The following is a 56,958-nucleotide window of genomic DNA, read 5'->3' on the forward strand; positions in this document are numbered from 1 at the left end:
TTTTACTCGAAAGCAAATGTGAGAAAAATTTTCATTTAACCCAAGGGAAGTTTCGACTTCCCTTTTTTATTTGCTCTCTCTAAAAAGTTACCTTTGTGAGTTGAATGTGCCATTTAATAATTAAAGGAATCGAAATTAATGTGTTGTGAAAAATATGAATAAAAACAGCATACGAAAATCCAAATCTTAACCGGGTATAAGCGAAATAATAGCCATTAATGAGCATTAAAAACATTAATAAATAAGGCGCCACGGATTTTATATTAAAGTTATAATTTCCGTAATGCACCAAACAGAAAGCTATTGTCAGGAGGTGAAAATAAATTAAAAAATGCTTTTGGAGAATAGCGCTTATACGATCGTACTTTAAATAAATCAGCCCCCAGCTAACAAACAAGATTAAAAAACAAATACTATATTTCAATAAGCCATTTATATCGGGATGCTGTTTTTTAGTAACAAAAAACAAAAACAAGTACAAAAAAAAAGTAGAAACATAGCTATTGACCTTGCTCATTTTTAAAGGTAATCTAAAAACCAATTCTTCGACAATAGGTCCTATTAAACAGATAAATCCCAATTTAAAATACATAGGGATTTCTTCGTTGCCTTTTCCTTTTAATGAAGGCGATTTATCGGATTCCATGAGGCCAAAGTAAGCCAACAAGGTTACGAGAATTAAATAAAGAAAAAGTATTTTAAAATAGTTTATCAATACGGTTTTGGTATTAAGAACGAAGCCGTACCTCTCGTTTGACCATTTACCTTTAAATAAAAATTGAATTACCTCATTCATATTTTTTTAAAAATGCCCTTCAAAACTTTTAAAAGCAATAAGGGAAAGGAGATTGATTAATTCTAAATGCTTCTTTTAACAGTTTGTTTCTCTGCCTGCATAGATAAAACTATTTTTTTAATCTAAAACTATTTTTAAATGAAAAGGATTTTCTTTTAGTGAAATTGTTTAGGTTTATTAATGGGGGTGAAGCCAATAAGCATGAAAAAAAACGATAAAAAAATTGAATAATGTTGCCGCCGTAAAGGGGAGGACCATAGTAATATGGCAGGTGAATTCCAAATAACGCCCGCCGTCTATCGAAAAATAGAAACAGGGGCTATTAAACTATTCTTAGAAAGATGCTTTAAGATTGCTGGAGTCATGGAAGCGTATTATACCGATCTTTTAGAATTAGCGAAAGAGGCATTAAGTCGGAATACCCCCAATGACGAAAATGGATTCAGACAAAAAATGGATAATTTATACCAAGAAAATAAAAACGTTCATAAAGCGCTTCCGAAATCTAAAATACTCCGTTAGAAGGCTTAAAGAATAGGTTTAGTATGGCATCAATAGCCTTAAAATAGAACGCTATATCGGGGAAATGAGCTTTGACATTGGGGAAGTAAATTTTGACAATGGGGAAATAAATTTCCATATTGGGGAAGCGAATTTTGACATCGAGGGAATAAATTTTCACATTGGGGAAGTAAATTTTGACAATGGGGAAGTAAATTTTGACAATGGGGAAATAAATTTCCAAATTGGGGGAGCAAATTTTGATATTGGGGAAATGAGTTTTGATATTGGGGGAATAAATTTCTACATTGGGGAAGAAAATTTTGACATTGGGAAATGGAATTTTGCGACGGTAAAATTTCAAAAATGACCGCTATCCGAATGCTGAACCTTCAAAAATAGAACCTATTTGATGCGTTTCGTCGCCTCTTCGCCGTCGCCTGATTCCTTGATGTCATTCAACCTAAAAAAGAAATTTGGAAGGGGCGTCCCCATCGAAAAAAAAGCATCTCAGTCCAGACGCTGAACGCTGTTCTTCCGCCACATTTTTAAAGCAAAGTCTTTGATTTCTTTTGAGGCTTTTGATAAGTTTTCGTCGAATTGATACTCGCCTTCCTCAAGTTGGTCTTCGCCCGCCATTAGAGTAGCGTGTCCTCTTAAAGCATATTTCTGTTTGCCTTCGTACATGATAATTTTCATCACATCTGGACTGATGTCCGAAGTACACAACATGGAATACATCATCCAAATTTCGGCGATACCATTATGGTTTAAATCCGTGATTTTAAAAGTATCTTTAACGAAATTCATAGATAAATCAAACTCGCAATTCAAAATAAAATCTTGCACTTTCCAGTTTAATTTATATTTATTTTCGTTTTTATCGTAAAGATAATCGTACACGAAAATTTTTGCCTCTTTTTCATAGTCTGCGTTGACCACCTTTTTGCTGGGAACAATACCCGTTTCTGTTAACAGGATTATATGCTCTCCCTGTAAATCCTCTACTCTAACAACCTCTTTTACCTTTCCCTCAAAAGAAAGCCCCTGAGGAATCGCTTTATCTGAAAGTTTTTCGTACGAAATTTCAAAGGTTTCCTTCTTTTCTAATTTTTCCGATGCACCTTCTGTTGGTATTTGCTTTTCTTCTATTTTACTCTCGGTTGTATGACACGATAACAATACAAATAATACAAGAGCGATTAGCAGTTTAAAATCATTCATTTCACCTCCAATTTATTGTGTTGATTTTATGCGGAACAAACCTCAAATCGGTCAATAGCCGTTAGATACCATATGTTATTGAAATAACCAATGTAGAAAATAAACTCCTTTTGGTTTTGCCCAATCACAATGACTTTATGACTGTTTCTCTCTATGGTTTCCAGTTTTTTAACCTCACTATCGGGCCAGAGGTTCTCATCAAAGTTAGCATTTTCAAACTTTGCAATTTCAGAAAATAAAGATTCTTTTTGATTAAGGTCGATATAAATTCCCGCAGGTTTATTCCAGCTTTCGGTTTCACAGCTAAATATCGGTAGTTTTTCTTGGGTAATTTTATAGTCAGTTATGATATTAGGGTCAAAAGGCAAATAGCTGGGAACGGGTTTAGCAAAAGAAATCTTTTTAAAATTAGCAATATTATCCTGAGCTCCCATACGAAACAGAAAGGTTATCCCAAACTTCTTATGAATAAGTTTATTTAAAGTCTTTTCATCTTTATTCTGATAAGCTTTAATAATATTGATGATAACCGTTTGCATTTCCTTCTCCTTTTCGGAAAATCTAATTTCTTTAACCAAAGTAGGTTTACCTTCGTTAACTAACTTAGAATTCTGACAAGAAATAAAACACACTACAAAAAATAACAAAAATTTTTTCATCGAATTTCTAATATAAAAAAACACAAAAGAGCCTAAACGTTACATTTTTTTGACTATTTTTCAAACATATCTTTTTAATTTTTCAGTATTTCTTCAAGCTTTTCATAATCTCCATTTTGACCAAAATTCTCAGTATTCGCTTTAGTTCCTATAATTTGACTTTTAAAACATTCAAAACATATTTTGGCAATTCCCACAGTTTTATTTTGTTTTCTGAAAATTAATATATCTCGATAAACAGCAGGACATGCATAATCTAAATTTTGACTTACTGTTTTTTCAACAAAAATTTTATTTATTTCTTCAAATTTAGACTGACTAATTTCAGATTTTTTATAGCCAATTTTTTCCAAACTTTTGAAAAACTCAGTGTCATTTAAATCTTTAGGTTTATCACCTAAAACAATTTCAGATTTTAGATTATTAAGTTTTGAAATTTCTCTATTACTCGTTAATTCATAAATGCTGTCTATTTCGTTTTTGTAGTGGTCTATTTTGTCATATTCAAAAAAAATTCTTCCGTGTTTTGGAACAGAATCATTTTCAGCAGATTTTATATCAACTCTTTTATTTTCCTCAACTTTTTTACAGGAAATAAAAAGTAACAATAAAATGGATAGTATAATTTTTCCTTTCATGTTGGTTATTTAACAAAATATCACATAATTTTTGTAAAGGCTATACATGTTATTGGCAAATATTTATTATTCTCTGCTATAAATATTTGTCAATAAAAAACCATAATTACTATCCATTAGAGTTACATTTCCTCCAGAGAAACCAATTCCAATTCCTCCAGATGGTGTAGATATTGAAGAAGCACCGAATCCCGAAAAGCTTATAAACATTGAGTCTCCGTTTTCATTCGGTTTAACTTTTACAGATGTGCCAAATGCTTTTCCTTTTGTAACTTTCATAGGTTTATCAAATTCCATTACCGTGTAATGAAAAGATTTGATTTTTCTTGGTTCATCATTTAAAGAATATTCCTCTATAATTTCTTTACCTAAATTATCTTTACCAAAGAAAAAAAAATTATTTTTTGGAAGATTATCTTGATTTATCTTTTTTATCTCATCTCCAATAACATAAACATCAATAACTAACTGGTTTATTCCATCTTTATTTTTAAAATCAACAAATTTGAATGAATTAGCACCTCTCTTTTGTGCTTGGTCTTTCAACAAATAGATTACCATGTCAATATAGCTGAATTTGTTCGTTGCTTTAAGTCTTCCAATATATTTAGCCTTTGTAATATCAGTTTCTTTTGCCAAGTAAAAAAAATCTTTCTTTTCTCTTTTAGGGAGAGAATCATTTTTTATAACATGTTCAATTTTTATTTTTTGAGAAAAACAAAGATTTATTATAAAACTCATTAATATTAAAATTGTTATTTTTTTCATTTTCATAATTGTTTTTGATATTATTTTACTACACCTGACACTAACGAGAAAAGTATTTGCTATATTGCTAAGTTAAATAAATTAGTGAAAGAGAAAAGCATTATATGATGAAAATATTACAAAATCTTTATTATACATCGGACAAAAACAGGGCTAATATTATTTTTTTCATAAGAATTAAATTTATATAAAAACTTTTACTATTGCTATTCTCATGTAAAATAACCGTTATTCAGAATGACCTTTTTAATTTACCATTTGTCACTTCTACATTATTCTCATGTTAAATTTTAAAGGAATATTGATATTCAGTTGTGTTCTAAATCCTTCTGTTCTATAGTGGATGGAATTATCAAACCTAAAGCCATACCCCACACCAAGCTCTAAAAAGAAATAGCTAAATCCAACTTGTGGAGCAACTGTTTTTGGAGAAACATTAAACCTTACAAAAGTGAATGGTAAATCATTTTTCTTGAATTCAAAATATTTCGTTGCATTAATCTCGGGTATGACTAAAAGTTTACCATCAGCAGCACCTACTAATGCATTTCCACCTAATACTATAAATTCTTTGTCCAATGCAAACTTTACTCCAACATCAGCAAAACTTCTATTAAAATAGGTATAACCTCCCTCAATAGCTATGTTTTCTTTTATATCTTGGGCATTTACTAATAGTGGTGCTACACCAAGAACAAGCATATAAAGTATTTTAGAAAAATTCATTTATTTTAATTTTATTAAAAGTTATAATCTTCATCTTTTTTAGCTTTCTTAAAAAAACAACATATCAAATTTCTATGCTGCTAATTTAAAATAAACTCATAAGAATGAATAGTAAAAATTATATCTATTAAAAAAATGCCAAAAGATAGAAAAACTTTTGGCAGCACTTCCTTTATAAATTATTGATTGTTCTGTGATTCAAAATTAATCATCCGGTTAATACCAAATTTATCTGTAAACATATCCAAATAAAGGGTGGCCGTTATGAGGTTCAAGTTAAAAATCTCGGCGGATAAGCGGCTTCCTCCGATTGAACGAGAGGAGGTTTCGGATGCTGACGGTGTAGCTTTTTCGATTTGTCCTCCTATATACAAGCGGATACGGAACAGATTTATTATTTTGAGGCTTTTAGGAAAGAGGGAAATAAATGGACTTGGGTTAGTGTGAGGCCGTCTAGGGTTCACGATAAAGAAAAATAGTGTAAAAACAACCTCAATTATTATTAAATAACAGAAACGTTGTAAAATTTTGATATGAAAAAAAATATTCTTAGTGTTGATTGGTTTGGTGAATAGCTGTTTTTTATTTTTCGTTAAAAAGTCTAATTTTGCGATAAACGAGACGTTATGCTGGCTATAGAATCTTTTACGTTTAATCCTTTTTCGGAGAATACTTATGTTTTGTATAACGAGCAAAAAACTGCGGCGGTGGTGGATCCGGGAAATTTGCAACCTCATGAAACGCAGGCTTTGGAGGCTTTTGTTACCCGCAAGGGGCTGGCAGTTCGTCATCTGCTTTTAACGCATGCTCATATTGATCATGTGTTTGGGCTTCAGTGGTGTCATGACCGTTTTGGTATTGGCGTGCGGCTGCATCCTGACGAGAAGGAGATTTTGGATCGTAATCCTATGACGGCGGGGCAGTATGGTTTCTTTTTTCCTCCTTTTTCGGGGGAGGTTTCTTTTTTATCCGAAGGAGAGGTGATTCGTTTGGATGAGGATGAACTGGTGGTGCATCATGTGCCGGGGCATTCACCAGGACACGTGGCGTTTCATTGTGTTCGTCAGGGTTTTGTGGTGTCGGGAGATGTTTTGTTTCGGGGGAGTATTGGGCGTACGGATCTTTATAAGGGGAATGCGGACGTTTTACTTGAGAGTATTCGGACGAAATTATTTGTATTGCCGGAGGCTACCGAGGTTTTTCCGGGGCATGGAACGTCGACTACGGTGGGGGAGGAAAAACGGTTTAACCCGTTTTTTGTTTCATAGAAAAAGCTGCCTTTTGGGGCAGCTTTTCGTTTAGTTTTTCCATTTGATGTTACAGCCTAAACTTGGGCGTTGAATTTCTTCCTGGGGTTCTCCTGCGAGGAGGTTTTCAAAGGCGATGATGAGATCTTCCCCTGTGATTTCTTTGGCGTTTCCGGGGCGGGAGTCGTCCATTTGGCCTCGGTAGATGAGATCCAGTTTGCTATCGAAGAAATAGAAATCGGGAGTGCAAGCGGCGTCGTAGGCTTTGGCAACCGATTGGCTTTCGTCGAAGAGGTAAGGGAAGTCGAAGCGTTTTTCGATTTGGAATTCGATCATTTTTTCGGGGGCATCGTCGGGGTATTTTTCCACGTCATTGGCATTGATGGCGATGAACTCGATTCCTTTTTCGTTATAATCTTCGTAGAGTTCGGTGAGTTTGTCGATGATGTGGAGGACGAACGGGCAGTGGTTGCACATGAATACGACCAAAGTTCCTTTTTCGCCTTTTAAATCTTCCAGCGATTGTATTTCGTTGCTTTTGGAAGGGTTAGGAAGTTCGAAATAAGGGGCTCTGGTGCCTAGGGCTAACATATTGGAAGGCGTATTGGCCATAATAATTGTTTTTTTAGGGTTAAACTTTATTTTTAGATAACGTGATTTTCTTTCAGCAAAGATAAGGATTCGCCGAATGCATTGGCGTAGTTTACTTGGTGGATGTCGTTTTCTTTTCGGTACCAGGTGAGTTGTCTTTTGGCGAATCTTCGGGAGTTTTTCTTGATTTCTTCAATGGCGGTTTCCAAATCGGTTTTACCGTCGAAATAATCAAAAAGTTCGCTGTATCCTACGGTTTTTAGAGCGGTGAGATGACGGTAGGGTAGTAGGCTTTTCACTTCTTCCAGTAGCCCGTTTTCCATCATCAGATCCACCCTTTGGTTGATGCGCTGGTAGATGGTTTCCCTTGGGGCTTCGATGCCGATTCTCAGGGTTTTAAAAGGGCGCTGGGGTTGGGGCTTGGCAATCAGTTCGGAGTATTTTTCTCCGGTTTTCCAAATGACGTCGATGGCGCGGAGCAGCCGCCGCGGGTTTTGACGGTCGACAATGGCGTAATATTCGGCATCAAGGTTTTCCAAGAGGTTTTGGAGGGCTTCGATGCCTTCGGATTGCCAAAGGGTCAGTAGTTTTTCCTGATTTTCGGGGGTCGCTTCGGGAAGGTCGTTCAGGCCTTGAAGAACGGCTTTTTCGTACATCATGCTTCCGCCGACCATAATAACGGTGTCGTGGGTTTGGAAAAGGCTTTCGAGTCGGTTCAGGGCATCGGTTTCAAACTGCCCGATGGAATAATAGTCGGTTACGGACAGGTGTCCGATGAAATGATGGGGAGCCTGCTGCTGTTCCTGTGGTGAAGGAGCGGCTGTCCCGATGGGCATTTCCTTAAAAAACTGACGGGAATCGCAGGAGAGTATTTCCGTACGGTAATGGCTGGCTAGTTCAATAGCCAGTTTGGTTTTACCAATTCCTGTGGTGCCCGATACCGAAACGAGTGTTTTCACATTGCAAATGTCCTGAATTTTCTTCAATAAAAAAACCGCCTGAAAAGGTTTTGGCGGTTGGTTTGGGTTTATTTAGCGGATTAGGGTTTTACTTCTTCGGCCTCAATGGTGGTGATGCCCTTCTTTTTCAGGGCTTCCCACAGTAGGAATTTATCCACTTCGGCCATTAGTTTGGGGATGGTCAGGGCCAAAACGGCCAAGTCGTCCATGGAGCCGATGACGGGGACAAGGAACTCTGGTATCAGATCAATTGGGGAAATGACGTAGAGTAATCCCAGAATGGGGAGCACAATGTCCAAGGTTTTTGCAGGGTAGTAGCCTTGTTTCCAAAGTTTTACCATGCGCCAAATGGCTGGGAGTTTTTGGATGAATCCTTTGTGTTTGATGGCTTCTTTTAGTACGTCGATTTTAGAATATTTCATTGATTTGGAGATTGTTTTTCAGGCCTATTTTTGCAAAATGTGTTCCAAAGGAGAGCGGGGATGGTTTTAAAATGTGTTAAAGTCAGGGGGTTACACGATCAATGAAATTCAGACTTTCCTCGCTGTTCCAGTCTTTCGTAGCTTCTTCTTTTAGGAGGATGTGGCCGTTGGGCGCTAATAGAAAGGTAGTGGGGAAGACCTTGGGAAGCAGCTTGGCTTCGATGGGGCTTTCTGCGAGGTAGACGGGGGCGGTATAGCCGTTTTCTTCGATGAACTTCTTTACGTCTTCTTCTTGATCCATCATGGCGATAAGGACGAAGTCCATTTGGTCTTTTCGGTTTTCGTAGAGTTTTTGGATGCTGGGCCATTCTTCCCTGCAAGGTTTGCACCAGGTGCCCCAAAAGTTTAGGAAAAGCACTTTTTTGCCTCGGAAGTTTTTGAGGTTGGTGCTGGTGGTGTTTAGGCCTTTGAGTTGGATGTCGTAAGCGGCTTCTTCTACGGTTACGGCGTTTTTGATTTCGGCAACGGGAAAAAATACATCTTTGACACCGGGAATAAAGAATACCCCTGCGACAAGGGCTAAAAGAGCAATATAAATAAGATTTTTTTTCACTTTGGGGGTTGTTTTAGATTAGATTGAGCAATTCTTCGATGACGTCCTTGCCTCGATTTTTGGCGTAATAGATTTGCAGGTCGTTGTAGAAGGTTTCCCGAGGATAGCTATCAGGGTTTTCCTTGAATTTTTTTAGGAGAGCCGTGCCGTAAGCTGGTCTTGGTCCCCATACGTTTTTTACAGAAAAATCTTCATTGAGAAGGAGGATTTTGGGGATGGACTGGCTGCCGTTTGTTAAGAATTGGTCGATGAGCGAGTGGTCGCTATCGCGTAGAAAAATTTTGACAGGTATGCCTGCTGCTTCAAAAAAACAATGCACGGCAGGAACGGTGGCGCTGGCATCACCGCACCAAGGTTCGGCAATGATAAGAATTTTTCCCGAAATTTCTTTTTGTTTTAGGGCGGTTAGTTGTTCGGGGTCGGGTTTATAGGTTTTCAGGGTGCGTTCCATACGCTGGAGGCCCAAGAGGTAATAGTCCCGATGTTCGTCTTCGGGGGAAGGGTTCTGGGCTCTTGTTTGGGCAATGTTCAGATAGTCTTGAAAGGAAAGGGCTTTATCCCAATAATTTTTCATGTTTTGTTTTTTAGAGGAGGATGAGGTTAGAGTTTCCGAATTTGATTGATTAAAAACAAATCGGCGATGACGAAAGCCGCTAGGTTTTCCACGATGGGGACGGCTCTAGGGAGAACGCAGGGATCGTGTCGGCCTTTGCCTTCCACGAGGATGGGATTTCCGTTTTTATCGAAACTTTCCTGTGGACGAAGGATGGTGGCTACGGGTTTGAAGGCTACGCGGAAATAGATGGTCATGCCGTTGGAAATTCCGCCTTGAATTCCGCCCGAAAGATTGGTTTTCGTGCTGAAATCGGCATTAAACAAGTCGTTGTGATCTTTTCCGGTCATTTTCGCCCCGCAAAATCCGCTGCCATATTCGAAGCCTTTGGCGGCGTTAATGTTCATCATGGCTTTGGCCAGTTCGGCTTGCAGTTTTCCGAATACGGGTTCGCCAATACCGGCGGGGACGCCTTTGATGACACAGGTGATGGTGCCGCCTATGGTGTTTCCTTCTTTTTTGACGGCTTTTATTTTTTCGGTCATTTTTCGGGCGGTGTCTTCGTCGGGACAGCGGACGTCGTTGAGGTCAATTTTGGACAGGTCGAGCTGCTGGTAGGGTTTCTCGCAAAAAATATCGCCGACGGAGGATACATATGCATGAAACTCGATGTCCTTGGGCAGGATCTGTCTGGCAAGTGCGCCGGCAGCCACCCAGTTTATGGTTTCTCTGGCGGACGATTTACCGCCGCCGCGGTGATCTCTCCATCCGAATTTTTGGTCGTAGGTAAAATCGGCGTGGGAGGGACGGTAGTGGTCTTTCAGGTGATCGTAATCTTTGGATTTTTGGTTTTCGTTTTCAATGATAAATCCAATGGGGGTTCCTGTGGTTTTTCCCTCGAAAATCCCTGACAGAAAGCGGATGGTATCGCTTTCCTTTCTTTGGGTAACCAAAGCGCTTTGTCCGGGTTTGCGCCGGTCCAATTGGTGTTGAACGGCCTGAAGGTCGACCTGGAGGCCTGCGGGAAAATTGGTGATAATGCCACCGTAGGCGGCGCCATGGCTTTCGCCAAAGGTGGATAGGGTTAAAAAATGACCAAGTGTGAACATGGTACAAAGGTAATGAATAATCGCAAGTTGAGAAGTGCGTGCATTCGGGTTTTTACGGCAAGGAGGAAAATAAAAAAAAGCAGACTTTAAGACTGCTTTTGATTGGGTATAAAGGGAGGTTATTTTTTGAAGTTCAGCGGGTACATTACGTTGCTGTATTGTTCAAGACTGGCTTTCATGGAGCCGACGGCCAATTCGGCTTTCATGGCTACGGGGACGCGGTTTTTGTCGTTGCTCACCCACATGGTAACGCCTTCTTTGGCTTTGAAAACCCTTCCGCTCATCACCATCGGAGTGATTTTGAAACAGTTGATGGTGCCGAATTTGGTTTTAACGTCCTCGGTGCCGTCCACCCGAAGTTGGAAGGGAAACATTTCGTCGTCGATCCATACGTTTAGGCGAATGTTTTTGCCGACTCTCAATTCCGTAGCGTCCAGTCCGCGCAGATGATAGAAAGCGGAAAGCATATCTTGGAGTCCGTTTACGGTATTGATCTTCTTGGGAGCGTTTTTCGGATTTTTTTTGTCAGTCAGGATAAGAGTGTTGTTTTGCTGGTCGAAAGCGGCTTGAAGGTGCTGGCTGTAGCTGCCTTCTTTGACGTTTCTCACGTAAAAACTCGGAAGTCCGTTGTTCAGATTGATATAGCTTTCGTAAAGGTCCTCCACCTTAAAAAAAGTACGCACGGCACCGGTTGTTCGTCCTACGCCTTTAACATAGAGGTGAGGGATGTTTTTATAATTGGTTTTTAAGGTGCTCAGCGTGGCGGTTCCGGCATTTAACGGACCGTAGTGAATGCGGTAGTGCAGGGTTTCTCCGGACTTAATGTTGTTGAGTTGGGCGAACGTCCCTACTCCGATGAGAATGCCAAAAAAGAGAATTAGTTTTTTCATGCGGTTATTTTTACAAAAACGTTGCCAAATTACGAATTTGTAGTTTATGCGGGGTGGGGTTTATTCGGTTTTTATGATTTTTTTTGAATCTTTTTAGGGGGAATAGGTGATCTTTGTTACCGTGGGGGTTGTTATATTTTTATTAAATTTGTCGCTTACAAATTATTAACAACAAAGCATTTATTTAGGTCATGATTACAACAGACTTATTGATTATAGGGGCAGGGCCTACGGGGCTTTTTGCCGTTTTTGAAGCAGGATTGCTCAAAATGAAGTGTCATCTTATCGATGCACTGCCTCAGCCTGGAGGACAACTGGCGGAGCTTTATCCGAAAAAGCCGATCTTTGATATTCCGGGGTATCCCAGTATCAATGCGGGCGAACTTATTGATAATTTGATGGAGCAGATTAAGCAGTTTCAGCCGGGGTTTACGTTGGCAGAAACGGCGGTGAGCCTTGAAAAAATAGATGAAGAGTGGTTTGAGGTTGTAACTAATAAGGGCACGGTTCATCGAGCAAAGGCGGTGGCGATAGCCGGAGGATTAGGGACTTTTGAACCTAGGAAGCCTGATTTGGCTAATCTGTCCGACTACGAGGAGAAGGGCGTGGAGTATTTCGTGAAGGATCCCGAGGTGTTCCGGGATAAGCGTATTGTGATTGCGGGCGGTGGCGATAGTGCCTTGGATTGGTCGATTTTTTTGGCGGATGTGGCCAAGGAGGTGACCTTGGTGCATCGTAGAAATGAATTTCGTGGGGCTTTGGATTCGGTGGAGAAGGTTCAGCGTTTGAAAAACGAAGGGCGAATTAACTTGATTACGCCGGCGGAAGTGGTAGAGCTTAAAGGTGAAGGGCGTATCGAGGCGATTACGATTGAGAAAGAGGGCGAGTCTTTCGATGTGGAGACGGATTATTTTATTCCTTTGTTTGGGCTTACGCCGAAGCTGGGCGAGCTGGCAAATTGGGGGCTCGAAATCGAAAAAAATGCCATTGTGGTGAATAACGCTTTGGACTATCAAACCAATATTGAAGGGGTTTATGCTATTGGAGATATCAATACTTACCCCGGAAAACTGAAGTTGATTCTCTGCGGGTTTCATGAGGCGACACTGATGTGTCAGAGTGTTTATCAGCGTTTGAACCCTGGGAAGAAGTACGTTTTGAAATACACGACAGTGAGTGGAGTGGATGGGTTTGACGGTAGCCGTAAGGAAGCCGAAAAAGCCGTTGTGAAAAAGATAGATTAGAAAAAAAATACCGTTAACGAAAAGAAAGGGCTAAGTTATGGGAGATATAACACTTAAAATAAAGGATCGGGAAGGAGTGACGCACGAGGTGGCGGCGCCTACGGATATGTCGATGAATTTAATGGAGGTAGTGCGGGCTTACGAGTTGGCCGAGGAAGGTACGGTTGGCGTTTGTGGCGGGATGGCGATGTGTGCTTCTTGTCAGGTTTATGTCGGCCGTGGGGCGGAACTTTTGTCTCCGATGGGTGACGAGGAGGAGGCCATGTTGGCGGAAGCCTTTCATGTTAAATCGAATTCCCGTTTGGGCTGTCAGATTCCTATGACGGACGAGATTGATGGCTTGGAGGTGGAGTTGGCGCCTTATCCGTAAGAGTTGTTTGGTAAGGAAGTAATCTAACGGGCCTGAAGATTTTTCTTCGGGCTTTTTTGTTGGTCTTGGTTTTGTTTTGGGAATACTGTTGGTAGGTTGTTAAAAATCAAAACATTAAGTTCTGGTTAATCTTCGGGGGAACGGCTTCCATCTTCCAATCTTTTTTTCTACTTTTGCATCCGTCAAAAACCTTTTATGCAAAACATCAGAAACATTGCGATTATTGCGCACGTAGACCACGGTAAAACGACCTTGGTTGATAAAATTATTCATGCCACCAACATTTTCAGGGAGAATCAGGAAAGTGGCGAATTGATTATGGATAACAATGATTTGGAGAGAGAAAGGGGAATCACGATTCTTTCCAAAAACATATCCGTAACCTATAAGGACACGAAAATCAACGTTATCGATACACCGGGGCACGCCGATTTTGGAGGCGAAGTGGAGCGTGTTTTGAAGATGGCGGATGGGGTTTTGCTATTGGTGGACGCTTTCGAGGGGCCGATGCCTCAGACCCGTTTCGTGCTTCATAAAGCGTTGGAATTGGGGTTGAAACCGATTGTGGTGATCAACAAAGTGGATAAGGAAAACTGTCGTCCGGACGAAGTTCACGATAATGTATTTGATTTGTTCTTTAATCTTGATGCGACGGAGGAACAGTTGGATTTTCCGACATTTTACGGTTCGTCCAAGCAAGGGTGGTTCAATACGTCCTTAGAGCCGACGGATAATATTCTTCCTTTGCTGGATGGGATTTTGCAATACGTGCCGGAGCCTAAAGTGGAGGAGGGTAACTTGCAGATGCAGATTACTTCGTTGGATTATTCCTCGTTCCTTGGGCGGATTGCCGTAGGGAAAGTAACCCGCGGAAACGTTAAAGAAGGGCAATGGATTGGCTTGTCTCAAGAGAATGGCAACATTTTGAAGGGTAAGGTTAAAGAGCTTTACGTCTTTGAAGGGTTGGGTAAGAAAAAAGTGCAGGAGGTTCAGGCTGGCGATATTTGTGCGATTGTTGGTTTTGATGCGTTTCAGATTGGGGATACGTTTGTGGATTTGGAAAACCCGGAGCCTCTTAGCCGTTTGTCCATTGATGAGCCTACGCTTAACATGACGTTTTCCATTAATAATTCTCCGTTTTTTGGCAAGGATGGTAAGTATGTGACATCCAATCATTTGAAGGAGCGTTTGGAGAAAGAATTAGAGAAAAATTTGGCTTTGCGGGTGGAACAGACGGAGGATGCCAATACGTTTTTGGTTTTTGGACGGGGGATTCTCCACCTTTCGGTTTTGATCGAAACGATGAGACGGGAAGGGTATGAGATGACCATCGGTCAGCCTCAGGTAATTTTGCGTGAGGTGGATGGGGAGAAATGCGAACCGTACGAATCTATGGTGGTGGATGTTCCGGAGGAGTATGCTTCCCGTGTGATTGATTTGGCTACTCAGCGTAAAGGGGATTTGCATATTATGGAGACTAAAGGAGAAATGCAGCATTTGGAGTTCGAGATTCCTTCTCGGGGGCTGATAGGTTTGCGTTCTCAAATGCTTACGGCTACGGCGGGCGAGGCGATTATGGCGCACCGTTTTGCGGAATACAAACCTTTTAAAGGGGCGATACCGGGTAGAAACAATGGGGTTTTGATTGCCAAGAACCAAGGTCAAGGAACGGCTTATTCTATCGAGAAATTACAAGATAGAGGGCGTTTCTTTGTGGATCCGGGAGAAGAGGTTTATGCGGGTATGATTGTTGGGGAACAGAATAAACCTGGCGATTTGGTTGTGAATATTGTGGAAGGCAAACAGCTTAATAACATGCGTGCGGCGGGTAAGGATAAGGATGGTAATATTGCGCCTAAGATCCAAATGTCTTTGGAGGAATGCATGGAGTATATTCAGGCAGATGAATGCATTGAGGTTACGCCTAACTTTATCCGTATGCGGAAGAAAATTTTGGCGGAAGAAGACCGTAAAAGAGCCGAAAGAATGGCCAAATCGGAATAAGACTACGGGATGTGAATTTCCTGTTAGCCATTGCAAAACGCAATGGCTATTTTTTTGCTGTTTTTTTTTAACAAAACCGTAACCTTTGTTTTGACGGGAATTTAGGGCTTAGCTTTTAAATTCGCGGTATGAAAACTTTAGTTCGTTTTTGGCTTTTATGGGTTTGTTTCGGAGCGTATTCGCTTGTGTTAGGACAGAAGAAGATGGAATTTCGGTTTGCTTCGGATGGTACGTTTCGAATTTTGCAACTTACGGATGTGCACTGGTCGCCATCCTCCTCTGTAAATACGAAAAATGAAAATCTTATTACGGATTTAATTTTACAGGAAAAACCTGATTTGGTTGTGCTTTCGGGGGATATTGTAACGCAATCGCCGGTGGAGGAAGGGTGGTCTGCGATAGCGGATATCTTTGCACGTTCGGGGCAGAGGTGGACGGCTGTGTTGGGGAATCACGATCATGAGGGAGATAAAAATAAACAGGAAATTGCGCAGTATTTGGAGGGGTTGCCCTTTTTTGTGGGGTACTCCGAAGCGGTCAGTGGGGTGCTTAATCACACGATTGACCTTTTCAAATACGATGGCTCTGAGGTTGGGGGGCGATTGGTTCTGATGGACACGCACGACTATACTTCTTCCATCTTCTTCCATCCGATGGGGGAAATACGATTGGGTTAAACCGGATCAGTTGGAGTGGCTTTCGCGGTGGCTGGAGAACAGTGAAGAGAAGCGTATTCCGATGGTTGTATTTCAGCATATTCCTTTGCCGGAGTATGCGGAAGGGGAAGAGATGGGGGGAGAGCCGGTAAGTGCGCCTCAGGTTAATTCGGGGGTGTTTGCCCGCTCTCTGCCTTATTCTTTTGCCATGGGCTTTTTTTGTGGGCACGATCACGACAATCGGTATGAAAAACTGGTGCGAGGGAAATCTTTGATTTATGGTAATGTCTCGGGATTTGATGCCTATGGCAAGCTTCCTCGTGGAGGGCGGATGGTTGTTTTAAGAGGAAATCAGGCGTCGTTTTATACCTATACGGTATCGGGGGAGAAGTTGACGCGGTCAAGGGTTTATCATCATCCCAGCGGGCTTCATGAAGTCGGAGTGGAGGATGCATTTTTGGAAGGTCGGGTGTCGGTAAAAGCGCCGCGAAAAGGGGTTCGTTACACGTACTACGAGGGAAAGGTAAAAAGTGTTTCGGAGTTGGAGGGGCTTGATCCACTACGGGAAGGGGTTGCAAGTGGCTTGGATTTACCTGAAGAAAGGGCGGAGGATTATTTCGGAATTAGATACAAGGGGTATCTTCGGATTCCGGAAGATGGAGCTTATTTGTTCGAACTTTCTTCTGATGACGGGGCGGTTTTGAAAATTGCAGAGCAAGTGGTGATTGATAACGATGGGAGCCATGATGTGCGTGTGCGTTCGGCGAAGGTTAATCTGAAAAAAGGGTTTTATCCGCTGGAACTGCTCTATTTCGAAGATCGTATGGGCGAAGAGCTTCAGCTTCAGATTGAAAGCCTAAAAATGCAGAAACAGCGGTTGGATTTGTTATTATTCCATTAAAGAAAGGAGGTTTTTGAGCCTCTTTTTTTAATGTTCTTTTAACGTGTATTTAAGGAATAGTTTTTACTGCACTACTACTTTCGCAAAAAAAATATTCCATGAAAAATTATTCGGTAAGTCGAAATCGAGCAGCGCAGTTTATTTTAGGGTTTTCTTTTTTTCCTATGATTTTATCGGCCCAAAGGAAGAATGATAGTATTGGGGTCAAAAACATAGAAGAAGTTACGATTGTTTCGGTGGGGTATGGTAAGCAGCAGAAGACAAGGACGTCGGGGGCTGTTACCCGAACCAATTTGGACAACCTTACCGATCGATCTTTGCCGGATGTGGCTTCGGCGATTCAGGGGAAAACGGCGGGGGTTAATGTAACGACGGAAGGGGGAGATCCTACTTCTGGAAGCCGGATAAATATTCGGGGATTAGGAGGGATTAATGGCGAGAGGCCTTTGTATGTGGTGGATGACGTTATTTTTGAAGGGACACCGATTCTGAATCCCAACGATATCGAACCCATCAATGTGGTTAAAGATGCGACGGCGGCCGTTTATGGGGCGCGGGCAGCGGGAGGAGTGGTTTTTATTACGACTAAAAAAGGAAGACGTGGGCGGCTTAATGTTAATTTTGATGCGAAACAAGGTTTTCAGGGGGCTTGGCGGAAGAGAAAATCGCTTAATGCGGCAGAATATCAGGATGTGATGGCGGCGGCGTATCGTCATTCTAACCTTCCGGTTCCGGCGGCCTTTGATCCCTTGCGTAATCCGGACGGGCGTATTACTCGAACGGATTGGGTTGAGGAGATTTTTCGTACGGGCAGTATGCAGGATTATAATGTAGATTCTTAGTAGCGGCGGCGAAAAATCTAATTTTTTCATGAGTTTTAATTATCGGAATCAAGAGGGGATTCTTCTCAATACGGAATCTCAGCGGTATAATTTCAGGATTAATTCGGATCATCAGGTTAATCCTTGGCTGAAAGTTGGTGAAAACTTGAGTTACAGTATGCTTAACGGAAACGGGGCTAATACAAACGACGGGTATATCGGGGCTATTTTGTCGGCGATGTATTATGTGCCCAGTTTGACGGTGTATGAGGAGTCGGGCAATTATAGTGGGCTTCCATTGGCTTTTGCGGGGGATTATGGGGATATGATTAATCCGGTGGCGTATCTCAACCGAATTGATTTTCGCAATCCTTCCCACTCTTTGATGGTTAATCCTTATTTGGAAGTTAAATTGGGGGCGTACCTTAAGTATCGTTCTAATTTGGCTATTACACAGCGGTTTACCGGTTCGAAGGATGTGAAGCGGAGGCGCTTGGAGATTGGTAAGCTGGATCGTCAGAATCAGGTGGCTTATACCAACGATTTTTCAAAGACGTTGCTTGCGGAGCAGGTGCTTTCTTATGACCGTACTTTTAACGGGCATCATTTGGATTTAACGGGGGTTTATTCTTTTCAGAAGGACTCGAGTGAAGGGTTTGCAGCGATGATTCAGAACTTTCCGCAAGAGATTTCTTCGTTCATGTATTTGCAAAACGGACTGGATAACAAGACGATGAGCAGTTACTTGGAGAGGCGGGCGCTCAATTCCATGATGTTTAGGGTTAATTATGATTATCGTTCAAAGTATATGGTTTCTTTGATTGGTCGTCGGGATGGGACTTCTTTGCTTCCGGAGAAAAACAGGTACGAGTCGTTTTATGCGGTTTCGGGGGCATGGAATGTTGCGAAAGAAAATTTTATGGCAGCAAGTGGTTTTTCGACATTCAAACTAAGGGCGAGTCATGGTTATACGGGGAATTTGTGAGGTCTTCAGAATAATGTTAATGCGATTTCGCCGCTATTCACGAGGTTTGAAAATATTGTTTTTGGTTCTTCGGCGGCTCAGAATAATGCGTATTTCACTACGTTGTTGGGGAATCCTGATTTGAAATGGAGGGTAAGCCAGCAGACAAATTTTGGTTGGGATTTCGGTTTGTGGAGAGATCGTTTGAGTGTGAATGTGGATTACTTTGAAAAAAAATCGCTTAATCAGATTTTGCGTCTTCCATTGCCTAGTACTTCAGGGTATGCGAATACTTTTGTGAATGCGGGGGATTTTTTGGATAAGGGTTTGGAGCTTGGTGTGGCTTTTCGCAATTCGGGACACCGAAAGTTCAGGTATAATATTAATGCGAACTTCAATACGTTGACCAACGAAATACTTTCTTTGGGCAGTCGGCAGCACATCAATATGGATGAATATAGCGTTAGGGGAGCGTTGAGGCCGTTGCGTTTGGTAGTGGGAGAATCTTTGTATTCTTATTATGGTTATCGTACGGGAGGGCTTTTCCAGTCGGAGGCCGAGGTTTTGGCTCATGTGGATTCCAATGGGAATTTGCTTCAGCCCAATGCCAAACCGGGGGATCTTAAGTTTTTGAAAGCAGAGGGTTCTACGGGGCCGTTGGATCCGGAGAAGGATTTTGTGAATTTGGGGAATCCTTTTCCGAAGTTTAGTTATGCTTTTACGGTGAATCTTGAATATGAAAATTGGGATTTGTCGGCTTTTTTCCAGGGAGTCTACGGGAATAAGATTTTTAATGGGTTAAAGTTTATCACCATGAATCCGGCAGGTGGAGCGGGGCAGAATTATAATTTGGATAGGGCTATTCTTGAGGCTTGGTCGCCTACCAATACGGCGAGCTCCATTCCACGTTTGGTGGCACGGGATCCTTCGGGTAATTACTCGACGTTGTCGGATTATTATGTGGAAGACGGTTCTTTCTTGAGGTTGAAAAGTTTCAGTATAGGGTATAGGCTTCGTTCGGAAAAGTTGGAAGCGGCAGGCATTCGTGGGGTTCGTATTTATGCTTCGGGAACTAATCTTTTTACTTTGACCAAGTATACGGGGTTCGATCCGGAGGTGGGATTGGATTATTTGGGGCTTGACCAAGGAAGGTATCCTCAGGCTAGAAATATTATTTTGGGTATTAGCATTAATCTTTAATTAAAAAAAATAGATCAAATGAAAAAAATTAAAATAGTTTTTTGTGTTCTTGCGGTGTTGTTGATGGCTCAATCTTGTGAAAGGGAGTTGGAAATACAGCAGGAGGGCTCGCCTTCGCTTCAGAATTTTTGGAAGACGGAGTACGATTTGATGACGGGGGCGAATGCCATGTACCGTCAGATGATGAGTGGGGAGTTTTACGGTAGGGGGTTGTTTTGGTTTATCAATGCTTCGGACGATATGGTGACCGGAAGGGTGAGGGCGGAAGCGGATAATGCCAAGAATTTCAATAAGGCTTATGTTGGAGGGTCTTTGGATGGGCAGTGGAGTGTGAGGTATTGGACGATAGCTCGGGCGAATGAAGTTTTGAAGTATGCGGATCAGACCAACGCTTCGGAAGCGGTGAAGAGAAAATATAAAGGGGAAGCGTTGTTTATTTCTAGTCGAATGTATTTTGAGCTGGCATCTAATTATGGGAATGCTAAAGCTGGGGTTCCGATTATTCCCAGGGACGGTGTTATTCGTTTGGAGGCGGTTCCTCGGGCAGAAAGTGTCGATATGAATTACGATTTTATTATTGAGGATTTGAAGTTGGCCGCAGATTATCTTCCGATGCTTTCGGAGTTGTCGCCTTCGGAATTTGGGCGTCCTCATAAGGTGGCGGCTTAGGCTCATTTGGCTAAGGTGTATTTGTATAAGAAAGATTACGCGAATGCCGAACTGTGGGCCACCAAGGTAATGAATGAGGGAGGTCGGGCTTTGATGGCTGATTTTAGGGCTGTTTTTAAAGCGGAAAACAATTTTGGCTCGGAGTATATATGGAGTGCGATTTTGACGCCTCAGTTTACGGGATGGGGGTCTATTCTTGCGGGGGTGATGTTGGAGAATAAAGGCTGGGGAGAGTATAACGGCTGGGGGTATTTCATGCCTACGAAAGAGCTGTATGATAGTTACGAAACGGGAGATCTTAGAAGGGAAGCTACGATTCTTAAACCTGGGGACGAGTTTATTTTCAATGGAAAGACGCGGGTTTATTCGTCGGTTAATAGTCCTACTCAGATGCAGTTTAATAAGTATATGGATCCTTATAAGGTAAATTTTGCTTCCAGTCCGCATATTGTGAGTACCGATCCGGATTTTCCTTCTACGAATTTAGCTATTCCTTTGCTGAGGTATGCGGAAGTAATACTGATTGCAGTCGAAGCCAAGCTGATGCAAGGAAAAAATGCGGATGAAGAGATTAATAAAATTCGTCTTCGTGCGGGGCTTTCGCCTAAGACGGGGTGTTCGATGGCGGATTTAAAGAGAGAAAGGCGGAATGAGCTGGCGGGCGAGTGGAGCGATCGTCATAGGGATTTGGTTCGTTGGGGCGATGCTAAGGCGGTTTATTCCAGGCCGCTGCATGGCTGGACGGGAAATGAAGTTTGGGGGGCGCGTTCTTTTGATCCTAATGTGCATGATGTGTGGGCGGTTCCTCAGCGGGAAGTGCTTAACAGTAATGGAATTATCAAACAAAATGAAGGTTGGTAAACTATGGTTTTTTTTAGACTGAAATGCTTAACAGCGGCTTTGGGGCTGCTGTTTTTCGCGTGGCTTGAGGGTCAGAATTACGATAGGTACACATTGAGTAATGGTTTTGCTCATAACGATTATCTTCAACGTCATCCATTAATGGAGAGTTATGCTTTGGGTTTTGGTTTGATTGAGGTGGATTTATGTTGGAATGGTGGCGAATTGATGGTGGCGCATGAGAAGGAAACGGTTCGGGAGGGGCGTACGTTCAACAGGCTTTATTTGGAGCCTTTGGCTCGGCTGTGGAAGGAGGGAAAGGCGAGGCCGGTTTCTTTTTTGGTGGATTTGAAAACTTCTTGGCAGGAAACGTTGCCGGAGGTGGTTCGTGCTATTGAGGCTTATCCGGAGTTTGGGGATCAGGTGACGTGGGTTATTTCGGGGGATCGGCCTCCGAAGGAAAAATTTTCCGAATACCCTTCGTTTATTAAGTTTGACGGAAAATTAGGGGAGACTTATCGTCCGGAAGAGCTTGCTAAGGTGGCTTTATTTAGCGAAGATTTCAGGCTTTACTCCTCTTGGAATGGAAAGGGGCAACCGAAAGCTCAGGAACAGCATCGGATTAGGCAAGCGGTGAGTTGGGCGCATGATAAGGGGAAGCCTATTCGTTTTTGGGGGACTCCGGATGAGATTAATGCTTGGCATGGGTTGATGGGCTACGATGTGGATTATATTTCGACGGATCAGCCGGCTGCATTGGCTGCTGTTTTGGAGCGAATGGGCAAGAGTTCTTATCGTTCTAGGATTGCGCCAGTCTTATTTTCCAAAGAGGAAAGGGTTTGGCGGAAAGAAGGCAAAAAATGTTATTTTGTTTATTGCGGACGGGGTTTCTTTGCCTCAGCTTTATGCGGCTTATACGGCGAACGGAGGGCGTCTTAATATCTTTAATATGCCTTATTCGGGGGTTAGCAATACGTCTTCTTTCGATGCTTATATTACGGATTCGGCTCCGGGTTCAACGGCTTTTTCTTCAGGCAAAAAGACGAGAAATGCTTATGTGGGCGTGGATGAATCGGGTAATGCTTTGCGGCTTTTGCCTGCGCTTTTGGCCGATAGGGGGAAACAGACGGCACTTTTAACCTCAGGGGATGTTACGGATGCTACGCCGGCGGATTTCTATGTGCATGCGACGGACCGTAATGATAGTGGAAAAATAATTCGTTTTTTTAAAGACTCGGGGGTTCGGTATCTTGTCGGAGGTCCTTCGGAGGGATGGCAGCCTTCGATGAAATCTTTTTTTCAGTCGGAGGGGGTTTCGGTTTATGAGGGTTTGGATTTTTGGGAGCCGGACGGGCGTAAGACTTTGGTGATGTATGCTTTGGCTTCGGAAACGGTTTTGGGGCGCAGGGGCGATTGGATGCGTCGGGCCTATACTAAACTATTGGACGCGATAAGGAAGAATGACAAAGGATTTTTCTTTGTGGTTGAGGCCAGTAGGACGGATATTGGAGGGCACTGGAGGGATTTGCCTTATTTGGTGTCGGAGCTTCAGGAAATGGATAACTTGGTAGGGGAAGCGCTTCGGTTTTCGGATCAGGACGGGGAGACTTTGGTGGTCGTGGTTGGCGATCATGAGACCGGTGGATTGACGCTTTTTGGGGGTGATTTTCAGAAAAAACAAGTTTTCGGTCAATTCTCTACGATGGATCACACGGCGTTGCCGGCGTTGGTTTTTGCGTATGGTCCTGGGGCGGAAGAGTTTACGGGGTTTTATGAGAACACGGCGGTTTTTCATAAGTTGCTTAAAGGAATGGGCTTTTTAATAAACGAGAATGAGAAATAAACTGATTTACGGGTTGTTATTCGGGCTGTGGTTTGGGATTCAGAAGTTCCCTTCGCAGTGGTTGGAAGTGATGACATTTAATGTTCGGTATGATAATCCTGATGATGGCGAAAATCGTTGGGAGCAAAGGGTTTCTAAGGTTGGGGCGGTGTTGGGTTATTATGAACCTGATATTGTTGGTTTTCAGGAGGTTCTTCCTCGTCAGTTTGAACAGTTGAAGACGATGCTTCCGCGTTATGGTTTTTATGGGAAGGGGAGAGATGAAGGAGGTTTGGGGGAGGCGAGTCCTATTTTTTTTTGATTCGACAAAGTTTGAGTTGTTGGATTCGGGGACGTTTTGGTTTTCGCCGACACCGGAGAGCATTTCATCGGCTTGGGGAGCGACGCTCAACCGAATTTGTTCTTGGGTGGTGCTTCGTGATAAGGGGCAGGGTCGAAAACTAAAAATTTATAATGCGCATTTGGATCATGAAAGTGAACTTTCGAGGCAGAATAGCATTTTGATGCTTCAGGAGAGATTGAAAGAGGATGGGCGCCGAGGGATTTATGCTATTGTTTTGGGGGATTTCAATAAGACGTTTTCGGGGGAGCAGCTGCATTCTTCTTTGTTTCCGGGATGGTCGGAAGCCGGGTTGCTGGCGGAGCGTGTGCTTACGGATCAGGGGACTTATCATGATTTTGGGCGGAAGCTTGGGGCTGCACCTCGGATTGACTATGTTTTTGTTCCTGACGGGAGTCGTGTTGAACGGTACGAGGTGGTTACGGTTCAGATGCGGGGAGGTCTCTTTCCTTCGGATCATTTTCCGGTGAGGGTGAGGCTGTTTTGGTAGATTAAAAAAAGAGAGCCTTGGTGTTTCGAGGCTCTCTTTTTTTGATGGGAAACCGTAGGGATTATAACTTTAACAGTTCTATGGTTTTTTCGGGGTTTTCGGAGGCGAAGACGGCATTTCCGGCTACCAAAACGTCGGCTCCGGCTTCAAAGAGGCGGGCGGCATTTTGGGTGTTAACGCCTCCGTCGACTTCGATGAGGGCGGTGGAGTTATTGGATAGGATTAAGTCTTTGGTTTCCGCTATTTTTCGGTAGGTGTTTTCAATAAATTTTTGACCTCCGAATCCGGGGTTTACACTCATTAATAGGACGAGGTCTACGTCGGCGATGATGTCTTCCAGCATCAATACGGGGGTGGCGGGATTCAGTACGACACCGGCTTTGGCTCCTTTGTCTCGAATCCGATGGATGGTGCGGTGGAGGTGGGTGCAGGCTTCGTAATGAACAGAGACCAAATCGGCTCCTTCGTCGATGAATTCTTCGACGTATTTTTCGGGTTCTACAATCATCAGGTGAACGTCGATAAATTTTTCGGCGTGTTTTTGGATGGCTTTCATTACGGGAAATCCGAACGAGATGTTGGGGACAAAGCGTCCGTCCATAACATCTACATGGAGCCAGTCGGCTTGGCTTCGGTTAAGCATTTCGATGTCCCGTTGCAGGTTGCCGAAATCGGCGGAAAGTAGGGAGGGGGCAATGAGTTTGTTTTTCATTTTTCTTTTTTTTGAGCTTCTTTTATTAGTGGTATTTTAGTTTTAGGTCTGGGGTTATTTTCAGCAGGGTTTCGTAGATCAGCTGAATGACGTTTTGAACGTCTTTTTTATCCACCATTTCCACGGTGGTGTGCATGTAGCGCAAAGGAAGCGAGATTAAGGCACTGGGGACGCCACCGTTGGAATGGGCAAAGGCGTCGGTATCGGTGCCGGTTGCTCTGCTGGCTGCGGCTCTTTGGTAGGGGATTTTTTTCTCGTTGGCGGTTTTTACGATGAGGTCTCTCACATGATGATGGACGCTTGGGGCGAAGAAAACGACGGGGCCGTTGCCGCATTTTTGGTCTCCTTCTTTTTTCTTATCGATCATTGGAGTGGTGGTATCGTGGGTAACATCGGTAATGATAGCGAGGTTGGGCTTTAGGGTGTCGGCAATCATGTCGGCGCCATAGAGACCGACTTCTTCCTGCACGGAATTCACGATATAGAGACCGAAAGGCAGTTTGTTTTTGTTTTCTTTTATCAGGCGGGCGACTTCGGCTATCATAAATCCGCCGATACGGTTGTCCAGGGCTCGACCTACGAAATAGCGGTCGTTTAGTTCGAAAAACTCATCGGGATAGGTAATCATGCATCCGACGTGGATGCCGAGTGCTTCGACTTCTTTTTTGGACGTGGCGCCGCAGTCGATGAAGATATTTTCTATTTTGGGGACGGGTTCGTTGGCGTTGGCGCCTCGGGTGTGGATGGCGGGCCAGCCGAATACGCCTTTTACGACTCCTTTTTCACCGTGGATGTGGACGACTTTGGAAGGGGCGATCATTTGGTCGGAGCCTCCGTTGCGGATGACGTAGATTAGTCCGTCGTCGGTGATGTAATTAACGTACCACGAAATCTCGTCGGCATGGGCTTCGATCACGACTTTGAATTCTGCTTCGGGATTAATGATGCCGTAGCAGGTGCCGTAATGATCACTTTCGATAACGTCGACGTAGGGTTTAAGATAATTGGTCCATAGGGCTTGGCCTCGATGTTCGTAGCCTGTGGGAGAGGCAGTGTTGAGGTAATCCTTGAGAAAATCAAGTGATTTTTTTTTGAATTTCATAGAAAGGAATAATTTTTGTAATGGTTAATTGTTGATTTTGGCGAGTAAAAGTAATGAAATTAAATCGAATTGGCTTTGTGTTTTTTGTGTTTTTGAGTTTTTCACTCTGGGCTCAGAACGATACCGTTTCTCGGGGGCTACGGCAATATCCCGAGGCGCTTTTGCGGACGGATGAATTTGGTAATCGTTATTATTATGACCAAAGGCAGAAGGCGAAGGTGTACGAAATCAATGGAGAAATGGTGGTGGTGATGGATGAGCTAACGCTTCAGCGCAAACCGCGGTTTAATAATCCATTGGATCGCAATTATTATTATTTTTTGAATAAGAAGCTCAATCGGGTTTACCCTTTGTTTCTTCAGGCGTTGCAGCAGTACCGGGATTTGAACGCTCAGCTATCCGGAATGGAGGGTTCGGAGCGGCGGCAGTTTGCAAAGCAAAAACAGCAGGAACTTGCCGAGAAATATGAAGCCCAACTGAGGGATCTTACGACAACGGAAGGTCAGATTTTTGCTAAACTGATGCACCGGGCGACGGGGAAGACGGTCTATGAAATCATCAAGGAGTTGCGTGGAGGGTGGAGTGCTTTTTGGTGGAATGTTAAGGGCAATGCAGTGGATGTAGAGCTTCGTAAAGCGTACGATCCTTATAGAAATCGGGAGGATGAATACGTGGAGTCTCTTTTGCAGAACAATTGGAGTTTGGGGTATTTGCAGCCTTATCCGGGGTACAACGAATTTAAAGTGAAAAAATAGAGTGATGAGAGAAAACGGTTGGTTCTGCAGATTGGCCTTTGTGGTTTTTATGGCGTATTCTTTTCCTTTGTGGGCTTGGGGTACGACGGGGCATCGGGTTATTGCGGAGGTGGCGGAAAACCATCTGAATGGTCGGGCGAAAAAAGAACTTCGTAAACTTATCGGCTCTCAAAAATTAGCGTATTGGGCGAATTGGCCGGATTTTATCAGATCGGATACGACGGGCGTTTGGAAATCCACGGAGGCTTGGCATTATGTTAATATTCCGCCACAATCGGATCGGGCAGTGTTTGAGCAAATGCTCCAATCCCAAAAAGGGCCGAACCTTTATACGGAAATAAAGCGTCTTTCTTCCAAACTGAAAAATCGGCAGACACCTTCCGCAGAGCGGGCAATTGCGTTGAGATTTTTGGTTCACCTAATGGGCGATTTGGCTCAGCCTATGCATATTGGTCGGCAGGAGGATCTCGGCGGGAATAAGATTAAGCTTTCGTTTTTTGGCGAGCCCACCAATCTGCATGCGCTTTGGGATAGTCGGCTTGTGGATCATAGTCGATACAGTTACTCGGAATATGCTCGTGTTTTGGATGTTAAAAACCGTAGGGAAAGGCGGGCGATTATGGCGGGGTCGTTGGAAGATTGGTTTTACGAATACCATCAGGTAACCAATACCATTTACGCGTATACAGGGGCGGAAAAAAATTATGCTTACGATTACGTTTACCGCTTTAATGACGTTTTGGAGCGGCAGCTTTATTATGGCGGGCTTCGTTTGGCTAAAGTGCTGAACGAATGTTTATAGAAAGCGTTTTTTCAGCTTGTCGAATACGATTCGGTCCACGGGCAGCGGGAAAGGGTTGTCTTCGGACTCAAGAGGGAGCCATTCGGTTTTTTCGATGTTGGGATCTGCCGGGGTTTCGGGCGAGTGGTTTTCGGTTTCCACGAGGTAGTAGACGGTAAGGAGCTGCTCATCGGAACGGAATTTGGAAACGATAAAATCCTCTTGGGTGTAGAAGTGTTCCCAGTGGGTGAGTTTTAGATTTAATTCTTCCGAAAATTCTCTTTTTAGACAGTCTATGATGCCTTCGCCCAATTCCAGGCCTCCTCCGGGAAATTTAATGAGTGGGTGGCTTTGGTAATGTTCATGAAGGACGAGGACTTTCTTTTCTTTTAGGCATAATCCGTATACGCGGAGGTTGATTTTTCGAATCATATCAATATTTTATGGCGTTTAGCATCTCTCTTTTACCTGGAGGGCCTTGTTTTTTTTCGACTTCAAAGCCGAGGTCTTGGAGAATTCGTCTTACGCTTCCTTTGGAGGAATAGGTGGTAAATAACCCGCCTTGCCTCATTTTTTGGCTTACCATTTCCAATAGGGGGCGTTCCCACAGGTCGGGCTGTACTCTTGCACCGAAACAGTCGAAATAGACGAGGTCAATTGGGGGAAGCTCAATGGAGGCGAGTTGGTGAAAATCGGTTTTGATTTTGGTCAGATGGAAATTGGGGAGAATGGGGTGTTCTTCTTCCCATGGAATCTGATGGATTTTGGTGTTGTGGATTTTGATTTCGGGGTTTTGAAATAGGGAAGGGTAGTTTAGGGCTTCGATTTCTTCGGGTTGAACGGGGTATTTTTCCAGACCGAAGTAACGTATTTTTTGGTGCGGTTCGTTTTTTAAATATTCATCAATGGATACCAAAACGTTTAAACCTGTGCCGAAACCCAGTTCAAGTATGTTGATTTCGTAATGGTTTAGTTGTTTTAATCCGTTTTTTATAAAAACGTGTTGGGCTTCTTGTAGAGCGCCGTGTCCGGAATGGTAGCCTTCATTTAACTCATTGATAAATAAAGTTTTGCTTCCGTCGTTGGTGGTTTTTACTTCCCTTTTCATGCTAAAATTTTTCAAAAATAATTTAAAATTATTAAATTGGAAAATTATTATTATATTTGTTAAAATTAAATTATTTTAGAAAAATGATAATTCAAAAAACCACTGATTCTAGACTTTCTACTTTCGACCAGGATAATTTTTCGTTTGGCAACACGTTTATCGACCACATGGTAATTTGCGAGTACGACAACGGGGCTTGGGGCGAAGTTAAGCTGATGCCTTACGGGCCACTTCCTTTTACGCCGGCGATGATGGGCGTGAATTACGGACAGGCTTGTTTTGAGGGAATGAAGGCTTATAAGGATGCTGATGGCGAGGTGTTTTTGTTCCGTGTGGATAAAAATTTTGAACGGATTAACAAGTCGGCTAAGCGTTTGGCTATGCCGGAAATCACCGAGGAAATGTTTGTGAATGGGCTTAAGGCTCTTGTGGATGTGGATCGGGATTGGATTCCGCATGGGGAAGGCTTTTCGTTGTATCTTCGTCCGCTAATTTTTGCTACGGAGGAAGCTTTGAAGGCTCGGATATCGAAGAAGTACATGTTTGCGATTGTAGCTACGCCTGCGAAAAACTATTATACGGAGCCGGTTTCGGTTAAGATTTCGGATTATTATTCGCGTGCGGCTAGCGGTGGGGTTGGATTTGCGAAAGCGGCGGGTAATTATGCGGCGGCTTTTTACCCTACAAAACTAGCTAACGAAGAGGGGTATGAGCAGGTGATTTGGACGGATGATGCCACACACGAACATTTTGAAGAGAGTGGTACGATGAACGTTTTTGTAAGGATTAACGATACGATTTATACCCCTAAGACTTCGGATAAAATTTTGGATGGTGTAACCCGAGACAGTTTTATTCAGTTGGCTAAAGCACGCGGTATCGAAGTGGTTGTGGATGACGTGAGGGTTGCAGACGTTTTGGAAGCGCACCGTCAAGGCACATTGAAGGAAGTTTGGGGCGTTGGTACGGCTGTGGTTACCAGTGTTTTCCAGTCGTTGGGATATAAAGGAGAAAAGTTTGATTTGCCTCAGCTTTCTCCAGAGGAGAGTTTTGCGTTGAGTCTTCAGAAAGCGTTGGTGGACATTCAGACCAATAAGGCGGAAGATCCGTTCGGTTGGAGATTGAAGGTGGAAAAAGGGATTTATACGTCTTTTCAGTCTTAAAAAAGTGAAATAGCAAATGAAAATATCCGGAAGCCTTATCCGGATATTTTTTTTGGTACAAGAAAAATGATTAATTTCGCCAAACCTATGAATAAAGCTTTGTTTTTTGCTATTTTTGTGTTGGCTTCTTGTGCTGGTCCGGAGGAGGTGCATGCTCCAGTGGGACAGGGGAATGGCGGCTCGGAACTCGCCGCTTCGGTGAATCGGGCAAAGGCGCAGAATGCGGCAGAAAGACGGCAGATTGAACAGTGGATGGCGGGGCAATCGGAGGTTTTTTATCCGATGCCGCTTAACTATTGGATTAATTTGGAGGGGCTTGAGTCTCGCCGGCGTCGAAAGGAAGGAGAGCGTGTGTCTTATCTTTTTCGGGTTTACGACTTTTCGGGGAAACCGATTGGGCGGCCGAAAGAAGTGAAAGAAGCGGTTTTGGGGCATTTTGAGGGAATCAAAGCGGTGGAGGATGCGCTGGGGTATCTGCACAAGGGGGAGGAGGCTACTCTTTTGGTTCCTTCGGTTTTGGCTTACGGAACGTATGGCGACGGCGACGAAATCATGGGAAATATGCCCTTGATTATCAAACTTAAATTGCTATGAAAAAACTTGGAAATAAATTATTAATGGCATTGGCGGCAGGGTCGCTGATGAGTTGTGTATCAATATATAAAAAGATGAATGTAGACAAAGAAATTTATGAAGGCCTCGAAAATGGCCTGTATGCGAATCTTCAAACTTCCAAAGGGAATATGCTGGTAAAGCTGGAGGATGAGAAATCTCCGGTAACGGTAGCGAATTTTGTGGGATTGGCCGAAGGTAAAATTGAAAATGAAACGAAAGGTAAAGGAAAACCTTTCTATGACGGAACCATTTTCCACCGTGTCATCCAGGATTTTATGATTCAGGGAGGGGATCCTCAAGGTACGGGGATGGGAGGCCCTGGCTATAAGTTCGATGACGAGAAAAACGATTTGAAGCACACGGGCAAAGGCGTTTTATCCATGGCGAATTCCGGTGCGAATACGAACGGCTCCCAGTTTTTTATCACGCAGGTAGCGACCCCTTGGTTGGATGGGCGTCATACGGTTTTCGGTAAGGTTGTTCACGGGTTGGAGGTTATCGACACCATTGCAGTTGTGAAGAAAGGGGCTCAGGATCGTCCTGTGGAAGATGTGGTTTTAGAAAAGGTATCGGTGTTTGGTAAAGGCGAGTCCTATAAAGAGTACGATGCGGCTAAAATTTTTGAAGAGGGAAAATCTAAAATTCAAGAAAATAACAAGTTTTTTCTTTTAAAGCAAGAAGAGGAAGCCAAGAAGAAACTGGAAGAACTGAAAGCCGGCATGCAGACTACAGCATCGGGGCTGATGTATAAGATCACGAAGAAAGGAGAAGGTAAGAAAGCGGAAAAAGGTCAAACGGTGGCGGTGCATTATGCGGGAAAACTGACAAATGGAAAAGAGTTTGATAATTCCTTCAAGCGTGGCGAACCGATTGAGTTTCCGGTAGGAATGGGAATGGTGATTCGGGGATGGGACGAAGGCATTCTTTTGCTTAACGAAGGGGACGAAGCGACCTTCCTTATTCCTCCGACGTTAGGGTATGGCGAGCGGGGTGCTGGCGGGGTTATTCCTCCCAATGCTTGGTTGCTCTTTGACGTTCAGTTGGTAAAAGTGAAATAAACGCTGAATTTTATAAGATTTAAGGCTCCGTTTTTCGGAGCTTTTTTTATGGGATTTCGTTTTGGGGAAGCCGACTTTGGGCGGGGGTTTTACTTCCCGAAAAAAAATCGTAATATTAGAGTCTTAATTTTAACAGGATTTATGCAGACTTTACTTTCGGGTTCTATGACGCTTGACGGATTGATCAAGGCGGTTAATACGGTGATTTGGTCGGATGTTTTTATCGTGCTTTGCATTGCGGTCGGATTGTATTTTAGCTTGCGGACTCGCTTTATGCAACTGCGTTTGGTAAAGGATATGGTGGGGCAGCTTTTCAGTGAGAATAGCAGTGATAAAGGGGTTTCTCCTTTTCAGGCTTTTGCCATTGCGATTGCCGGAAGGGTTGGGACGGGGAATATTGCTGGTGTGGCGACGGCTATTGCGATGGGAGGTCCTGGGGCGGTTTTTTGGATGTGGTTGATTGCGTTTTTGGGGAGTTCGACGGCTTTTGTGGAAGCGGCATTGGGGCAGATTTACAAGGTGGAAAAAAACGGGCATTACCGTGGGGGTCCGGCTTATTATATTGAGAAAGGTCTTGGTAAAAAGTGGTATGCCGTATTGTTTGCGGTGGCTACCATTATTTCTTGTACGCTTTTTCTTCCTGGGGTGCAATCCAATAGTATTGCGGAAGGGATGAATGGGGCGTTTTCGTTTAACAAATTGGGAGTCGGTGTGGCTGTGGCGGTGGCTTTGGCGTTGATTATTGTGGGCGGGGTGAAACGGATTGGTCGTTTTGCGGAAGTGACGGTTTCCTTCATGGCGGGAGCTTATATTTTGATGGCTGTCGTTATTATTTTAATGAATATTCATCATGTGCCTTCGGCTTTGCGTTTGATTTTTTCTTCGGCTTTTGGGATGGATGCTACTTTTGGCGGGATTATAGGTTCGGCGGTGGCTTTTGGGGTGAAGCGGGGGATTTATTCCAATGAGGCTGGGCAGGGGACGGCTCCTCATGCGGCGGCGGCGGCGACGACGACGCATCCTGCCAAGCAGGGGATTTTACAGGCGTTTTCGGTGTATATTGATACGCTTTTTGTTTGTACAGCAACGGCTTTTATCATTCTTTTTTCGGGGAAGTATAATGTAAAGGACGGAGCCGGAGGCTTTTTGTACGAAAATCTTCCGGGGGTTGAGGAAGGGGCTTTGTTTACTCAAGCGGCGATTTCGGAGCATTTTCCTCATTTTGGGGATGTGTTTGTGGCGTTGGCTTTGTTGTTTTTTGCTTTTACGACGGTATTGGCTTATTATTTCATTGCCGAATCCAATTTTTATTATTTGAAGCAAGAGTTAACTAATAAGCATTGGCTTTGGCTGGTGAGGGTTCCTTTTTTTGCGAGCGTGATTTATGGGGCGACGACGACTGGTGGAACGGCTTGGGGCTTGGGAGACATCGGGGTAGGGGTTATGGCTTGGTTGAATATTATTGCGGTTGTTCTTTTGCAGAAAACGGCGCTGAAAACCCTTAAAGATTATGAAGAGCAGAAGAAGGAAGGGAAAAACCCCGTGTTTGATCCTGAAAAACTGGGCATAAAGAATACTTCGGAATGGAATAAATGATTAAATTAAAAAAGATAAATAAAAAAAGAGGATACTTTTAATTGCAGCCTCTTTTTTATTAGGTTGTTTTAGCCGATTTCGATTCCGTTTTCCACGCGGTCGTCGGGGGTTACAAAGCTTAGTTTACCGTCGGGCTTGGTGGTTAATAGGAGCATGCCTTGGGATTCGATGCCTCGGATTTTTCTTGGAGCCAGATTTAGGAGAATCATCACTTGTTTTCCGATGCATTCTTCGGGTGTGAAACTTTCGGCGATGCCGGAAACAACGGTGCGTACATCCACGCCGGTATCCACTTTTAATTTGAGCAATTTGTCAGCTTTTTCCACTTTTTCGGCTTCCAGGATGGTGGCGGTTCTTAAATCAATTTTCGTGAAATCGTCAAAAGTTATTTCGTCTTTCATAGGGTTGGCTTTGGGGTTTGTTTTTTTGTTGGATTGTTTGGTTTGTTCCAATTTTTGAATTTGAGCCTCGATGGTTTCGTCTTCAATTTTGGAGAAGAGAAGAGAAGAGGCTTCGATTTGATGACCGCAAGGAATCAATACGCTTGAGATTTGGCTCCAGTTTTTCTTCTCGGTGCGGAACATGGCGAGGAGTTTTTCCGAAGAAAAAGGCATGAAGGGTTCGCAAAGTTGCGCCAAAGCAACCGCGATTTGAGCCGATACGAATAGAGCGTTGGCGGCTTTTTCCGGTTGATCTTTGATGGTTTTCCATGGCTCTTCGGTCTGAAGGTATTGGTTACCGAAGCGGGCGAGGTTCATAAGGGACGTCAAGGCGTTTCTAAACTCGAAATTGTCGAGGAAATGAGCAATTTCCTTAGCGGTTTTTTCGATTTCGTTCAGTTCGGAGGCGTTGGGATTACCTTCAGGGATCTCGCCGTTATAGTATTTATGCGTTAGTACGGCCACCCGGTTGATGAAGTTTCCGAAGATGCCCACCAATTCGGAGTTGTTTTTGGTTTGGAAGTCTTTCCAGGTGAAGTTGTTGTCTTTGGTTTCCGGGGCGGAAGAGAGCAGGGCGTACCTTAGGACGTCTTGCTGCCCGGGGAAGTCCTCGATGTATTCGTGCGCCCAAACGGCCCAATTTCTCGAAGTGGAGATTTTGTCGTTTTCCAAATTCAGGAATTCGAAGGCAGGGACGTTTTTGGGCATGATGTACTGGCCGTGAGCTTTCATCATGGCTGGGAAAATAATGCAATGGAAGACAATGTTATCCTTGCCTATGAAGTGGATTAGTTCAGAATTTTCGTCCTGCCAGTAGTCTTTCCAATTTTTTCCGTGTTTTTCGGCCCATTCTTGCGTGAAGGAGATGTAGCCAATCGGGGCATCAAACCATACGTACATGACTTTTCCTTCGGCTCCGGGGAGCGGTACGGGAACGCCCCAGTTCAGATCGCGCGTCATGGCTCTGGGTTTTAGGCCGTCGTTCAACCAGGATTTTACCTGCCCGTAAACGTTGGGTTTCCAATCGTCTTTGTGTCCTTCGATAATCCATTCGTTCAGGAAGGATTCGTATTCGTTGAGTGGAAGGTACCAGTTTTTGGTTTCCTTTAAGACGGGACTGTTGCCGCTCAGAGCGGATTTGGGGTTGAGTAGTTCCGAAGGGGAAAGGGTGGAGCCGCATTTTTCGCATTGGTCGCCATAAGAATCGGGGTTGCTGCAGTTGGGGCAGGTTCCGGTGATGTAGCGGTCGGCTAAAAATTCATTGGCTTGCTCGTCGAAATATTGTTCGGAAACCTCTTCGGTGAATTTTCCTTTTTCGTATAGGGTTTTGAAGAAGTCCTGACTCACTTCGTAGTGCTTTTTGGAAGTGGTTCTGGAGTATTCGTCGAAGGAAACCCCCAAATCCGCAAAAGATTTCTGGATTACGGCGTGGTACTTGTCCACGATGTCCTGAGGAGTAACGCCTTCTTTTTTTGCTCTTATGGTGATGGGGATGCCGTGTTCATCGCTGCCGCAAATGAAAGCGACCTCTTTCCCGGTTCTGCGCTGGAATCTGGCATAGACGTCCGCAGGGATGTATACCCCGGCCAAGTGCCCGATATGCACCGGACCGTTAGCGTAAGGCAGGGCTGCTGTAATGATTTTTCTTTCCGACATAATAATGGTCTAGTAATTTGTTGCAAAGATAGGCTTTATCCTTTTCATTTTAAAATGAAAGGGCTGGGGCTTTCTTCTTCATTTTGGCAGATGATAGATGTCATTTTGGTTAATTTATGTTAAGTTTTTGTTAAGCGGTTGTTTAATAAGTTCGTAAATTTGCAGTAAGATATTTTTGAGGTTTGTAATTTTTAATGGTTTGTAAATCATTGGTTTGTTTTTGTTTTTGGGAGGGTCTTGATGATTTTTGTCATTAAATTTTATTAAACGGAAGTATTAATTTTTTGTTAACTCAAAAAGCTATAAATTAGGCGTCCGGTTTTTGACCGAAATCGGGAATGTGAATAGAGTAATATTAATCCTTAAATTTTATATTTGTGAAAAACTATAGTAAAGTTCTGAAAATTGCGCCGGCTTTTTTACTGGCCGGAACAATGCTGCAAGCCCAAGCTACAGACACAACGAAAACTGCCATTAAGGAAAAGCAGATTGAAGGCGTGGTTCTTATCGGGTATGGTGCAAAGAAGAAATCTGACCTTACGGGTTCTGTAACGGCAATTACGGCGAAAGATTTCCAAGAAGGAGCGATTGGTTCGCCGGAGCAGTTGATTCAGGGGAAAACGGCGGGGGTTCAGATTTCCACGGGAGGAGCTCCGGGTTCGGGTTCGGCCATTCGGATTCGTGGGGGATCTTCGCTTAATGCGAGTAACGATCCGCTTATCGTAATCGACGGGGTTCCGGTTGATAATCAGGGGATTTCCGGTGCAGCCAATCCTTTGGCTTTGATTAACCCTAACGATATCGAAAGTTTTAACATTTTGAAGGATGCTTCGGCTACGGCGATTTACGGTAACCGTGCGTCCAACGGGGTTATCATCATCAGTACGAAGAGAGGTTCGGCGGGAAGGCTAAGAGCCAATTTCAGCACGGTAACATCGGTTTACGATAAGATGGGAACCATCGGAATGCTTTCGGCTGACGACTTCCGCAATGTGGTAAACCAATACGGAACTCCTGAGTACGCGGCTTTGCTGGGGAACGCCAATACCAACTGGCAGAATAAGATTTATCAGACGGCTTTAGGGTTTGATAACAACTTGACGCTTTCCGGCGGGGTGAAGTGGTTGCCTTACCGTTTGTCTTTGGGGTACCTTAATCAGGAAGGGATTATCCGAACCAATACATTGGAACGATCTACCGTAGGGCTTAACCTTAATCCTAAGCTTTTCGATAAACATTTGGATATCAACATCAATTTGAAGGGGACTTACGCCGAGAACCGTTTTAAAGACGACGGGGCTATTGGGGCTTCCATTGCTTTTGACCCGACCAAACCGGTTTATGCGGCAGGCAATGAAGAATTTGGGGGCTATTACGAATGGCGTCAGGCGGATGGGACATTGAACCGTCTTGCGACCAGAAACCCTTTATCCATGCTGAATCAAAGATTTGATTTGTCTTATGTCCGCAGGGTGTTAGGAAATGTTCAGTTTGACTACAAATTCCATTTTCTTCCGGAGTTGAGAGCCAACCTTAACTTAGGTATGGATTATTCGGATTCCAATGGAAATACCAAAGCTTTACCTACTGCGGGAATTGCTTTCTATAACCAGGGGACTTACAGAAGGTACTCTCAGGAGAAGACCAATAAGTTGATGGAATTTTATTTGAACTACCAAAAGAGCCTTCCTTCGATTAAATCCAATTTGGACTTAACGGCAGGGTACTCTTATCAGGATTGGCAGAGAAAAGAGCCTTTTGCGCCTACGTTCTTGGGAACCGGAGTGACTGTGCCTGCGGAAGGAGTGGATTTCTTTACTCAAAATACCTTGCTTTCTTATTTTGGTAGGTTAAATTATACCTTTAACAACCGTTACCTTTTGACGGCTTCTTTGCGTCGGGATGCCTCTTCCCGATTTGCCGAAGATTACAGAGTGGGGTACTTCCCGGCTTTGGCTTTGGCTTGGCGGATTGATCAGGAAGATTTCTTGAAAGGGAATAATGCGGTTTCTACGCTTAAACTTCGTTTGGGTTGGGGTAAAACCGGACAACAGGACATCAATCAGGATTACCCGTATATTTCCCGTTACACGCTTTCCGACAGTGGAGCGATGTACCAATTGGGCGGGGTGTATTACAATACGTTGAGACCTCAGGGGTATGATGCTTCCATTCGTTGGGAGACGCAGGAAACCCGTAACATTGGTTTGGATTTCGGATTTGCCAAAGACCGTATTTCGGGATCGTTTGATTACTTTGACCGCAAAGTCTTTGATCTTTTGAGCGAAATTCCTATCCCTGCGGGAGGAAACCTTACTAATATTTTGTTGACCAACGTGGGGAACATGACCAACCGTGGTTTTGAATTTAATTTGAACGTGAAACCGGTGCAATCGGAGAACTTCAAGTGGGAATTCAGCCTGAATGCTACTCGTTTCAATCCGGTGGTGACCAATCTTTCCGCGATGGGAGACCTTACTCAAAAAGTATTGGCTGGTGATGGTATTGGGGGAGGAACCGGTGGCCGCATTCAGGTGCATGCCGTAGGTTACCAACCGAACTCGTTCTATGTTTATCAGCAGGTTTACGATGCGAACGGAAAACCATTGGAAGGCGTTTATGTGGATCGTAATGGCGACGGGGTGATTAACAGTGCGGATTTGTATCCGTTCAAATCTCCAACGCCGGATGTACTTTTGGGCTTCACCAATACCATGAATTATAAGAATTGGGATTTGGGCTTCACTTTGCGTGCGAGTATAGGAAACTACGTGTACAATAACATGGCGTCCCAGTACGGTAACCTTCAGGGGATTTCCAATGCGGGGTATTTGCAGAATATCCACGAAAGCTTTAATGCTACGGGCTTCAAGAGAGCGGAATATTTTTCGGATTACTATGTTGAGAATGCGTCATTCCTCCGAATGGACAATATCAGTTTAGGATATAACTTCCCGGAATTCATCAACCACTCCAGACTGAGAGTTTTTGCAACGGCTCAAAACGTTTTCGTGATTACCAAGTATTCGGGATTGGATCCGGAGGTCTTCAATGGTATTGATAACAACGTTTATCAGAGACCAAGGGTGTACTCTTTAGGATTTAACTTCCAGTTTTAATTAAATACAACAAAAATCACTATGAAAATCATAAATAAATTCAATACGAAGTTTTTAGTGGCAGGATTGGCTTTTTCCATGGCATTGGTGTCGTGCGAGAAGGATTTGGAGCGTTTGCCTAAGTCAGAGATTACCTCCAGTTCTGTTTACGCGGATTTTTCCAATTACAAACAGGTTTTAGCCAAGTTGTACGCCGGTTTGGCGGTGAGTGGACAAGATGGGGGCGATGGTCGTGCCGACATCGGAGGAATTGATGGAGGAACATCTAACTATCTGAGACAATATTTCCAAATGCAAGAGTTGCCTACCGACGAGGCGGTGATTGCTTGGAATGACGGTAATTCACCGGATATGCACAACATGACTTGGGCGGCGAATAACGAGTTTATTACGGCGATGTACTATCGGATTCTTTATCAGGTAGGGATTGCTAACGAGTTTATCCGTGAGACTACCGATGAGAAATTGGCTTCGAGAGGTATTACGGGAAGCAATGCAGAAGAGGCGGTGTTGTATCGTAATGAGGCTCGCTTTTTAAGGGCTTTGAGTTATTACCATGCGATCGATTTGTTTGGAAACGTTCCGTTTGTAACGGAGAACGATAAGGTGGGGAAAGATCTTCCGCCACAGATCAAAAGAGCAGATTTGTTCAACTATGTGGAAAAAGAGCTTTTGGATTTGGAAAACCTTTTGAAGAATCCGGGGACTAATGAATACGGAAGAGCCGATAAGGGAGCGGTTTATATGCTTTTGGCTAAACTTTATCTTAATGCTCAGGTTTACACCGGGACTTCTCGGTATGCGGATGCGAGGGCTTATGCCGAAAAAGTTATCCATTCGGGGTATGCTTTGAAATCCAATTATGAAGAATTGTTCTTGGCGGATAACCATTTGGCCAATCCGGAGGTGATTCTTTCCATTAATTTCGACGGAATTAATACCCGGACTTATGGCGGAACCACTTACATCATCAATGCGGGTGTTGGTGGAAGCATGAAATCCAGCGACTACGGTGTTGGAGGATGGGGAGGCCTTAGAGCGACTAAGAATTTGGTGGCGCTTTTCCCTTCAACGGACGGTTCTAAAGACGTTCGCGGACGTTTCCATACGGACGGACAAGAGTTGGAAATCACCAATACGTCGGTGTTCAAGCAAGGTTACCCTTATATCAAGTTTAAAAACGTGACGAAAACCGGTCAGCCGGGTTCGGATGCTTCGGGAACGTTTGCCGATACGGATTTTCCTTTGTTCCGTTTGGCGGATGCGTATCTGATTTATGCAGAAGCGGTATTGAGAGGTGGTGGCGGAAGCACTGCGACGGCGTTGGAGTATGTTAATAAGTTAAGAACCAGAGCTAAAGCGGAAACGGTTAATGCTGGCGAATTGACCTTGGATTTCATTTTGGATGAAAGAGGAAGAGAGTTGGCTTGGGAAGCCACGCGCAGAACCGATCTTATCCGTTACGGTAAGTTTACTTCGGCGGCCTATTTGTGGCCGTTTAAAGGCGGGGTGAAAGAAGGACGAGGCGTGGAGTCGTTCCGGGTGCTTTATCCGATTCCGGCGAATGACATCGTTGCCAATAAAAATTTGATTCAAAACACAGGGTACTAATAAATAAATTAATAAAGAAAGACAATGAAAAGTATATTTAAAACGGTCATCGCTTCGGTTTTGGGTTTTATGGCTTTGGTGTCATGCGAGAGAACGGACGATTTGGCGGTGCTTGAATTCAAGGAGAGTCCGGTGTTGGATGTTAATTCTTTTTCTTCTTCGAGTTATGTGGTTCGGGAAGATAATTTGTCCAACACGTTTGAGACGATTATGTTTACATCACCGGTTTATACACAGGCAACGGAAGTGGAGAGTCAGCTTCAGGTGGCGGTTGCCGGTACGGGATTTGCGCAGCCGGTGGACTTGGGGGCACCTACCAGTACGAATTATGTCAGAGTGAGCTATTCGCAGCTTAATAATGCTTTGCTTTCGCTTGGTTTGAAAGCAGGTGAGGCCAGTAGCGTGGAGATTCGTGTGAAATCCAACGTGAAAGACCGAAGCAATAACCTATTGGAGCCTTCGGCTTATTCCAATTACGTTTCGATTGTGGTAACGCCTTATTTGTCAGGACCTAGCTATTTATTTACGGATTTGTATCTTATTGGTTCTGCGACGGCAGCGGGATGGAATAACGCGGCGGATAATGCAGCGATGTATCCTCTTCTGAAGATGTCTAATCTACCGGATGTTTATACTTATACGGGGTACTTCAAAGGAGGCGAAGGCTTTAAGATCGTTCAAGTGAAAGGAAGCTGGGATCTTCAATACGGTTTGGGGGCTTCGGCGGGACAGTTGAGTAAAGACGGCGGTTCGGGCGATATTAAAGTGGCTCAGAGCGGTTATTACGAATTGACGATTAATACAACAGATCTAACTTATACGTTTACGCCGGTAGTTACTCCTTCCGCTACTTATTCGACCGTGGGAATTATCGGTAGTGCGACCTCCAACGGTTGGGATAAAAGTACACCGATGGTTCAGTCTTCGTTCGATCCTCATGTGTGGGTTTTGACGGGGGTGAGTCTTAAAGATGGCGAATTGAAGTTCAGGGCTAACGATTCTTGGGATGTCAATTGGGGTAGTTCTACTGAGTATTTTGGTACGGCCACTTTTGGTGGAAATAACATTCCGGTTTCTACGGCTTGGACGTATGATATTTATTTTAACGATGCTACGGGAGATTATACCATTATCCCGTCGAAATAAGAGCTTTTGAGTTTTTACAAAACCACTCTTCGGAGTGGTTTTTTTATCAAATTTAAAATAATAAAATGTTATGACGTTAAGAGGAATCGGTTTCTTATTGGGGCTTTCGGTGGCATTTTTTCCGAATGCGCAAACCTTGAAGTCGCCTGATGGAAATTTTGAAATGGTTTTTCGGCTAAAGCAAGGAGTTCCTTATTATCATTTGAGTTATCGGGGAGAAACGGTGGTGGAGGATTCCCGTTTGGGGCTTCGTCTCCTTCGCGACGGGGCAATTCAGTTTGCTTCGGAGATTGATTTGAAGAAGGTGGAAGGTAAAGATTTGGCCTCGGGGTTTGTAAAGATTAAGGAAGAGTATTCGTCTAAAAATGAAACTTGGCAGCCGGTTTTGGGCGAAAAAAAGTCTTATTTGAACCATTATAACGAATTGGCGGTTACTTTGGAGCAGCCCAAAAATCAGAGGCATATTGTGGTTAAGTTTCGATTGTTTGACGATGGTTTGGGATTTCGTTACGAGTTTCCTCAGCAGCCAAATCTTAACTATTTTGTGATTCAGGAGGAAGATACGGAAATTGATTTACCTTGGGATGCAAAGGCTTGGTGGATTGCGGCGGATTACGATACACAGGAATATCAACCTCAGACGTCGTTGTTGTCTCAGGTTCCTTCGCTTTGGCCGACTTCTTTTGACGGGAATGCTTCGCAGACTTTGGTGGAGAATGCAGTTCAGACTCCTTTGATGTTGAAGAAAGAGGGGGCTCGGCCGGTTTATATCAATTTGGGTGAGGCTGCGGTGATTGATTATGCGGCCTCTCATTTGGAACTCGACGCCCGTGAATATAAGTTTAAAACCCATCTTACGCCTGACGGTCAAGGGGCGAAAGGGTATATCCAAACGCCTGCGGTTTCGCCATGGCGAACCATTATCGTTTCCGATAAAGCCGAAGAGGTATTGGCTTCCAAGATGCTTTTCAACCTTAACGAGCCTACGAAGTATGAGGACACTTCTTACATCAAGCCTACGAAGTATATGGGCGTTTGGTGGGAGATGATTATCGGAAAATCGCAGTGGGCTTATTCCACAGCGAATAACGTGCATATCGGCAAGACGGATTTTAGTCTTTTGACGCCTAATGGTAAACACGGTGCCAATAATGAGAAGGTGAAGCGTTACATCGACTTTGCTTCCGAACACGGTTTTGATGCTTTGCTTATTGAGGGATGGAATATTGGTTGGGAAGATTGGTTTGGGCATTCTAAGGAATTTGTGTTTGATTTCGTTACGCCTTACCCTGATTTTGACATTGAAATGCTTAATCGCTATGCCCATGACAAAGGCCTTAAATTGATGATGCACCACGAGACTTCGGGATCGGCGACCAATTACGAGCGCTGGGCGGACGAGGCTTTTCGATTGATGAACCGCTACGGATACCCTTCGGTTAAGACGGGGTATGTGGGCAATATTATTCCTCGGGGCGAGCATCATTATTCACAGTGGATGAACAATCATTACATCCGTATGGCTGAAAAAGCGCATCAGTATAGGGTTATGGTTAACTCTCACGAGTCGGTTCGTCCGTCGGGGCAGAGCCGTACTTACCCGAACTGGATTGCGGCGGAAGCGGCTCGGGGGACGGAATTTGAGGCGATGGGAGGCAATCGTCCGGATCATCAGACCATTTTGCCATTTACCCGTTATATGGGCGGGCCTATGGATTTCACTCCGGGGATTTTCCAGACGCGTTTGGACTATTATTTTCCGGGGGATACCCGATTTGTTAAAAGCACTATTGCCAAACAATTGGCACTTTATGTGGTGATGTATTCGCCCTTGCAGATGGCGGCGGATTTGCCTGAGAATTATGCGAAGCATTTGGATGCGTTTCAGTTTATTAAGGATGTGGCTTTGGATTGGGACGATACGGTGATTTTGGCGGCAGAACCTGGCGATTACATTCATACGGCTCGCAAGACGAAAGGGAAAGACGAGTGGTTTGTAGGAGGAATTACGGATGAGAATGCCCGAGAGTATACGGTTGATTTTTCTTTTCTTCCTAAGGGCAAGCGCTATGAGGCTACGATTTATGCGGATGGTCCGGGGGCGGATTACATTACCAACCCTCAATCCTATAAGATTACCAAGCGTACGGTTACTTCTGCGACGAAGTTGCCGATGAAGCTGGCGAGAAGTGGTGGCTATGCGATTTCGCTCAGGTCTCGGCCGTAATTTTTAAATGGTTTTTTAATCCCGGAACGTTGGTTGCCGGGATTTTTTTATGGTTCGAAAGAAAACTGTGGGACGAATTTCCGAGAAGGGGATTTCAATTTTGTTAAGGTAAATTAATTTTGTTGAGAGAGGTTAACTCTTTAAAATTCCTTACCTTTGCCCTTGAGAACTTAAATAGAGTTTAAATGATAACCGCGCTCAATACGGGGCGCACAGAAGATTAATTTTTATGAGTAACAAACCTCAGGCAATTAGAGAGACCATCGTAATGAACGATGGCAAAGAAATTACGATAGAGACGGGATTGTTAGCCAAGCAGGCGGACGGTTCGGTGGTGGTGAAGTGTGGCGGCACCATGCTTTTGGCAACGGTGGTTGCGGCTAAGGAGGCCAACCCGGGGGTGGATTTCCTTCCGCTTACGGTGGATTACCGCGAAAAATTTGCGGGTGCGGGGCGTATCCCTGGAAACTTTTTCCGTAGAGAGACCAAGCCTTCCGATGAAGAAGTTCTTACCATGCGATTGGTGGATCGTGTGATGCGTCCTTTGTTTCCGGACGATTTTCATGCGGAGGTTCAGGTGATGATTTCCGAAATTTCCTACGATGGAGGAGTGATGCCGGATTCGTTGGCTGGTTTGGCGGCTTCGGCGGCTGTGGCGGTAACGGATATTCCTTTTAACGGGCCTTTTTCCGAAGTGCGGGTTATTAAGAAAGACGGCGTGCTTTCGGTGAATCCGAGCTGGGAAACCCTTAACAGCGGTGTGGAATTAGACATTATGGTTGGGGCAACCAAGGATTCCATCGTTATGGTCGAGGGTGAGATGGACGAGGTGACCGAAAGAGAGATGATTGAGGCTATTCAGTTTGCTCACGAGGAGATTAGAAAACAAATCGAGGCGCAGGAACGATTGGCTTCCAAGGTGGAAAAAGCAGCGGTGAAACGGACGTATTGTCACGAAACCCATGATGAAGATTTGAAGAAAGAAGTTTGGGACTATGCTTTCCAAAAGTATTACGATATTGCTAAGACACCATCGGCGAAGCATGAACGGAGCGAGGCTTTCGATGCGGTTGTAGCAGAGTTTCTTACGCGTTATACAGAGGAAGAATTAGCCGAGAAAGAAGCTTTGGCTAAAGTTTACTTCCATGAGGTTCAGAAAGAGGCGGTTCGCCAGTTGATTCTTAACGAGAATATTCGTTTGGACGGGCGTAACAATACGCAAATCCGTCCGATTTGGTGCGAGGTGGATTACCTTCCGGCGGCTCATGGTTCGGCGGTATTTACCCGTGGGGAGACTCAGTCGCTTACAACGGTTACGTTAGGCTCTTTGATGGATGCCAATCGTATTGACAGCGTTATTTCTCAGCACGACGAACGTTTCTTCTTGCATTATAACTTTCCTCCGTTTTCCACTGGGGAAGCGCGTCCGCTGAGAGGAACGTCGAGAAGGGAAATCGGGCACGGTAATTTGGCGCAAAGAGCTCTTAAAGTGATGATTCCTCAGGAGAACCCTTACACGATTCGTGTGGTTTCTGATATTTTGGAGTCGAATGGTTCGTCGTCTATGGCAACGGTTTGTGCGGGGACATTGGCTTTGATGGATGCGGGAGTGCAGATGAGAAAACCGGTTTCTGGGATCGCCATGGGCTTGATTACGGATAAGGCGTCGGGCAAGTGGACGGTTCTTTCCGATATTTTGGGCGATGAAGACCACTTGGGTGATATGGACTTTAAGGTAACCGGAACCGATAAGGGGATTACGGCTTGTCAGATGGACATCAAGATCCAAGGGCTTAGCATGGATATTCTGGAAAAAGCGTTGATGCAGGCTAAGGAAGGCCGTTTGCACATTCTTGGCGAGATGCTTAAAACGTTGGATAAACCTAACGCGGACGTTAAACCTCATGCTCCAAAAATGGTGATGATGGAAATTCCTAAGGAATTCATCGGTGCGGTTATTGGCCCTCAGGGTAAAATCATCCAACAGATGCAGAAAGATACCGATACGGTGATTACCATCGAAGAGAAAGGTGAAATCGGTTACATTGAGATTTCCGGAAGGGATCGGGACAAAATCAATCAGGCAATTACGAAAATCAACGAAATTGCTTTCGTACCGGTCTTGGGAGAGGTGTATAAAGGCAAAGTAGTTAAGGTAATGGACTTTGGAGCGTTTATCGAACTTTCCAAGGGAACGGACGGTTTGCTTCACATCTCCGAAATCGATTGGAAGCGTTTGGACAAAGTACCTTACAGCGAGGGCGATATCGTGGAAGTGAAATTTATGGGGTACGACAACCGTAAGAAAATGCGCTTATCCAGAAAGGTTCTTCTTCCAAAGCCTGAACGTAAGGCAAAGGAAGGCGAGGGTAGACCTTCACCTGAACAAGAAAATTAAATTTTTGGTACAGATAAAATTTTATAAGCCGTCGGAGGACTCCGGCGGCTTTTTTATTTTTTTTGATTTACGTTTGCGATGGCGGCTTGTAGCTTATTTGTATGCTTTTAAGGTATCGAAATAGGCTTTATTTTCTTTATTCGGATTGACTTCGACAAGTAATTCTAAAATAAGAGTATAGAGCTCTTTTTGTTTTTCATTTGCAGAATGCCTCGGGTTTATTTCAATGATTTTATTTTGGCTGTCAATGATTAAAAAATTAGTCCATAAGCTGTCGTTGGGAGGAGATGGGAGTGCTTTAAAATCGTCTTGATTGAAACGGGCTAATAGGCTTTTTACTTTATGAATTTGGTGATCGTCAAGATTAGCTTTAAAAGGCTTTAGCTTATGTTCCTGATGGCTCTTTTGGGTTTCATTTGTTGTTATGGGAGGGGGAGGTGCTTCGTTGGTCGGGCTGAAAAAAAGAATGTATTTTTCGGATAAATTAAGTAAGGTTTCCGAAGGAGAGTGGTTGGTGGGGTAGAAGCCGATTCGTAGAAGGGTAAATTCTTCAATGGTTGCCTGAGGGGCAGGGTGGCACGAAATGACTGCGAAAAAAGCGGAAAAAATAAAGTTTAGTATTGTTTTCATACAATTAAAAACGATGAGGCTGAAATCTTCTTCATTAAGAGATTGTTTTATTGTTTATTTTGCTTGTAATCAGTAAGTTGTGTTTGTTTTAGGAATTAAATTAGGCGTTGCATTGTTAATAGTATTAACTTTTTTAGTTATTTTTTTAACGTTTTTTAACAATGTTTGAGAACCTCCCTATTCATGGTCGTTTCAATAAAATGTTAACTTTTATTTTGGTTTTATTTAACGTATTTTAACAGATTGAGTTTGCTCGGTTTTAAACTGATTTTACCTTTGCCCCCGTCAAACCAAAAAAATAAATTCAAAATGATGAAAAGAACCATTCTCGTAATCATAATGATTATTTCAACTTTTGGCTTTTATTCGTTCAAAGATGGTGCCAAAAATGATGAGGTGAAAACAAGCTATGCGTCGTACTATCACGACAAATTTAATGGTAGAAAAACCGCCAGCGGAGAAGTTTTTCATAACAGCAAATTAACGGCGGCTCACCGTACGCTTCCATTCGGAACAAAGGTGAAGGTTACCAACTTGAGAAACGGAGAAAGTGTGATTGTTACGATCAATGACCGAGGGCCGTTCCACTCTTCCAGAGCGTTGGACTTGTCTAAGGCGGCTTTTGATGAAATCGGCAATCTTAGCCGTGGAACGATGCCGATTGAGTATCAAATTGTAGAAGATTAAGAAAAAATCAAATGTTTCAAAAAAGGCGGTCTCGAAAGAGACCGCCTTTTTTGGTTTAATTTAGCTTAGTTCGACGAGTACGGGGCAATGGTCGGAATGGACGGCTTCTTTCAGAATGGCCGCTCTTTTGAGGTTTCCGGCTAAAGCCTCGGAAACGAAATTGTAATCCAAACGCCAGCCCTTGTTTCGGGCTCGGGAGTTTTGGCGATAGCTCCACCAGGAGTACTGTTCGGGTTGGTCATTGAAGAAGCGAAAGCTGTCGATAAGGCCGCATTCTTCGATGAATTGACTCATCCATTCTCGTTCCATGGGGAGAAACCCCGAAACGTTTTTTAGCCCTTCGGGATTGTGGATGTCGATGGCTTTGTGGCAAATGTTGAAATCGCCGCAAATAATCAATTTAGGGGTGCTTTTCTTTAGGTTTTTTACATACTTTAAGAAATCGTGGCAGAATTGCATTTTGAAGTCAAGACGTTCGATGTTGGAGGCGGAAGGCACATAGACGGAAAGGACGGAAAATTCTTCGAAATCGGCTTGGATGATACGTCCTTCGTTATCGTAGGCTTCGATGCCGCAACCGTAGATGATTTGCTTCGGCGGTTGTTTTGAGGCGATGCCCACTCCGCTATACCCTTTCCTTACGGCGGAATGCCAATAACTGTGATAGCCTAATTTTTCGAGGCTTTCGATGTCGATTTGGTCGTTGCCGGCCTTGCTTTCCTGAATGCAAAGCACATCGGGATCGGCGACTTTTAGCCAGCCGAGAAAGTCTTTTGTAAAGGCGGCACGAATGCCGTTGACGTTGTAGCTAATGATTTTCATGTTCCAAAAATAGGGAATATTCGGGGGAGTAACGATAGAAAATTGGTATTGGAACGATAGGGGAGTGTTGGTGCTAAAAAAGCGGGAGCGGCAAAAGCCGCTCCCGCCCTATAGAAAACATTAATTCTCTCCGAGAAGGTTTTATTTGGGCTCCAGCAAACTAAAAGGAATGATGCATTCCTCCAAAGAAATACCGCCGTGTTGGTAGGTGTCTTTGTAATAGTTGACGAAATGATTGTAGTTCTTGGGATAAGCCAAAAAAGTATTATTCTTTGCAAAAATGTACTTCGAACTCAGATTGCCTTTGGGCAGGAACAATTTTTCCGGGTTGGAAATATCCCATACGTCGCTTTTTTCGTACGTGAGGCTTCGTCCGGTTTTGTAACGGATATTGGTAGAGGTTTCTCTATCGCCCACAACTTTGCTTGGTTTTTTTACGTAAATCATTCCGTGGTCCGTAGTGATGGCCAGGCGGAAACCGTTTTCGGCGGCCAGTTTGATGATTTTCAGAAGGGATGAATTTTCAAACCAATTGTAAGTTAAGGAGCGGAACGTTTTATCGTCTCGTATCAGTTGGTCGACAATGGTATTGTCGGTTTTGGCGTGGGAAAGAATGTCGATAAAATTGTAAACAATGACCAAAAGATCGTTGTTCTTGTGTTGGTTGAAGTCGTCCAGAACCTTCTTTTCAAAATCGGCATTCAGGATTTTCAGATATTTCATGGATTTGCTTCCCAACCCGAGACGTTTCATTTGGTCTTCCAAAAAATCGCGTTCGTATTCGTTTTTGTTGCCTTCTTCGTTGTCGTTAAACCATTTATCGGGAAAACGCTTTTCGATTTCCGAAGGCATGAGACCTGCAAAAAAGGCATTTCTTGCGTATTGGGTGGCTGTGGGAAGAATACTGTAATAATAATCTTCGGAGGTTTTGTTGTAAAACTTGGTGAAGAGGGGTTCGATTACTTTCCACTGGTCGTAGCGGAGGTTGTCCACCATGAGGAGGAGCACTTTGTTTTGTTCGACTTCGGGCTTAACCTTTTCTTTGAACAAGGTGTGGCTCATGATGGGTTTTTCGTTGGAATGCAGCCAGCCTTCGTAGTGGTTTTCAATGAATTTTGAAAAATGAATGTTGGCTTCTTCCTTTTGGGATTGCAATAGGTCGGTGAATTCATTATCGAAAACGCGATCGAATTTTATTTCCCAGTGAAGTATTTTTTTGTAATAATCGGCCCATTCCTGCCAAGTGCGGATATAGGAGAGTTCCATGCTTAGGTTTCGGAACTCTTGTTGGTATTCCAAAAGGGTTTTTTGTTCCACCAAATCGTCTTCTTGGAGGTTTTTTTTCAGAGAAAGCAGTATCTGATTGGGATTAACGGGCTTTAAAATATAATCGGCGATTTGGGAACCGATGGCCTGCTCCATGATGTGCTCTTCTTCGTTTTTGGTCACCATGACGATTTTGGTGGTGCTGTTTTTCTCCTTAATCATCGGGATGGCTTCAATGCCGGAAATGCCGGGCATGTTCTCGTCAAGAAGAACTAAGGCGAAGGGCTCTTGTTCCAAAAGTTCAAGGGCTTCGTTAACGTTGTTTACGGGAGTGATCTGGTAGCCTTTTTTTTCCAAAAAGACGATATGGGGTTTTAGTAAATCGACTTCGTCGTCAATCCATAGGATTTTTCCGGGCATAGTTTCTAGGGTTTAATCATTGGAACAATGGCTTCAAAAATACGACCAAAGGGGCTTAGTTCAACTCATAAAAAACAATAATCTTACGTTAAAAATAGTTAAACGAATTTCCCTACCTTTGATGGCGGAATCCGCTAACAATCCGAATCAAATGCGAAACAAACTGAAAATTATAAACGATCCGGTGCATGGTTTTATTACCATTCCCTTTGAAATTCTGTTTGATGTTATTGAACATCCTTATTTTCAGAGGCTTCGTCGGATTGGTCAGACGGGGCTTCTTAACCTTATTTTTCCGGGGGCCACGCATACTCGTTTTCATCATGCGATAGGAGCGATGCACTTGATGTTTATTGCGTTAGAAACTCTAAAGTTGAAGGGAACCCGGATTTCAAATGAAGAAAAACGGGCGGCAATGTTGGCTATACTGCTTCATGACATCGGGCACGGGCCTTTTTCGCATGCGTTGGAAAATATGTTGATGGAGGATTGGCATCACGAGCGGCTTTCGTTGCTCTTGATGGAGGAGCTCAACGAAGCGTTCGGCGGGGAGTTGTCCATGGCGTTGGAGATGTTTCGAGGGCAGTATCATCGTCGTTTTTTTAACCAATTGGTTTCTTCGCAGCTGGATGTGGACCGGATGGATTATTTGAAGCGGGATAGTTTTTATACGGGGGTTTCGGAAGGCAATATCAATACCGAGCGTATTTTGTCCATGCTGAATGTTTCGGGGGACGAATTGGTGGTCGACGAAAAGGGAATTTATTCAATCGAAAACTACCTTACGGGAAGGATGTTTATGTATTGGCAGGTGTATTATCATAAAACGGCGGCTTTGGCCGAACATATCTTGGTTCAGATTTTGGGGCGTGCGAAAGAGTTGTCTCTTCAGGGGGAAGATTTGCCGGCTCCCGACAATTTGCTCTATTTTCTTCAGAAGTCCAAATCTTCGGTGGCGACTCGGGAAGACATTCGTCGTTTTACGGAGTTGGACGACAACGATGTGATACAGGCCATGAAGGCTTGGCAGTATTCGGACGATTTGGTGCTATCTTATTTTTGTACGGCGGTGATTCGGCGGAAATTACCTAAAACGATGCTCTCTTCCGAGAGGTTCGATTCGGCTTTCATTGAAGAAAAGGTTCGGCAAACCAATTGTTTTTTCAAAACCGATCAGGGCGAACGCTTGGTGGGCGAGATTTCCCGGAATTTACTGCCTTATAATAGAGATAAACAACCCATCGTTTTGCTTCGGAAAAATGGGGCTAAGACGGTTTTGGATGGTTCGGAGCATCAGATTTTATCAGCGTCGATTACCGAGAAGGCTACGAAATATATTTTGTATTTTCCTCGGGAAATTTAGTTTTATTCGTTCGTTGGCTGCGGTTGGCGAAATTTGGACTCGAAATAAAAAAGCAGGAGAATTTTTCATAAATTCATATCTTTGCAGAATATGGAATTTACTGCATCGCAAATTGCCGGGTTCATCGGAGGAAGGATTCTCGGGGATGAACAGGCTAAGATTACAGGAGTATCACCTATTGAAAGGGGAGAAGAAGGGCATTTGTCGTTTATTGCGCAAGAGAAATTTGCCTCTTTTTTGGAAACATCGGACTGTTCCGTGCTTATTGTTTCGGAAAAACTGCTGACCAAACCTCGTTATAAAGCGACGATTATCGCTGTGGAGGATGCTTATTTGGCATTTCAGGTTCTTATGAACCTTTACCAGCAGATGCAGGGAAGGAAGCGGGGGATTGAGTCGGGTTCGGTGATTCATGAAACGGCGGAACTGGGCGAAAACATTTATGTAGGGGCGTTTACCTATCTTTCCGAAAAGGTTCGGGTGGGCGATGATACGCAGATTTACCCTCAGGTCTATATCGGAAAAAACGTGAAGATTGGAAAGAACTGTAAGATTTTCAGCGGAGTTCGTATTTATGATTATTGCGTGATTGGGGATGATTGTATTATTCATTCCAATACGGTTATAGGTTCGGACGGTTTCGGTTTTCAGCCTTCGGAAAACGGATACAGTAAAATTCCGCAACTGGGCAATGTGGTCATCAAAGACCGGGTGGAAATCGGTTCTAATTGTACCATTGATCGGGGAACGATCGGCTCGACGATTATAGGCGAAGGAACCAAGTTGGATAACTTGATTCAGGTGGCTCATAACGTGGTGATTGGTAAAAATAATGTCATTGCGGCTCAGGCTGGCATCGCGGGGTCCACTACGATTGGAGATTGGAACCAAATCGGTGGGCAAGTTGGCATTGTGGGACACATTCAAATCGGGAATCGGGTTAGAATTCAGGCGCAGAGCGGGGTTAATGCAAATGCGAAGGATGGCGAAACGCTTTATGGTTCACCGGCGATACCGGCGGGCGATTACCGACGCAATTATGTTCACTTCAGAAATTTAACGACTATCGTTCAACGAATAAATCATTTGGAAAAAAACTCGAAAGACTAAAGCCTTATGAGTGAAATGCAAAAAACTTTAAAAGAATCGGTTTCCTTATCGGGGATCGGTTTGCATACGGGGAAGGAGGTGACTCTTACCATGAAACCGGCAAAAGAAAATACAGGATTCGTTTTTGTGCGAACGGATTTGGAAGGTCATCCTCAGGTGGAGGCGGACGTGAATTACGTGACTACGACAGAGCGCGGAACGACGTTGGAAAAACTCGGCGTGCGAATTCATACATGCGAGCATTTGCTTGCGGCTTTGGTGGGGTGCGATATTGATAATGCCATATTGGAGCTCAGTAGTGCCGAACCTCCCATCATGGATGGTTCTTCCAAATATTTTGTGGAAGCTATAGAAAAGGCCGGGATTGAGGAGCAGACTATAGCTCGGGAATATTTGGTTATCAAAGAGGTGCTTAATTATTCGGATCCGAGTACGGGATCGGAGATTACAATTATTCCTTCGGATAATTATGAGATTACGACGATGGTGGATTTTGGGACCAAGGTTTTGGGGACGCAAAATGCCACGCTTAAGAGCATTGACGAATTTAAAGAGGAGATAGCTTCTGCCCGAACGTTTAGTTTTCTTCACGAGTTGGAGATGCTTTTGGATGCGGGGTTAATCAAAGGAGGGGATATTTCCAATGCCATTGTTTATGTGGATAAAGAATTAACTCCTGATACGGAAGAAAAATTGAAAAAAGCGTTTGGTAAGGCTTCGGTATCCATTCGTCCGAATGGTATTTTGGATAACCTGACGCTTAACTATCCTAACGAGGCGGCACGTCATAAGCTGCTGGATGTGATTGGGGATTTAGCTTTGGTAGGGGTTAAAATTAAAGGAAAAGTTATCGCGAATAAGCCGGGGCATTTCGTTAATACTCAGTTTGCTAAAAAATTAAATCGTCAGTGGAAGTTGCAAAAAAAGAAAAACGTTCCTGATTTTGATCTTTCAAAACCGCCGGTTTACGATATTAACGGGATTATGCGGTTGCTTCCGCACCGTCCGCCTTTCCTTTTGATTGATAAGATTTTGGAACTTTCCGATAGCCATGTGGTGGGTTTGAAAAACGTTTCGATGAACGAACCTTTTTTTGTGGGGCATTTTCCTAAAGAGCCGGTAATGCCGGGAGTGCTTCAGATTGAGGCGATGGCACAGACAGGTGGAATTTTGGTTTTGGCTAATGTTTCGGATCCGGAAAATTATTCGACTTATTTTGTTAAAATCGACAAAGTGAAGTTTAAGAAAAAAGTGGTTCCTGGGGATACTTTGATTTTCAAGATTGAGCTTATGGAGCCTATCCGCAGGGGAATTGTTCATATGCAGGGGTATGGTTATGTGGGGGATAGCGTGGTGGTTGAAGCCGAACTCATGGCACAAGTGGCGAAAAACAAACAGGACTAAAAATGATACACCAGTTAGCTGCAGTAGACAAAAGGGCGAAAATTGGAAAAAATGTAGTGGTCGAACCATTCACTACGATTGCTGCCGATGTGGAAATTGGCGATGGAACATGGATCGGTCCTAACGTAACGATTATGGACGGGGCTCGAATCGGTAAAAACTGTAAGATTTTTCCGGGCACGGTAGTTTCGGCAATTCCTCAAGACTTGAAGTTTGACGGTGAAGACACCCAGGTGATTATTGGCGACGAAACCACTTTGAGGGAGTGCGTTACGATTAATCGGGGAACCAAAGCTTTAGGGTATACCAAGGTGGGGAGTCATTGCTTGATTATGGCGACTTCTCATATTGCTCACGACTGTATTGTGGGGGATAATGTGATTATTGCCAACGGCTGCGGTATAGCGGGGCATGTGGAGATAGGAGACTTTACGGTTATGGGCGGGCTTAGTGCCGTTCAGCAGTTTGGTAAGATAGGAAAGCATACCATGATTTCGGGGGGCTCGTTGGTTCGTAAGGACATACCGCCTTATGTTAAAGTGGGACGGGATCCGATTTCTTATGCGGGGATTAATTCGGTCGGACTTCGTAGAAGAGGATTTTCCAACGAGAAAATTTTTGAAATTCAGAAGATTTACCGCTATATTTTCCAAATGAAGATGAATGTGACACAGGCGATGCATTACATTGAGAAGGAAATGCTGCCCACGGCGGAAAGGGATGAAATTTTGGAATTCATTAAAAACTCTCCGAGAGGTATTGTGAAAGGCTACGGAACAGGGAGAGAGTAATGGCAATTGAAAAAACGAAAATCAATAATAAACATAAACATATTCAATGGCAACAACAGCTGATATTAGAAAAGGGCTTTGTATCGAGTACAGCAACGATATTTACAAAGTAATCGAGTTTCTTCATGTGAAACCGGGGAAAGGGCCGGCGTTCGTAAGAACGAAGCTTAAATCGGTTACTAACGGAAAGGTAATTGATAATACGTTTTCGGCGGGACATAAGATTGAGGAAGTAAAGGTGATTACTCGGAAGTACCAGTACCTTTACGATGATGATAACGGGTTTCACTTTATGAATAATGACGATTTTTCCCAGATTTACATCAATAAGGAGATGATTGAAAATGCGCAATTTATGAAAGCGGGGGAAGAAGTCACGATTATTCTAAAGGAAGCGGACGAAACGCCTCTTTCGGCGGAAATTCCTCCGACGGTTTATTTGGAAGTGGTGGAAGCGGATCCGGGAGTTAAGGGGAATACGGCGACCAATGCTTTGAAAAACGCCATTGTGGAAACCGGAGCGCGGGTGATGGTTCCTCTCTTTATCGAGCCGGGGGACAAAATCAAGGTGAATACTGAAGACGGCTCCTATGTGGAGAGAGTGAAAGAATAGATATACGATAACAAGGATAACAGCGGGAAGTTTCAAAAAGACTTCCTGCTCCTTATTTTTAGAGCGAAATTAAAAATGACTTTTGCACAACCTCAAACCTTAAAAACCATTGCCGATCTGATTGGAGCCCGATTGATTGGCGATGCGGCTCTCGCGGTGTTGGGAACCAATGAAATCCATCGGGTGAAACCTGGCGAGATTGTTTTTGTCAATCATCCTAAGTATTACGATAAAGCCTTAAACTCACCGGCAACGGTGATTTTAATCGATAAAGAAGTGGACTGCCCGGAGGGGAAGGCGCTATTGATTTCGGAGGATCCTTTCAGGGATTTTAATCGGATTAATACGCACTATACGGAAATTATCAATTTTCGAGAGCTATCTTCTGCACAGGTGGGCGAGGGGACCTTTATCCATCCTACGGCGGTGATTGGTCGCGACGTGAAAATTGGGCGTCATTGCCATATTTTTCCGAACGTGGTGATTGGGGATCGTACGGTGATCGGCGATGAAGTGGTGATTCAGTCCGGAACGGTGATTGGCGGGGATGCTTTTTATTACCGAAAGGTGGATGGGCGTTTTGATCGGCTGATTTCCGTTGGCAACGTGGTGATTGAGGATCGTGTGGAGATTGGGAATCTCTGTGCCATTGACCGGGGGGTTACCGATAGCACGATCATCGGTGAAGGATCGGTTTTGGACAACCAGATTCAGATTGGGCACGATACGGTCATCGGTAAAAACGTGTTGATCGCTTCTCAGGCGGGGATTGCGGGGTGTTGCGTTATTGAGGATAATGTGACGATTTGGGGGCAGGTCGGGATGGCTTCGGGGCTTCGGGTTTCGGAGGGAACGGTTTTGCTTGCAAAAACGGGGGTTAACAGGGATTTAGAGAAGGGGACTTACTTTGGTTCTATTGCGGAAGAATTCCGGACGTACCTTAAAAAAGAAGTGTTTTTGAAAAATCTTCATAAAAATAAAACCTAATCTCGGCAAAAAGTATTAATTTTACACGACTGCAAATTGCAGAGGGGTTCTGTTTTTTTGGAAATGGACTTGAAGGGGGCAGGCGATTGGAGTAATTTTGAAAAATAAAAGCTAAAAAATAAAAAAACAAAACAATGTCAGTATTAGTAAACAAAGATTCTAAGGTAATCGTACAAGGATTTACAGGTAACGAAGGTACATTCCATGCAAGTCAGATGATTGAGTACGGCACCAATGTCGTTGGAGGGGTTACTCCGGGCAAGGGTGGTAGCGAGCATCTTGGCAAGCCGGTATTCAATACGGTTGCTGAGGCGGTGGAGAAAGCAGGAGCTAATGTTTCCATCATCTTTGTACCGCCGGCGTTTGCTGCGGATGCGATTATGGAGGCTGCGGAAGCGGGCATCAAAGTTATCGTTGCTATTACGGAGGGGATTCCCGTTGCTGACATGGTAAGAGTGAAATCTTACATCGCGGATAGAGACTGCCGTTTAATCGGACCTAACTGTCCGGGGATTATTACTTCTGAGGAGGCTAAGATTGGTATTATGCCGGGCTTTGTTTTCAAAAAAGGAAGAGTGGGGATTGTGTCCAAATCGGGTACTTTGACTTATGAGGCGGCCGATCAAGTGGTAAGAGCGGGGTATGGTGTTTCTACGGCTATTGGAATCGGTGGGGATCCGATTATCGGAACGACGACTAAAGAGGCTTTGGAATTGTTCATCAATGATCCTGAGACGGATGCGGTGGTTATGATTGGAGAAATTGGTGGTTCTTTGGAAGCTGAGGCGGCTAGATGGTATAAGGAAAGCGGATCTAAGAAACCTGTGGTTGGTTTTATTGCGGGGCAAACTGCACCTAAAGGAAGAACCATGGGGCATGCCGGAGCTATTGTAGGTGGTGCAGAAGATACAGCGCAGGCGAAGATGGCCATCATGAGAGAAAACGGTATTCATGTGGTGGATTCTCCGGCTGATATCGGTGCGACGGTAGCTAAGGTTTTGGCTTAATAAATCATAAAACATGACAATGAAAAAGCTAGTTTTGGGCTTAGCCCTTTCGGCCTCTACGGCTTTGGCGGCGCAGATTGATTTTAGCAGCACCCGTTTCGGGATTATTGGTGGCTATAATTATTCGCGTGTTCAGAATGCCCATAATCCTTCGGGGCCTCGTCATACGCTTCAGGGCGGGGTAACGGCGCTCATCCCGATTGACAACTACGACCAGTTTTACATTCAGCCCGAAGTGGTTTACTACGGGGCGGGAGAAACGGGGCGTGACAAGAGAGTCAAGGGGCGTCCCGGGTACGATGCTCTTTATGCTAATAATTACATTAGCGTACC

58 protein-coding genes (1 of these 58 only partly in view) are annotated in these 56,958 nt (G+C 43.9%); 37 read left to right on the forward strand and 21 right to left on the reverse strand.

Annotation, left to right across the window (positions count from 1 at the left end; genetic code table 11):
• Positions 1-79: 79 nt before the first annotated feature.
• Positions 80-796, reverse strand: coding sequence for a hypothetical protein (locus VQ048_RS08760; protein WP_327611317.1), 717 nt, complete (start codon positions 794-796; stop codon positions 80-82).
• Between the two features lie 264 nt (positions 797-1,060).
• Between VQ048_RS08760 and VQ048_RS08765 the strand changes: the two genes are divergently transcribed.
• The gene (locus tag VQ048_RS08765; protein ID WP_327611318.1) at positions 1,061-1,318 is read left to right on the forward strand and encodes a hypothetical protein; all 258 of its coding nucleotides are present in this window, start codon (positions 1,061-1,063) and stop codon (positions 1,316-1,318) included.
• 64 nt (positions 1,319-1,382) lie between these two features.
• The gene (locus VQ048_RS08770; RefSeq protein ID WP_327611319.1) at positions 1,383-1,667 is read left to right on the forward strand and encodes a hypothetical protein; all 285 of its coding nucleotides are present in this window, start codon (positions 1,383-1,385) and stop codon (positions 1,665-1,667) included.
• A gap of 140 nt (positions 1,668-1,807) precedes the next feature.
• On the opposite strand, the gene VQ048_RS08775 is transcribed toward VQ048_RS08770, so the two are convergent.
• From VQ048_RS08775 to VQ048_RS08795, 5 genes are all read right to left on the reverse strand, one after another.
• Complete coding sequence (locus VQ048_RS08775; RefSeq protein ID WP_327611320.1) at positions 1,808-2,521, reverse strand: M949_RS01915 family surface polysaccharide biosynthesis protein; 714 nt, start codon at positions 2,519-2,521, stop codon at positions 1,808-1,810.
• A 26-nt stretch (positions 2,522-2,547) separates the two neighbouring features.
• Positions 2,548-3,180: a hypothetical protein gene (locus VQ048_RS08780; RefSeq protein ID WP_327611321.1), complete on the reverse strand. Its 633-nt coding sequence runs from the start codon at positions 3,178-3,180 to the stop codon at positions 2,548-2,550.
• A gap of 74 nt (positions 3,181-3,254) precedes the next feature.
• Entirely contained in the window at positions 3,255-3,818 is a 564-nt protein-coding gene (locus VQ048_RS08785; protein ID WP_064970430.1) for a hypothetical protein, read from the reverse strand.
• Positions 3,819-3,884: 66 nt separating this feature from the next.
• Positions 3,885-4,586 carry a hypothetical protein gene (locus tag VQ048_RS08790; RefSeq protein ID WP_127919814.1) on the reverse strand — a complete coding sequence of 234 codons (702 nt, stop codon included), beginning with the start codon at positions 4,584-4,586 and terminating at the stop codon, positions 3,885-3,887.
• Between the two features lie 267 nt (positions 4,587-4,853).
• The gene (locus VQ048_RS08795; protein ID WP_327611322.1) at positions 4,854-5,312 is read right to left on the reverse strand and encodes a hypothetical protein; all 459 of its coding nucleotides are present in this window, start codon (positions 5,310-5,312) and stop codon (positions 4,854-4,856) included.
• Positions 5,313-5,938: 626 nt separating this feature from the next.
• Between VQ048_RS08795 and VQ048_RS08800 the strand changes: the two genes are divergently transcribed.
• Positions 5,939-6,580, forward strand: a complete 642-nt coding sequence (locus tag VQ048_RS08800; protein ID WP_327611323.1) for an MBL fold metallo-hydrolase — start codon at positions 5,939-5,941, stop codon at positions 6,578-6,580.
• 30 nt (positions 6,581-6,610) lie between these two features.
• Here the strand turns inward: VQ048_RS08800 and VQ048_RS08805 are convergent, their stop codons facing one another.
• The 7 genes from VQ048_RS08805 to VQ048_RS08835 form a co-directional block, all read right to left on the reverse strand.
• Complete coding sequence (locus VQ048_RS08805) at positions 6,611-7,171, reverse strand: thioredoxin family protein (protein WP_327611324.1); 561 nt, start codon at positions 7,169-7,171, stop codon at positions 6,611-6,613.
• Between the two features lie 32 nt (positions 7,172-7,203).
• On the reverse strand, positions 7,204-8,109 hold the full coding sequence (miaA, locus tag VQ048_RS08810; RefSeq protein WP_327611325.1) for a tRNA (adenosine(37)-N6)-dimethylallyltransferase MiaA: 906 nt from the start codon (positions 8,107-8,109) through the stop codon (positions 7,204-7,206).
• Between the two features lie 80 nt (positions 8,110-8,189).
• A complete protein-coding gene (locus tag VQ048_RS08815; RefSeq protein ID WP_327611326.1) occupies positions 8,190-8,531 on the reverse strand; it encodes a YkvA family protein in 342 nt (113 codons plus the stop codon).
• Positions 8,532-8,613: 82 nt separating this feature from the next.
• A complete protein-coding gene (locus tag VQ048_RS08820; protein ID WP_327611327.1) occupies positions 8,614-9,144 on the reverse strand; it encodes a TlpA family protein disulfide reductase in 531 nt (176 codons plus the stop codon).
• 13 nt (positions 9,145-9,157) lie between these two features.
• The gene (locus VQ048_RS08825; protein ID WP_327611328.1) at positions 9,158-9,718 is read right to left on the reverse strand and encodes a thioredoxin family protein; all 561 of its coding nucleotides are present in this window, start codon (positions 9,716-9,718) and stop codon (positions 9,158-9,160) included.
• Positions 9,719-9,744: 26 nt separating this feature from the next.
• Positions 9,745-10,806, reverse strand: coding sequence for a chorismate synthase (gene aroC, locus VQ048_RS08830; RefSeq protein WP_327611329.1), 1,062 nt, complete (start codon positions 10,804-10,806; stop codon positions 9,745-9,747).
• A 119-nt stretch (positions 10,807-10,925) separates the two neighbouring features.
• Complete coding sequence (locus VQ048_RS08835) at positions 10,926-11,696, reverse strand: DUF3108 domain-containing protein (RefSeq protein ID WP_327611330.1); 771 nt, start codon at positions 11,694-11,696, stop codon at positions 10,926-10,928.
• A 191-nt stretch (positions 11,697-11,887) separates the two neighbouring features.
• Between VQ048_RS08835 and VQ048_RS08840 the strand changes: the two genes are divergently transcribed.
• From VQ048_RS08840 to VQ048_RS08905, 14 genes are all read left to right on the forward strand, one after another.
• Positions 11,888-12,940, forward strand: coding sequence for an NAD(P)/FAD-dependent oxidoreductase (locus VQ048_RS08840; protein ID WP_327611331.1), 1,053 nt, complete (start codon positions 11,888-11,890; stop codon positions 12,938-12,940).
• 37 nt (positions 12,941-12,977) lie between these two features.
• Positions 12,978-13,310: a 2Fe-2S iron-sulfur cluster-binding family protein gene (locus tag VQ048_RS08845; protein WP_327611332.1), complete on the forward strand. Its 333-nt coding sequence runs from the start codon at positions 12,978-12,980 to the stop codon at positions 13,308-13,310.
• 195 nt (positions 13,311-13,505) lie between these two features.
• The gene (typA, locus tag VQ048_RS08850) at positions 13,506-15,314 is read left to right on the forward strand and encodes a translational GTPase TypA (protein WP_327611333.1); all 1,809 of its coding nucleotides are present in this window, start codon (positions 13,506-13,508) and stop codon (positions 15,312-15,314) included.
• Positions 15,315-15,442: 128 nt separating this feature from the next.
• Positions 15,443-15,991, forward strand: coding sequence for a metallophosphoesterase family protein (locus VQ048_RS08855; RefSeq protein ID WP_327611334.1), 549 nt, complete (start codon positions 15,443-15,445; stop codon positions 15,989-15,991).
• A 10-nt stretch (positions 15,992-16,001) separates the two neighbouring features.
• A complete protein-coding gene (locus tag VQ048_RS08860; protein WP_327611335.1) occupies positions 16,002-16,871 on the forward strand; it encodes a PA14 domain-containing protein in 870 nt (289 codons plus the stop codon).
• 98 nt (positions 16,872-16,969) lie between these two features.
• Positions 16,970-17,713 (forward strand): TonB-dependent receptor plug domain-containing protein, encoded by a 744-nt coding sequence (locus tag VQ048_RS08865; protein WP_327611336.1) that lies wholly within the window; start codon positions 16,970-16,972, stop codon positions 17,711-17,713.
• 28 nt (positions 17,714-17,741) lie between these two features.
• Positions 17,742-18,677 (forward strand): SusC/RagA family TonB-linked outer membrane protein, encoded by a 936-nt coding sequence (locus VQ048_RS08870; protein WP_327611337.1) that lies wholly within the window; start codon positions 17,742-17,744, stop codon positions 18,675-18,677.
• 120 nt (positions 18,678-18,797) lie between these two features.
• Positions 18,798-19,856, forward strand: a complete 1,059-nt coding sequence (locus VQ048_RS08875; protein WP_327611338.1) for a SusC/RagA family TonB-linked outer membrane protein — start codon at positions 18,798-18,800, stop codon at positions 19,854-19,856.
• Between the two features lie 18 nt (positions 19,857-19,874).
• Positions 19,875-20,525: a RagB/SusD family nutrient uptake outer membrane protein gene (locus tag VQ048_RS08880; RefSeq protein WP_327611339.1), complete on the forward strand. Its 651-nt coding sequence runs from the start codon at positions 19,875-19,877 to the stop codon at positions 20,523-20,525.
• A gap of 21 nt (positions 20,526-20,546) precedes the next feature.
• Positions 20,547-21,386 (forward strand): RagB/SusD family nutrient uptake outer membrane protein, encoded by an 840-nt coding sequence (locus VQ048_RS08885; RefSeq protein WP_327611340.1) that lies wholly within the window; start codon positions 20,547-20,549, stop codon positions 21,384-21,386.
• 3 nt (positions 21,387-21,389) lie between these two features.
• A complete protein-coding gene (locus tag VQ048_RS08890) occupies positions 21,390-22,304 on the forward strand; it encodes a PI-PLC domain-containing protein (protein ID WP_327611341.1) in 915 nt (304 codons plus the stop codon).
• The gene (locus VQ048_RS08895) at positions 22,234-23,208 is read left to right on the forward strand and encodes an alkaline phosphatase (protein ID WP_327611342.1); all 975 of its coding nucleotides are present in this window, start codon (positions 22,234-22,236) and stop codon (positions 23,206-23,208) included. The genes VQ048_RS08890 and VQ048_RS08895 overlap by 71 nt, the downstream gene beginning before the upstream one ends.
• On the forward strand, positions 23,198-23,509 hold the full coding sequence (locus VQ048_RS08900) for an endonuclease/exonuclease/phosphatase family protein (RefSeq protein WP_327611343.1): 312 nt from the start codon (positions 23,198-23,200) through the stop codon (positions 23,507-23,509). The genes VQ048_RS08895 and VQ048_RS08900 overlap by 11 nt, the downstream gene beginning before the upstream one ends.
• A gap of 19 nt (positions 23,510-23,528) precedes the next feature.
• On the forward strand, positions 23,529-24,038 hold the full coding sequence (locus VQ048_RS08905) for an endonuclease/exonuclease/phosphatase family protein (RefSeq protein ID WP_327611344.1): 510 nt from the start codon (positions 23,529-23,531) through the stop codon (positions 24,036-24,038).
• 61 nt (positions 24,039-24,099) lie between these two features.
• On the opposite strand, the gene rpe is transcribed toward VQ048_RS08905, so the two are convergent.
• Together rpe and VQ048_RS08915 are read right to left on the reverse strand one after the other, a co-directional pair.
• The gene (gene rpe, locus VQ048_RS08910; RefSeq protein ID WP_327611345.1) at positions 24,100-24,750 is read right to left on the reverse strand and encodes a ribulose-phosphate 3-epimerase; all 651 of its coding nucleotides are present in this window, start codon (positions 24,748-24,750) and stop codon (positions 24,100-24,102) included.
• Between the two features lie 25 nt (positions 24,751-24,775).
• Positions 24,776-25,852: a M42 family metallopeptidase gene (locus VQ048_RS08915; RefSeq protein ID WP_327611346.1), complete on the reverse strand. Its 1,077-nt coding sequence runs from the start codon at positions 25,850-25,852 to the stop codon at positions 24,776-24,778.
• Positions 25,853-25,905: 53 nt separating this feature from the next.
• On the opposite strand from VQ048_RS08915, the gene VQ048_RS08920 reads away from it, so the two are divergent.
• Positions 25,906-26,607: a DUF4294 domain-containing protein gene (locus VQ048_RS08920; RefSeq protein ID WP_327611347.1), complete on the forward strand. Its 702-nt coding sequence runs from the start codon at positions 25,906-25,908 to the stop codon at positions 26,605-26,607.
• Positions 26,608-26,611: 4 nt separating this feature from the next.
• Positions 26,612-27,409 (forward strand): S1/P1 nuclease, encoded by a 798-nt coding sequence (locus VQ048_RS08925; protein ID WP_327611348.1) that lies wholly within the window; start codon positions 26,612-26,614, stop codon positions 27,407-27,409.
• Here VQ048_RS08925 and VQ048_RS08930 read toward each other — a convergent pair.
• The gene (locus VQ048_RS08930; protein WP_327611349.1) at positions 27,404-27,820 is read right to left on the reverse strand and encodes an NUDIX domain-containing protein; all 417 of its coding nucleotides are present in this window, start codon (positions 27,818-27,820) and stop codon (positions 27,404-27,406) included. The two genes, VQ048_RS08925 and VQ048_RS08930, sit on opposite strands and share 6 nt — an antisense overlap.
• Before the next feature lies 1 nt (position 27,821).
• Positions 27,822-28,496: a tRNA (5-methylaminomethyl-2-thiouridine)(34)-methyltransferase MnmC2 gene (gene mnmC2, locus VQ048_RS08935; protein ID WP_327611350.1), complete on the reverse strand. Its 675-nt coding sequence runs from the start codon at positions 28,494-28,496 to the stop codon at positions 27,822-27,824.
• 83 nt (positions 28,497-28,579) lie between these two features.
• On the opposite strand from mnmC2, the gene VQ048_RS08940 reads away from it, so the two are divergent.
• From VQ048_RS08940 to VQ048_RS08955, 4 genes are all read left to right on the forward strand, one after another.
• Positions 28,580-29,659 (forward strand): branched-chain amino acid aminotransferase, encoded by a 1,080-nt coding sequence (locus tag VQ048_RS08940; RefSeq protein ID WP_327611351.1) that lies wholly within the window; start codon positions 28,580-28,582, stop codon positions 29,657-29,659.
• A gap of 87 nt (positions 29,660-29,746) precedes the next feature.
• Positions 29,747-30,253, forward strand: coding sequence for an FKBP-type peptidyl-prolyl cis-trans isomerase (locus tag VQ048_RS08945; RefSeq protein WP_327611353.1), 507 nt, complete (start codon positions 29,747-29,749; stop codon positions 30,251-30,253).
• A 74-nt stretch (positions 30,254-30,327) separates the two neighbouring features.
• A complete protein-coding gene (locus tag VQ048_RS08950) occupies positions 30,328-31,332 on the forward strand; it encodes a peptidylprolyl isomerase (protein ID WP_327611415.1) in 1,005 nt (334 codons plus the stop codon).
• Positions 31,333-31,473: 141 nt separating this feature from the next.
• Positions 31,474-32,928, forward strand: coding sequence for an alanine/glycine:cation symporter family protein (locus tag VQ048_RS08955; RefSeq protein ID WP_327611354.1), 1,455 nt, complete (start codon positions 31,474-31,476; stop codon positions 32,926-32,928).
• 68 nt (positions 32,929-32,996) lie between these two features.
• Here VQ048_RS08955 and metG read toward each other — a convergent pair whose 3' ends face one another.
• Positions 32,997-35,024, reverse strand: coding sequence for a methionine--tRNA ligase (metG, locus tag VQ048_RS08960; RefSeq protein WP_327611355.1), 2,028 nt, complete (start codon positions 35,022-35,024; stop codon positions 32,997-32,999).
• A gap of 377 nt (positions 35,025-35,401) precedes the next feature.
• Here metG and VQ048_RS08965 point away from each other — a divergent pair, with 377 nt between their 5' ends.
• The 5 genes from VQ048_RS08965 to VQ048_RS08985 all read left to right on the forward strand — a co-directional run bounded on the left by VQ048_RS08965 (position 35,402) and on the right by VQ048_RS08985 (position 45,525).
• Positions 35,402-38,143, forward strand: a complete 2,742-nt coding sequence (locus VQ048_RS08965) for a SusC/RagA family TonB-linked outer membrane protein (RefSeq protein ID WP_327611356.1) — start codon at positions 35,402-35,404, stop codon at positions 38,141-38,143.
• Between the two features lie 21 nt (positions 38,144-38,164).
• The gene (locus VQ048_RS08970) at positions 38,165-39,754 is read left to right on the forward strand and encodes a RagB/SusD family nutrient uptake outer membrane protein (protein WP_327611357.1); all 1,590 of its coding nucleotides are present in this window, start codon (positions 38,165-38,167) and stop codon (positions 39,752-39,754) included.
• A gap of 24 nt (positions 39,755-39,778) precedes the next feature.
• On the forward strand, positions 39,779-40,900 hold the full coding sequence (locus VQ048_RS08975; RefSeq protein WP_327611358.1) for a SusE domain-containing protein: 1,122 nt from the start codon (positions 39,779-39,781) through the stop codon (positions 40,898-40,900).
• 70 nt (positions 40,901-40,970) lie between these two features.
• The gene (locus tag VQ048_RS08980; protein WP_327611359.1) at positions 40,971-43,127 is read left to right on the forward strand and encodes a glycoside hydrolase family 97 protein; all 2,157 of its coding nucleotides are present in this window, start codon (positions 40,971-40,973) and stop codon (positions 43,125-43,127) included.
• Positions 43,128-43,356: 229 nt separating this feature from the next.
• Positions 43,357-45,525, forward strand: a complete 2,169-nt coding sequence (locus tag VQ048_RS08985; protein ID WP_327611360.1) for a polyribonucleotide nucleotidyltransferase — start codon at positions 43,357-43,359, stop codon at positions 45,523-45,525.
• 93 nt (positions 45,526-45,618) lie between these two features.
• Here VQ048_RS08985 and VQ048_RS08990 read toward each other — a convergent pair whose 3' ends face one another.
• Complete coding sequence (locus VQ048_RS08990; RefSeq protein ID WP_327611361.1) at positions 45,619-46,155, reverse strand: hypothetical protein; 537 nt, start codon at positions 46,153-46,155, stop codon at positions 45,619-45,621.
• A gap of 309 nt (positions 46,156-46,464) precedes the next feature.
• Here VQ048_RS08990 and VQ048_RS08995 point away from each other — a divergent pair, with 309 nt between their 5' ends.
• Complete coding sequence (locus VQ048_RS08995; RefSeq protein WP_327611362.1) at positions 46,465-46,842, forward strand: septal ring lytic transglycosylase RlpA family protein; 378 nt, start codon at positions 46,465-46,467, stop codon at positions 46,840-46,842.
• Between the two features lie 60 nt (positions 46,843-46,902).
• Here the strand turns inward: VQ048_RS08995 and VQ048_RS09000 are convergent, their stop codons facing one another.
• Positions 46,903-47,664 (reverse strand): exodeoxyribonuclease III, encoded by a 762-nt coding sequence (locus VQ048_RS09000; RefSeq protein ID WP_327611363.1) that lies wholly within the window; start codon positions 47,662-47,664, stop codon positions 46,903-46,905.
• Positions 47,665-47,805: 141 nt separating this feature from the next.
• A complete protein-coding gene (gene porX / locus VQ048_RS09005; RefSeq protein ID WP_327611364.1) occupies positions 47,806-49,350 on the reverse strand; it encodes a T9SS response regulator signal transducer PorX in 1,545 nt (514 codons plus the stop codon).
• A gap of 151 nt (positions 49,351-49,501) precedes the next feature.
• On the opposite strand from porX, the gene VQ048_RS09010 reads away from it, so the two are divergent.
• The 8 genes from VQ048_RS09010 to VQ048_RS09045 form a co-directional block, all read left to right on the forward strand.
• Positions 49,502-50,713 carry an HD domain-containing protein gene (locus VQ048_RS09010; RefSeq protein WP_327611365.1) on the forward strand — a complete coding sequence of 404 codons (1,212 nt, stop codon included), beginning with the start codon at positions 49,502-49,504 and terminating at the stop codon, positions 50,711-50,713.
• Between the two features lie 90 nt (positions 50,714-50,803).
• Positions 50,804-51,823 (forward strand): UDP-3-O-(3-hydroxymyristoyl)glucosamine N-acyltransferase, encoded by a 1,020-nt coding sequence (gene lpxD / locus VQ048_RS09015; protein ID WP_327611366.1) that lies wholly within the window; start codon positions 50,804-50,806, stop codon positions 51,821-51,823.
• Between the two features lie 6 nt (positions 51,824-51,829).
• Complete coding sequence (locus tag VQ048_RS09020) at positions 51,830-53,227, forward strand: bifunctional UDP-3-O-[3-hydroxymyristoyl] N-acetylglucosamine deacetylase/3-hydroxyacyl-ACP dehydratase (protein ID WP_327611367.1); 1,398 nt, start codon at positions 51,830-51,832, stop codon at positions 53,225-53,227.
• A 2-nt stretch (positions 53,228-53,229) separates the two neighbouring features.
• A complete protein-coding gene (gene lpxA, locus VQ048_RS09025; RefSeq protein WP_327611368.1) occupies positions 53,230-54,018 on the forward strand; it encodes an acyl-ACP--UDP-N-acetylglucosamine O-acyltransferase in 789 nt (262 codons plus the stop codon).
• Positions 54,019-54,064: 46 nt separating this feature from the next.
• A complete protein-coding gene (efp, locus tag VQ048_RS09030; RefSeq protein ID WP_327611369.1) occupies positions 54,065-54,631 on the forward strand; it encodes an elongation factor P in 567 nt (188 codons plus the stop codon).
• A 75-nt stretch (positions 54,632-54,706) separates the two neighbouring features.
• The gene (locus VQ048_RS09035) at positions 54,707-55,618 is read left to right on the forward strand and encodes an LpxD N-terminal domain-containing protein (RefSeq protein WP_327611370.1); all 912 of its coding nucleotides are present in this window, start codon (positions 54,707-54,709) and stop codon (positions 55,616-55,618) included.
• A 134-nt stretch (positions 55,619-55,752) separates the two neighbouring features.
• A complete protein-coding gene (gene sucD / locus VQ048_RS09040) occupies positions 55,753-56,625 on the forward strand; it encodes a succinate--CoA ligase subunit alpha (protein WP_327611371.1) in 873 nt (290 codons plus the stop codon).
• A 19-nt stretch (positions 56,626-56,644) separates the two neighbouring features.
• Positions 56,645-56,958, forward strand: partial view of a porin family protein gene (locus VQ048_RS09045; protein WP_327611372.1) — the beginning only. It continues 346 nt past the right edge of the window; 314 of the gene's 660 nt are visible here — the first part of the coding sequence; the start codon lies at positions 56,645-56,647; its stop codon lies beyond the right edge, outside the window.

Origin of the sequence: Bergeyella anatis, from assembly GCF_036016955.1 — a bacterium.
GTDB lineage: Bacteria > Bacteroidota > Bacteroidia > Flavobacteriales > Weeksellaceae > JAYWXI01.

Excerpts from the sequence above, each read along its gene's own strand:
- aroC (WP_327611329.1), bottom strand. The coding sequence starts at position 10,806 with ATGTTCACACTTGGTCATTTTTTAACCCTATCCACCTTTGGCGAAAGC.
- VQ048_RS08970 (WP_327611357.1), top strand. The coding sequence starts at position 38,165 with ATGAAAATCATAAATAAATTCAATACGAAGTTTTTAGTGGCAGGATTG.
- VQ048_RS08825 (WP_327611328.1), bottom strand. The coding sequence starts at position 9,718 with ATGAAAAATTATTGGGATAAAGCCCTTTCCTTTCAAGACTATCTGAAC.
- VQ048_RS08855 (WP_327611334.1), top strand. The coding sequence starts at position 15,443 with ATGAAAACTTTAGTTCGTTTTTGGCTTTTATGGGTTTGTTTCGGAGCG.
- VQ048_RS08870 (WP_327611337.1), top strand. The coding sequence starts at position 17,742 with ATGAGTTTTAATTATCGGAATCAAGAGGGGATTCTTCTCAATACGGAA.
- VQ048_RS08795 (WP_327611322.1), bottom strand. The coding sequence starts at position 5,312 with ATGAATTTTTCTAAAATACTTTATATGCTTGTTCTTGGTGTAGCACCA.
- lpxD (WP_327611366.1), top strand. The coding sequence starts at position 50,804 with ATGGAATTTACTGCATCGCAAATTGCCGGGTTCATCGGAGGAAGGATT.
- VQ048_RS08845 (WP_327611332.1), top strand. The coding sequence starts at position 12,978 with ATGGGAGATATAACACTTAAAATAAAGGATCGGGAAGGAGTGACGCAC.
- VQ048_RS08995 (WP_327611362.1), top strand. The coding sequence starts at position 46,465 with ATGATGAAAAGAACCATTCTCGTAATCATAATGATTATTTCAACTTTT.
- VQ048_RS09010 (WP_327611365.1), top strand. The coding sequence starts at position 49,502 with ATGCGAAACAAACTGAAAATTATAAACGATCCGGTGCATGGTTTTATT.
- VQ048_RS08770 (WP_327611319.1), top strand. The coding sequence starts at position 1,383 with ATGAGCTTTGACATTGGGGAAGTAAATTTTGACAATGGGGAAATAAAT.
- VQ048_RS08815 (WP_327611326.1), bottom strand. The coding sequence starts at position 8,531 with ATGAAATATTCTAAAATCGACGTACTAAAAGAAGCCATCAAACACAAA.
- VQ048_RS08900 (WP_327611343.1), top strand. The coding sequence starts at position 23,198 with ATGAGAAATAAACTGATTTACGGGTTGTTATTCGGGCTGTGGTTTGGG.
- VQ048_RS08840 (WP_327611331.1), top strand. The coding sequence starts at position 11,888 with ATGATTACAACAGACTTATTGATTATAGGGGCAGGGCCTACGGGGCTT.
- VQ048_RS08805 (WP_327611324.1), bottom strand. The coding sequence starts at position 7,171 with ATGGCCAATACGCCTTCCAATATGTTAGCCCTAGGCACCAGAGCCCCT.
- VQ048_RS08990 (WP_327611361.1), bottom strand. The coding sequence starts at position 46,155 with ATGAAAACAATACTAAACTTTATTTTTTCCGCTTTTTTCGCAGTCATT.
- lpxA (WP_327611368.1), top strand. The coding sequence starts at position 53,230 with ATGATACACCAGTTAGCTGCAGTAGACAAAAGGGCGAAAATTGGAAAA.
- VQ048_RS08915 (WP_327611346.1), bottom strand. The coding sequence starts at position 25,852 with ATGAAATTCAAAAAAAAATCACTTGATTTTCTCAAGGATTACCTCAAC.
- VQ048_RS08765 (WP_327611318.1), top strand. The coding sequence starts at position 1,061 with ATGGCAGGTGAATTCCAAATAACGCCCGCCGTCTATCGAAAAATAGAA.
- VQ048_RS08925 (WP_327611348.1), top strand. The coding sequence starts at position 26,612 with ATGAGAGAAAACGGTTGGTTCTGCAGATTGGCCTTTGTGGTTTTTATG.
- VQ048_RS09020 (WP_327611367.1), top strand. The coding sequence starts at position 51,830 with ATGAGTGAAATGCAAAAAACTTTAAAAGAATCGGTTTCCTTATCGGGG.
- VQ048_RS08835 (WP_327611330.1), bottom strand. The coding sequence starts at position 11,696 with ATGAAAAAACTAATTCTCTTTTTTGGCATTCTCATCGGAGTAGGGACG.
- VQ048_RS08785 (WP_064970430.1), bottom strand. The coding sequence starts at position 3,818 with ATGAAAGGAAAAATTATACTATCCATTTTATTGTTACTTTTTATTTCC.
- VQ048_RS08780 (WP_327611321.1), bottom strand. The coding sequence starts at position 3,180 with ATGAAAAAATTTTTGTTATTTTTTGTAGTGTGTTTTATTTCTTGTCAG.
- VQ048_RS08760 (WP_327611317.1), bottom strand. The coding sequence starts at position 796 with ATGAATGAGGTAATTCAATTTTTATTTAAAGGTAAATGGTCAAACGAG.
- VQ048_RS08865 (WP_327611336.1), top strand. The coding sequence starts at position 16,970 with ATGAAAAATTATTCGGTAAGTCGAAATCGAGCAGCGCAGTTTATTTTA.
- VQ048_RS08880 (WP_327611339.1), top strand. The coding sequence starts at position 19,875 with ATGAAAAAAATTAAAATAGTTTTTTGTGTTCTTGCGGTGTTGTTGATG.
- mnmC2 (WP_327611350.1), bottom strand. The coding sequence starts at position 28,496 with ATGAAAAGGGAAGTAAAAACCACCAACGACGGAAGCAAAACTTTATTT.
- efp (WP_327611369.1), top strand. The coding sequence starts at position 54,065 with ATGGCAACAACAGCTGATATTAGAAAAGGGCTTTGTATCGAGTACAGC.
- VQ048_RS09035 (WP_327611370.1), top strand. The coding sequence starts at position 54,707 with ATGACTTTTGCACAACCTCAAACCTTAAAAACCATTGCCGATCTGATT.
- VQ048_RS08980 (WP_327611359.1), top strand. The coding sequence starts at position 40,971 with ATGACGTTAAGAGGAATCGGTTTCTTATTGGGGCTTTCGGTGGCATTT.
- VQ048_RS08955 (WP_327611354.1), top strand. The coding sequence starts at position 31,474 with ATGCAGACTTTACTTTCGGGTTCTATGACGCTTGACGGATTGATCAAG.
- VQ048_RS08800 (WP_327611323.1), top strand. The coding sequence starts at position 5,939 with ATGCTGGCTATAGAATCTTTTACGTTTAATCCTTTTTCGGAGAATACT.
- porX (WP_327611364.1), bottom strand. The coding sequence starts at position 49,350 with ATGCCCGGAAAAATCCTATGGATTGACGACGAAGTCGATTTACTAAAA.
- VQ048_RS08940 (WP_327611351.1), top strand. The coding sequence starts at position 28,580 with ATGATAATTCAAAAAACCACTGATTCTAGACTTTCTACTTTCGACCAG.
- VQ048_RS08890 (WP_327611341.1), top strand. The coding sequence starts at position 21,390 with ATGGTTTTTTTTAGACTGAAATGCTTAACAGCGGCTTTGGGGCTGCTG.
- VQ048_RS08985 (WP_327611360.1), top strand. The coding sequence starts at position 43,357 with ATGAGTAACAAACCTCAGGCAATTAGAGAGACCATCGTAATGAACGAT.
- typA (WP_327611333.1), top strand. The coding sequence starts at position 13,506 with ATGCAAAACATCAGAAACATTGCGATTATTGCGCACGTAGACCACGGT.
- sucD (WP_327611371.1), top strand. The coding sequence starts at position 55,753 with ATGTCAGTATTAGTAAACAAAGATTCTAAGGTAATCGTACAAGGATTT.
- VQ048_RS08930 (WP_327611349.1), bottom strand. The coding sequence starts at position 27,820 with ATGATTCGAAAAATCAACCTCCGCGTATACGGATTATGCCTAAAAGAA.
- VQ048_RS08920 (WP_327611347.1), top strand. The coding sequence starts at position 25,906 with ATGAAATTAAATCGAATTGGCTTTGTGTTTTTTGTGTTTTTGAGTTTT.
- rpe (WP_327611345.1), bottom strand. The coding sequence starts at position 24,750 with ATGAAAAACAAACTCATTGCCCCCTCCCTACTTTCCGCCGATTTCGGC.
- VQ048_RS08945 (WP_327611353.1), top strand. The coding sequence starts at position 29,747 with ATGAATAAAGCTTTGTTTTTTGCTATTTTTGTGTTGGCTTCTTGTGCT.
- metG (WP_327611355.1), bottom strand. The coding sequence starts at position 35,024 with ATGTCGGAAAGAAAAATCATTACAGCAGCCCTGCCTTACGCTAACGGT.
- VQ048_RS08950 (WP_327611415.1), top strand. The coding sequence starts at position 30,328 with ATGAATGTAGACAAAGAAATTTATGAAGGCCTCGAAAATGGCCTGTAT.
- VQ048_RS08775 (WP_327611320.1), bottom strand. The coding sequence starts at position 2,521 with ATGAATGATTTTAAACTGCTAATCGCTCTTGTATTATTTGTATTGTTA.
- VQ048_RS09000 (WP_327611363.1), bottom strand. The coding sequence starts at position 47,664 with ATGAAAATCATTAGCTACAACGTCAACGGCATTCGTGCCGCCTTTACA.
- VQ048_RS08790 (WP_127919814.1), bottom strand. The coding sequence starts at position 4,586 with ATGAAAAAAATAACAATTTTAATATTAATGAGTTTTATAATAAATCTT.
- VQ048_RS08975 (WP_327611358.1), top strand. The coding sequence starts at position 39,779 with ATGAAAAGTATATTTAAAACGGTCATCGCTTCGGTTTTGGGTTTTATG.